Consider the following 54,485-nt stretch of genomic DNA (forward strand, 5'->3'; position numbering starts at 1 on the left):
CGCACAGGCGCGTTTTCGTGGCGAAGTAGAGCCCATCGACCCGATCGCCGGGCACATTCCCGGTGCGCAGTGCGCGGCGTTCACTGAGAACCTGGGCAGTGATGGGCGCTTCCTGCCGGCCGAGCAGCTCAAGCAACGTTTTGCCGCGCAGTTGCAGGGGCGCCCGGCTGAAGAATTGGTGGCGTATTGCGGTTCAGGGGTGACGGCGTGCCATAACCTGTTTGCGCTGGCGTTGGCGGGGTATCCGTTGGGCAAGCTGTATGCGGGGTCGTGGAGTGAGTGGATTACGGATCCCAAGCGGGAAGTGGCAACAGGTGACTGAGCGATCGGCCCTGTAAACCCAATCAAAATGTGGGAGGGGGCTTGCTCCCGATTGCAGTGGGTCAGCTAAGGATAAGCTGACTGTTCCACCGCTATCGGGAGCAAGCCCCCTCCCACATTTTTATCCATGTTGTGCCAGTAGCCATTGTGGGATGCGGCGTTCCAAGTAATAGCCGGGACGCTTCAGCGAACCCTCCACAAACCCCACATGCCCACCCTTTGCCAGCAGCTCAAACTCGGTGCATTCCGAGAGTTCACTGGCCTCCGGCAAGCTGTGGGCAAACACAAACGGGTCATCGGCCGCCTGGATGATCAGCGTCGGCGTGCGAATGTCGCCAAGGTAATAACGGCTCGACGCACGGCGATAATAGTCTTCGGCATTGAGGAAGCCATGCAGCGGCGCAGTCACTCGCCCGTCGAAGTCCCAGAACGTGCGCATCTTCTCCAGCGAGCCAAGGGCTTCCAGGGTTTTGAGCCCATCGTCACGGCCATCGAGCAGGAACTGGCGCTGCTTGACGCGGATATACGCCAGCATCTCGCGCATGAAATGTTTCTGATAAACCCGCGAAAACCCCAGGCCGATGCGGTCGGCGCACTGGTCCAGGCGAAACGGCACCGACACCGCCGCCGCGCCTTGCAGCTGCGACGCCGCGCCGGTTTCCCCCAAATGCTTGAGCAACACATTCCCACCCAGTGAATACCCCACGGCATACAGCGGTGCCAGTGGCCGTTTGGCGCGCAAGTGAGCAATCGCCGCGGCCAGGTCTTCGCTGGCGCCGGAGTGATAACTGCGGGCCAGAAGGTTTGGCTCGCCCGAGCAGCCGCGCCAGTTCAATGCAGCACTGGCCCAGCCCTGGGCGGCGAGGGCTTTTTGCAGGCCGGCCACGTAGGGCGAATTGGACGAGCCGGTCAGCCCGTGCAGCACCAGTACCAGCGGTGCTTGCAGGTCATGGGGGCCATGCCAGTCGAGGTCGAGGAAGTCGCCGTCTTCCAGCCACAGGCGTTCGCGTTGGCGTTCGATATGGGTCGTTGGGCGCAACAGCGGCCCCCACAGTGTTTGCAGGTGGGGGTTACCGAGGCCGAAGGCGGGTTTGAACAAGTCGGAAGAGGGGGTCATGAAACTCTCGGTAGCCAGTGAGCATGCCGTGGCAAGCTCACTGGCCACAGGTTAAGCGGCGCTTTCGACCAAGCGGTGCCATAACGCGTAATACACCCGCCCGGACTTCTGCTCCCGGTGCAGGCGCCAGATGCCCGGCAAGCCGAGCGTGGACGGTGCGGTCTCGCTTTCAGTGTAGATCCAGGCATCCGGCGCCAACCACTGGCGCTCTTCCAGCAATGCGCACACGGTCGGCAGCAGGTTCTGGTTGAACGGCGGGTCGAGGAACACCACGTCATATTCAGTCGCCGTCTGGGTTTCCAGGTAGCGCAGCGCGTCGGCCGTCTGCACCTGGCCGGTGGTGCAACGCAGCGTGCCCAGATGCTCCTTGAGGCTGGACACCGCCACATTGCTGGCGTCCAGCGCCTGGCCCTGGGCCGCGCCACGGGACAGCGCCTCCAGGAACAACGCGCCACTGCCGGCGAACGGATCCAGCACCTTGGCCCCGCCGATGTACGGCGCGAGCCAGTTGAACAGGGTTTCCCGCACGCGATCGGGTGTGGGGCGCAGGCCCACGACGTCGGGGAAGCTCAGCTTGCGGCTGCCCCATTCACCGCCAATGATGCGCAGTTGGCCCACACCGTTATGCACGTTGTGGACAGGTTTTTTCGGGCGAGATGAACTGGCCATTAATGCTCCGGAACCCCGAGCGGCTGCTCGGCAGGTTTATCAGTGGGGGGCGGTAGTGGCTTTTGCGCAATCGTCGGGCCGGCGGTCACGATGACCATCTTGTCGGCGCTCAAGTGTTTGTTCATGGCAGCCTTGACCTGCTCTACGGTCAGGGCCTGGGATTGTTTCATGAAATCTTCCAGATAGTTCAGCGGCAGGTTGTAGAAACCCATGGCGCCCAACTGCCCGACGATATCGGCATTGCTCGCGGTGGACAGCGGGAAGCTACCGGCCAGCTCACGCTTGGCGTCATCCAGTTCTTTTTGCGTCGGTCCGGTCTTGAGGTAGTCAGCCAGCACATCTTCAACCAGGCGCAGCGTGCCGCCGCTCATTTCGGCGCGAGTCTGCAGGTTGATCATGAACGGGCCACGCACCTGCATTGGCGAGAAACCGGAGTACACGCCGTAGGTCAGGCCGCGCTTTTCACGCACTTCACTCATCAAGCGGGTGCCGAAGCCACCGCCGCCGAGGATCTGGTTGCCCAGGGACAAGGCTGCGTAGTCCGGGTCGGCGCGGTCGATACCCAGTTGTGCGAACAGCAGGTGAGTTTGCTTGGATGGGAACTCGATACGGCTCAGGCCGGCTTTTGGCTCGGTCGGCTGGGCGATCTTCGCCATGGCCGGGCCTTTGGGCAGCGAGGCAGAGACCTTGGCCGTCATGGCCTCGGCTTCGGCGCGGGTCAGGTCGCCCACCACGGCGATCACCGCATTACCTGCCGCATAGGCTTTGGCGTGGAACGCCTGCAACTGCGCCAGGGTAATCTTCGGCACGCTCTCGGGGGTGCCTTCGCTCGGGTGAGCGTAAGGGTGGTCGCCGTACAGGCGCTTGAACAGTTCGATGCTCGCCAGTTTGGCGGGGTTCTGCTTCTGGTACTCGAAACCGGCCAGGATCTGGTTCTTGATCCGTGCCAGCGAATCAGCCGGGAACGTCGGCTGGCCGATCACTTGGTCAAACAATGCCAGGGCGGCGGTGCGTTTATCGCTGTCGCTCAGGCTGCGCAGGGAGACCAGCGCCATGTCACGGTAGGCACCATTGCCGAAGTCGGCACCCAAACCTTCAAAACCGCTGGCGATCTGGCTGACATTCTTGCCCGGCACGCCTTCGTTGAGCATGGCGTTGGTCATCAGCGCCAGGCCCGGCGTGTCGCCGTCCTGGCTGCTGCCGGCAGCAAACAGGATGCGCATATCGAACATCGGCAGTTCATGGGCTTCGACGAACAGCACCTTGGCGCCCTCGGCGGTGGTCCAGGTTTGTACGTCGAGCTTGCGGTTGGTCGGTGCCTTGCCGTCCAGTTCCGCCAGGGATTGCAGGGTGTTGGTCGTTTGAGCCTTGTCCAGGGCCTGGCTGGCGACCGACTCGCTCGGGCGCAGGAAGTACACGGCACTGGCCGCGATCAGGGTGACGGCGATCAGGCCGGGCAGGATCAGGCGGCTGTTTTTACGATCACTCATGAGCGGTCTCCTCAGGCAAAACATGGGCGACGCTCAGACGTTCGCGGGTGAAATAGGTGCGCGCAGCTTTCTGGATATCTTCCGGCGTGACGCTTTGCAGGTCGGCCAACTCGCTGTCCATCAGCTTCCAGGACAGGCCGACGGTTTCCAGGGAGCCGATGGCCGTGGCTTGGCTGGTGATCGAGTCGCGCTGGTACACCAGGCCGGCGATGACCTGGGCACGGATCCGCTCCAGTTCTTCGGCAGTCGGCGGCTTGGCTTTTAACTCATCCAGCAAGCGCCACAGGCCGGCTTCGGCTTGGGCGACGGTCTTTTTCTTCTGCTGGTTGGGCGTGGCCGATAGCATGAACAGCGTATCGCCACGGGTATAGGCGTCGTAATTGGTGGAGGCGGCGGACACCAGTTCCTCACCACGCTCCAGTTGTTCGGAGATACGTGCGCTGTAGCCGCCGTCCAGCAAGGCCGAGATCAGGCGCAGGGCTTGCACCGAGCGCTTGTCTTCGGCGGTGGCCAGGCCCGGTACGTTGAAACCGAGGAACACGCTCGGCAACTGGGTCTGTACGTGCAGGGTCAACAGGCGCTCGCCAGGTTCGGCCAACTCCAGTGGGATCTTCGCTGGCGGAACGTCACGCTTGGGGATCGGGCCGAAGTAGCGCTGGGCCAGGTTTTTCACCTCGTCCGGGGTCACGTCGCCGACCACCACCAGAGTGGCGTTGTTGGGCACATACCAGGACTGGTACCAGTGGCGCAGTTCCTCAACCTTCATGCGCTCCAGGTCGGCCATCCAGCCGATCGTCGGGGTGTGGTAGCCGCTGGCGGGGAAGGCCATGGCCTTGAAGCGCTCGTAGGCCTTGGACATCGGGTTGTCGTCGGTGCGCAGGCGGCGTTCTTCCTTGATAACCTCGATTTCGCGGCTGAACTCGTCGGCCGGCAGGCGCAGGCTGGCCATGCGGTCGGCTTCCAGTTCAAAGGCGACGCCCAGGCGGTCTCGGGCCAGCACCTGGTAATAAGCGGTGTAGTCATCGCTGGTGAACGCGTTTTCTTCGGCGCCCAGGTCCCGCAGGATCAGCGAGGCCTCGCCGGGGCCAACCTTGGCACTGCCCTTGAACATCATGTGTTCCAGGGCGTGGGACAAACCGGTCTGGCCCGGGGTTTCGTAGCTTGAGCCAACCTTGTACCAGACCTGGGAAACCACCACGGGCGCGCGATGATCTTCGCGCACGACCACTTTAAGGCCGTTATCCAGAATGAATTCATGGGTGGGTTGTGGGTCGGCAGCCAAAGCTGAGAGGGGCAGACAAACTGTGCTGAGCAGCAGGCCTGCGGCGCGGCGGGCTAGAGCATTCATTCGTTTTTAAACCTGTTGGGCTGCCCGCTTGGTCTTAGCGTCGGCGGGCGAGGAGGTGCTAGGATACTGATCCGATTTAGGGACGGCCACTGTGGTCGTCATCTTATCCTGGGTCCAGTCGTAGGAAAGTTGGAATAGATGGTGGGTTTCCCCGACGATCTTCCACTTTTCGCCGATTTTATCGCTTCAGTCCTATATTGAAACGATTTGCCAAGGCCTTTATTTACGCCTTACAAAATGTTGCGCATGAACAAGCGGGCGTTAAAGCAGTCTGTTCTGCATCGAATTTATTTACCGAAGCGCCCTGGCGCATCGCTACTTTGAGATAGCCGTCCTCCATGTTTGGTTCCAACGACGACAAGAAGAGCCCAGCTGCGGCTGGCGAGAAAAAAGGCCTGTTCGGATGGCTGCGCAAAAAGCCGCAGGAAACCGTCGTCGAACAGCCGCAGGTTCAACCTGAGCCTATTCCTGAGCCTTTACCTGAGCCTCCAGTAGAAGCCGAGCCGGTTGCCGAAACCCCGGCGCCAGTGGTGTTGCCAATGGCTGAGCCGGTCTTGCAGCCGGTGGTCGAGGCAGAACCCGAGCCTGAGCCCGAGCACAAACCGTGGCTGGAGCTGCCGGTGGCCGAAGAGCCTGTGGCACTGGTTGAAGATGTCCAGGCTGAGCATGTAGTGCCGCCGATTCCGGCGGTGGTTGAACCCGTGGACGTTGCGGTGCAGGCGCCAACTGTCGTTGAAGTCGCTGCTCCGGTGGTTGCCGCCGCGCCCGAGGTGATCGAGCCGCAAGTTGCGGCCGTCCCTGCCGAAACCAGCAAAACCGGCTTCTTCGCCCGTCTCAAGCAGGGCCTGAGCAAGACCAGCGCCAGTATCGGCGAAGGCATGGCCAGCCTGTTCCTGGGCAAGAAGGTCATTGATGACGAACTTCTGGAAGACATCGAAACCCGTCTGCTCACCGCTGACGTGGGTGTCGAAGCCACTGCCGTGATCATCCAGAGCCTGACCCAGAAGGTCGCGCGTAAACAGCTGACCGACGCTGATGCCCTGTACAAATCCTTGCAGGCCGAACTGGCTGCGATGCTTAAGCCGGTGGAAGCGCCGCTGGTGATCACGCCGAACAAGCCGTTCGTGATCCTTGTAGTCGGCGTCAACGGCGCCGGCAAGACCACCACTATCGGCAAGCTGGCGAAGAAGCTGCAGGGCGAGGGCAAGAAAGTCATGCTTGCCGCGGGTGACACCTTCCGTGCCGCAGCCGTCGAGCAGTTGCAGGTGTGGGGCGAGCGCAACAAGATCCCGGTGATTGCCCAGCACACTGGCGCCGATTCCGCTTCGGTGATCTTCGATGCCGTGCAAGCCGCCAAGGCCCGTAATATCGACGTGTTGATCGCCGATACCGCCGGTCGCCTGCACACCAAAGACAATCTGATGGAAGAGCTGAAGAAAGTCCGCCGTGTCATCAGCAAGCTCGACGCCGACGCGCCGCACGAAGTCTTGCTGGTGCTCGACGCCGGCACTGGCCAGAACGCCATCAGCCAGGCCAAGCAATTTAACCAGACGGTGCAACTGACCGGCCTGGCATTGACTAAGCTCGACGGCACGGCCAAGGGCGGTGTGATTTTCGCCTTGGCTAAACAGTTCGGGTTGCCGATTCGTTATATCGGTGTCGGTGAAGGCATCGACGACCTGCGCACCTTTGAGGCCGAACCCTTTGTACAGGCACTCTTTGCCGAGCGGGAGCGTTCATGATTCGATTCGAACAGGTCGGTAAACGCTATGCCAATGGGCATGTGGGCTTGCATGAGCTGAGCTTTCGAGTGCGTCGCGGTGAGTTTTTGTTTGTCACCGGCCATTCCGGCGCTGGCAAAAGCACCCTGTTGCGCCTGCTGCTGGCCATGGAACGCCCGACTACCGGCAAGTTGCTGCTGGCGGGCCAGGACCTGGCCACCATCAGCAATGCACAAATTCCGTTCCTGCGCCGCCAGATCGGCGTGGTGTTCCAGAACCACCAATTGCTGTTCGACCGTACAGTGTTCAATAACGTGGCTTTGCCGTTGCAGATCCTCGGGCTGTCCAAGGCCGAGATCGTCAAGCGTGTGGATTCGGCCTTGGAGCGCGTGGCGTTGTCGGACAAGACCGACCTCTACCCAGGCGACTTGTCCACCGGCCAGCAACAACGCGTCGGTATCGCCCGCGCCATCGTCCACCGCCCGGCCTTGCTGCTGGCGGACGAACCCACCGGTAACCTCGACCCGCGCCTGGCGGCCGAGATCATGGGGGTATTCGAAGACATCAACCGCCTGGGCACCAGCGTACTGATCGCCAGTCACGACCTGGCCCTGATTGCCCGCATGCGCCATCGCATGCTGACGTTGCAACGCGGTCGCCTGATTGGCGATGGGGAGGCCGGCGTATGAGTGCCACTCGCAGCCCTAAAGTTTCCGAGCGCGTGGCGCCGAAGCCGGCCGATCCGCAACCGCCGAAGAAAAAACGCGACGAAGACGACGGTCCCGACTTCGGCACCTTGCTGCATGCCTGGATCGAAAGCCACCGCGCCAGCTTGGTAGACAGCCTGCGCCGCCTGGGCAAGCAGCCGATCGGCAGCTTTTTCACCTGCCTGGTGATGGCAGTGGCCTTGAGCCTGCCGATGGGCTTGTCGCTGCTGCTTAATAATGTGGAGCGCCTGGGCGGTTCCTGGCAGCGTGCGGCGCAGATTTCGCTGTACCTGAACCTGGACACCAGTAGCAAGGAAGGCGAAGCGCTGCGTGACGACATCAAGAACATCCCGGGCGTTGCCGAGGCCGAGTACATCAGCCGCGACCAGGCCCTTGAGGAATTCCAGCAGCAGTCCGGCCTGGGCGAGGCGCTCAAGGAGCTGCCACAAAACCCGCTGCCGGGCGTGGTGCTGGTGACGCCAAACGAAGTCGATAAGCCGGCGCTGGAGGCCCTGCGACAAAAACTCGCAGAGATGCCGAAGGTGCAACAGGCACAACTTGATCTAGTCTGGGTAGAGCGCCTGGCCGCGATCCTCAAGCTGGGCGACCGCTTTGTGTTCGGCCTGACGGTGTTGTTGGTGTCTGCATTACTTTTGGTGATAGGTAATACCATTCGTCTTCATATTGAAAACCGTCGCACCGAGATAGAAGTGATTAAACTGGTCGGCGGCACGGACAGCTATGTGCGTCGTCCTTTTCTATACATGGGCGCGCTTTATGGCTTGGGTGCCGGGATATTGTCCTGGGGCGTGCTGGCATTTGGCTTGGACTGGCTGAACGACGCGGTTGTCGGGCTTGCCGGGCTCTACGGCAGTGATTTCGCCTTGGCGGGAGTGCCGGTTGCCGATGGTCTGAGTCTCTTGCTTGGCGCGGTCTTGTTGGGGTATATCGGTGCCTGGATTGCGGTGGCACGGCATTTACGTGAGCTGGCACCGAAGTAGTTAATGCCAGGGTAATGTGGTTTCGTTTGTATTGACCGTATCAGTGGTTTAGGGAACTTGTCCTACGGTTCCCGGTCAATTTTCGCAGTGCTGAACTGCACGAGTTATGTGAGTCGGAGGTTTTTTCGTATGACCACTTCTTTGCAACCTGCTTATGCCTTGGTCCCGGGTGCGAACCTGGAAGCCTATGTGCACACGGTCAACAGCATTCCATTGCTGACGCCCGAGCAGGAGCGTGAACTGGCCGAGAGTCTCTACTATGAGCAGGATTTGGGGGCGGCTCGGCAGATGGTGCTCGCCCACCTGCGTTTTGTCGTACATATCGCCCGTAGCTATAGCGGCTACGGCCTGGCCCAGGCTGACCTGATCCAGGAAGGCAACGTTGGCCTGATGAAGGCTGTAAAGCGCTTCAACCCTGAGATGGGTGTGCGCCTGGTATCGTTTGCTGTGCACTGGATCAAGGCGGAAATCCACGAGTTCATCCTGCGCAACTGGCGCATTGTGAAAGTCGCGACCACCAAGGCCCAGCGCAAGCTGTTCTTCAACCTGCGCAGCCAGAAGAAACGCCTGGCGTGGCTGAACAACGAGGAAGTCCACCGCGTGGCCGAAAGCCTCGGCGTGGAGCCTCGTGAAGTGCGCGAGATGGAAAGCCGCCTGACCGGCCATGACATGGCCTTCGACCCAGCCGCGGAAGCGGATGACGACAGCGCCTTCCAATCGCCGGCCAACTACCTGGAAGACCACCGGTACGACCCGGCGCGTCAACTGGAAGACGCCGACTGGAGCGACAACTCCAACCACAACCTGCATGAAGCGCTTGAAGTGCTGGACGACCGCAGCCGTGACATCCTCTACCAGCGCTGGCTGGCGGAAGAAAAAGCCACGCTGCACGACCTGGCGCAGAAGTACAACGTGTCGGCCGAGCGAATTCGTCAGCTTGAGAAAAGCGCGATGAACAAGCTGAAGCTGTCGATCGCCGCTTGATCCAGCTGGCAAAGCTGGGTCAAAAATGTGGGAGGGGGCTTGCTCCCGATAGCAGAGTGTCAGTCGACATATGAGTGACTGATCCACCGCTATCGGGAGCAAGCCCCCTCCCACATTTGTTTTGTATTGTGTCAGTCGGACCAGGGGGCTTTGCGTGAGTTGTTCAACTCCGCCAGGTAGCCACTGCCACCTAATTGACTCATCTGCTGGCGAATCCAGGCCGCTCTGCGCGCCACATACGCCGTCGGATGGCTGGCACTCCACACCCTTGGATTAGGCAACACCGCCGCAAGGTAACTGGCCTGTTGCCGCGAAAGCCCCTTGGCACTCACGCCAAAGTGGTGCCGCGCCGCCGCCTCCGCGCCAAACACGCCTTCATCCCATTCAACACTGTTGAGATACACCTCAAGAATCCGCTCCTTGGGCCACAACACTTCGATCAACCCGGTAAACCACGCCTCCAGGCCCTTGCGCAAATAACTGCGGCCGGTCCACAGGAACAGGTTTTTCGACACCTGCTGGCTCAAGGTGCTGGCGCCGCGAATCGAACCGCCGCGCTCGTTGTGCAGGATCGCCGCCTGGATCGCGCCAAAATCAAAGCCCCAATGCTGCGGGAAGCGCTGGTCTTCACCGGCCATCACCGCTACTTTCAGGTCGTCGGAGATCTCATCCCACGGCACCCAGCTGCGCTGCAGGTCAATAGGTTCGCCGTCGACCCAGGATTCGACCTTGCGTTCCACCATCAGCGCAGTGAACGGCGGCGGCACGACACGAAACAGCAACACCAGCAACACACTGCCGATGGCAAACCATTTCACGACGTTGAGAAAGCGTTTGAAGAGGACACGCAGCATAGAGATGGCTTGGCCGAACCCGTTGAGCGGGCCATTATACAGACCCTGCCCGATGAGTCTGACTGGAGTTCCCCATGCTGCGTAGCTTTCTGATGCTGGCTGCCTTTTTCGGCTTTACCGGCGTCGCCCTCGGTGCGTTTGCCGCCCACGGCCTGAAAAACCGCCTGAGCGCCGAGTACCTGGCGATCTTTCATACCGGGGTGACCTACCAGTTGGTGCACGCCCTGGCACTGTTCGGCGTGGCGTTGCTGGCGGCGCATATTCCGGGGCGGCTGGTGACTTGGGCGGGTATCTCGTTTGCGGTCGGTATCCTGCTGTTCTCCGGCAGCCTGTATGTGCTGACGATGACCGGTATCAGCAAGCTCGGCATCATTACGCCGTTCGGTGGGCTGGCATTCCTGCTGGGCTGGTTCTTTCTGGGCCTGACGGCGTGGCGCTTGCAGCTTTGACCGCTTGACGCTTGCAGCTGACCTCAGGTCCCAATCGCGCTAGAATGCGGGCCCCTAAAAACGATGGCGGCCCGTGGCATGCGCATTCAGTTGAACGGCGAATCCTTTGAACTGCCCGACGGCGAAACCGTCGCGGCCCTGCTGACCCGTCTGGACTTGACCGGGCGTCGCGTCGCAGTGGAGCTCAACCTGGATATCGTCCCGCGTAGCCAGCACGCCGAGACTGCGCTCACCGAAGGTGACCAGGTCGAAGTGGTCCACGCCATCGGCGGCGGCTGATCACGCAGTTTCCTGAATTCTGCAGAACCTCACCCCATTTCGAGGATTTCCCATGAGCATCGTTCGTAACGACACGCCTTTCGTCCTGGCCGGTCGTACCTACCAGTCCCGTTTGCTGGTCGGCACCGGCAAGTACCGCGACATGGAAGAAACCCGCCTGGCCATCGAAGCCTCGGGCGCCGAGATCGTCACCTTCGCCGTGCGCCGCACCAACCTCGGCCAGATCGAAGGCGAGCCGAACCTGCTCCAAGTGCTGTCGCCGGATCGCTACACCTTCTTGCCGAACACCGCCGGTTGCTACGATGCCATCGAAGCCGTACGCACCTGCCGCCTTGCCCGTGAGCTGCTCGACGGCCACAACCTGGTGAAGCTGGAAGTGCTGGCTGACCAGAAAACCCTGTTCCCCAACGTGATCGAAACCCTCAAGGCCGCTGAAACCCTGGTCAAGGAAGGTTTCGACGTGATGGTTTACACCAGCGATGACCCGATCATTGCGCGCCAACTGGCAGAAATCGGCTGCATCGCCGTGATGCCGCTGGCGGGCCTGATCGGTTCCGGCCTGGGTATCTGCAATCCGTACAATCTGCAGATCATCCTCGAAGAAGCCAAGATCCCCGTGCTGGTGGATGCAGGTGTGGGCACTGCCTCCGATGCCACTATCGCCATGGAACTGGGCTGCGACGCGGTACTGATGAACTCGGCCATCGCCCATGCCCAGCAGCCGATCATGATGGCCGAAGCCATGAAACACGCCATCGTTGCAGGCCGCCTGGCCTACCTCGCCGGGCGCATGCCGAAAAAACTCTACGCCAGCGCCTCTTCGCCGCTGGATGGTCTGATCAAGTAAGAGCCATTGATGACTGAATCAAACGAAACGCCGAACACCGTGGAAGAGGGCGACGAGTCCAAGCACCGTCGCATCAAGAGTTTTGTGATGCGTGCCGGCCGCATGACCGAAGGCCAGCAAAAGGGCTTGGAACAAGGTACACCGCTGTTCGTGTTGCCGTTGGCTGACGCGCCGGTGGACTACGACCAGGTGTTCGGCCGTTCGGCCCCGCGTTCCCTGGAAATCGGTTTCGGCATGGGCCATTCCCTGCTGGAGATGGCGGCGGCCGCTCCGGAGCAGGACTTCATCGGTGTGGAAGTGCACCGTCCAGGTGTCGGCGCGCTGCTTAACGGCGTGCTGACCCAGGGCCTGACCAACCTGCGGGTCTACGACTGCGACGCGATTGAAGTGCTCAACCGCTGCATCGCCGACAACAGCCTAGACCGCCTGATGCTGTTCTTCCCCGACCCGTGGCACAAAGCCCGTCACCACAAGCGCCGTATCGTCCAGGCTTCCTTCGCGGAGCTGGTGCGCAGCAAGCTCAAGGTAGGCGGCGTCCTGCACATGGCCACCGACTGGGAACCGTACGCGGAATACATGCTGGAAGTGATGAGCGTCGCCCCTGGCTACCGCAACCTGGCCGAAGACGGCAAATGCGTGCCACGCCCGGCCGAGCGGCCGATCACCAAGTTCGAACGTCGTGGTGAGCGGTTGGGGCATGGGGTGTGGGATTTGAAGTTCGAGAAGCTGGCATAACTCGTCCCCTGACTTGAAATGCAACCAAATGTGGGAGGGGGCTTGCTCCCGATAGCAGTGGGTCAGCTACAGATTAGCTGACTGATCCACCGCTATCGGGAGCAAGCCCCCTCCCACATTTGTATCTGTGTTGGGTTTGAGGTTAGCGGCGGTCTGCCACTACCCCAATCAACACCAGCACCACCAACAACACCGGCGCCAGGCTGTAGTTATTGAACTGGCTCAACCCCCGCACAATCCACGGCGTGGCATAGATCAACGCCGCACCGCTGCCGATCATGCACAGCAGGGCCATCAACGGTACGCGCAAGGCGCCAGCGATGCTGCCCAGGCGCGCTTCGACCCAGCCCTTGATATCGGCGCCAAACAGCACCAGCAAACAGCCCACGAGGGCCAGGGAGATTTCCGACAGGTTGCTACGGCTCCAGCGGGATACGGTGGCGAGCAGGTCGAGTACCAGATCCATTCGATTTCCTTAAGAGCTATCAGCTCAAAAACTTCTGCAACAGGTCATTGAGAAAGAGTTGCCCGCGCTCGGTTGCCGCCAGGCGTGACGGTTCGACCTGCATCAAGCCACTTTGTTCTGCCTCGTGGCGGCCTTCGTCGAGGCTGGCCAGGTCTAGGCCGGTGCGTTCGGCGTAGAGCTTGGCGTCGACGCCTTCGGTCAGGCGCAGGGCGTTCATCAGGAACTCGAATGGCAGCTCTTCGTTGGTCAGTTCTTTCGCCCCAGCCTGAAAGCTTTTGGCCGGGTTGAGGTAGTCTTTGGGCGCACGGGTTTTCCAGGTGCGTACGATGCGCCCGTCCGGGTGGCTGAGCTTGCCATGGGCGCCGGCGCCGATACCGATAAAGTCGCCAAAGCTCCAGTAATTCAGGTTGTGCCGCGCCGGGCGGCCGGGCTGGGCGTAGGCCGACACTTCGTATTGCGCGTAACCGTGTTCGGCGAGCAGCGCCTGGCCGGCTTCCTGGATATCCCACAACGTGTCGTCTTCCGGCAGCGCGGGCGGCTGGTTCCAGAATACGGTGTTGGGTTCCAGGGTCAGTTGGTACCAGGACAGATGCGTCGGCTTGAGCGCGATGGCCTGGCGCAGGTCGCCCAGGGCATCGTCCAGTGACTGGTTGGGCAAACCGTGCATCAAGTCCAGGTTGAAGTTATCGAACCCGGCCTGGCGCGCCATGCCGGCAGCGCGCACGGCTTCATCGCCATTGTGGATACGGCCCAGGGCTTCAAGCTTCTCTTGCTGGAAGCTCTGGATGCCGATGGACAGGCGATTGATCCCCAGTTTGCGGTACGCCACGAACTTCTCTTGCTCGAAGGTCCCGGGGTTGGCTTCCAGGGTGATCTCGATATCAGCGGCGAACGCAATACGAGCTTCTACGCCCTTGAGCAAACGGCCCAGGGCGGCGGCGCTGAACAGGCTGGGCGTGCCGCCACCGAAGAAAATCGAGCTCAGTTCCCGGCCGTAAACGGCGTGCAGGTCTTGATCCAGATCCGCCAGCAGCGCGTCTACGTACTCTTCCTCCGGCAGCACCTTGCTGGCGGTGTGGGAGTTGAAGTCGCAATACGGGCATTTGCGCACACACCACGGGATATGGATGTACAGCGCCAAGGGCGGCAGGTGGGGCAGGGCCGCCCGGGGTGTTTGCGCGCCACCGTGGATCAGTGGCTGCGCAGAGGTGTTCTGGGTCATTTCAAGCCCAGGCGCTGGCGCAGCAAAGCCATGGCGCGGGCGCGGTGGCTGATCTGGTTCTTGTCGGCCGGGCTCAGTTCGGCGCTGGAGACGTTGCGCTCCGGCACCCAGAACAACGGGTCGTAGCCAAACCCATGCTCACCGCTGGCCGCGTGCAGAATGCGCCCCTGCCACAAGCCTTCGCAAAGAATCGGCAACGGGTCATCAGCGTGTCGTACCAGGGCCAGTACGCAGACGAACTGTGCGCCACGCATCGCGTCCGGCACGTCCTTGAGGGCGTCGAGCAGTTTGGCGTTGTTGGCCGCATCGCCCTTGCCGTCGGCGTAGCGTGCCGAATAAATGCCAGGTGCGCCGCCAAGGAAATCGACCGCCAGGCCCGAGTCATCCGCCAGCGCCGGCAGGCCGGAAATACGGGCGGCATTGCGTGCCTTGAGGATGGCGTTTTCGACGAACGACAGGCCGGTCTCTTCCGGCTCCACCTGGCTGAACTCGCCAATCGAACGCAGTTGCACGGATTCACCGAGCATCGCCTGCAGTTCTTTGAGTTTGCCGGCGTTATGGCTGGCCAGTACGAGTTGGGTAAGGTTCATCATTCGGCCGGGAACAGTTCTTGGTTGAATTGGAAGCTATGGGCTTTGCCACCGGTTTCAACGTTGATGGTAAACGTCTTGTATTCGCGCTGGGTCACGGCGTAGGGCGCGAGATAGTTGATTCCACCTTTTTCGTTAATTTGCTTGAAGGTGAGGATCTCGCTCTTGCCGCCCAAATCCTTGATGGTGCCGGTCACTTGTGCGGCCACTGGGGTCACGCCCTTGATCACGGTGACATTGATCAAACCCTTCTCCTTGCTGCGCACCACGCCGACTTCCTGGGCGGTTTCCGGTTGCAGGAAGCTGGAAGTGAAGGTGTTGTAGTGAACGGTGATATCGCCGAAATCTTTCTTGCGATTAGCGTCGATAGCGTCTGCGGCCATGGCGCTCGCGCCCAGGCATGCGGTCAATAGAAAAACAGCCAAACGACTCATGAACGTCCCTCTTGAAGATGGTTAGACGGCAACTTTGTGGTCGGTCAGGCCAGGGCTGCTGACCCGGTAAATACCGATTTCGCCCAACAGATTGGGCCACAGCTTACTCGCCCAGCCGTGGCGATGCTGTTGATCGACGGCAAGACGGTTGATCACCTTGGCTTCACGCTCACCACACAATGCCTCGAAGTCTTCGAAGGTGCAGAAGTGGATGTTGGGCGTGTTGTACCAGGTGTACGGGAGGAAATCCGAGACCGGCATGCGGCCCTTGGTGGCCAGGTACCAGCGGCAGCGCCAGTGGCCGAAGTTGGGGAAGGTAATGATGCATTGGCGGCCGACGCGCAGCATTTCGTCGAGGATGCGGTCCGGGTAGTGCACCGCTTGCAGGGCCTGGGTCATCACCACGATGTCGAAGCTGTTGCTGGCAAAGTTGCCCAGGCCCTTGTCCAGGTCCTGCTCGATCACGTTGATGCCCTTGGCCACGCACTGGGCGATGTTGTCAGGGTCGTTTTCCAGGCCATAGCCGGTGACTTGCTTGTTGTCGCGCAGCCAGCTCAGCAGTTCGCCATCGCCGCAGCCCAGGTCGAGCACGCGGCTGCCGGCGGGGATCCAGTCTTGGATGATTTCCAGGTCGGCTCTCATGGCGTTCTCACAATACGATTCGATTCATATAGTTGCTGAAAGCCTGCAGATAACGTGGGATCGGAATCAGGAAGGCGTCATGGCCTTGCGGTGCGTCGATCTCCAGGTAGCAGACGTCTTTCTTGGCGGCCATCAGCGCATCCACCAGCTCACGGGAGCGGGCCGGCGAGAAGCGCCAGTCGGTGGTGAACGACATCACGCAGAACTTGGCCGTGGCGCCTTCGAAGGTTTTCGCCAGGTCGTCATCGAAGTTTGCGGCCGGGTCAAAGTAGTCCAGGGCCTTGGTCATCAGCAGGTAGGTGTTGGCGTCGAAACGCCCTGAAAACTCCTCGCCCTGATAACGCAGGTAGCTTTCCACCTGGAACTCGACGCTGTGGAAGTCGTAGTTGAGCTTTTCGCTCTTGAGGCCACGGCCGAATTTTTCGCCCATGGAATCATCGGACAGGTAGGTGATATGCCCGACCATCCGCGCCAGCATCAGGCCACGCTTGGGGATCACGCCGGCTTCCTGGAACGAACCGCCGTGGAACTCGGGGTCGGTGAGGATGGCCTGGCGCGCCACTTCGTTGAAGGCGATGTTCTGCGCCGACAACTTGGGCGCCGAGGCGATAGCCAGGCAATGGCGCACGCGGTCCGGGTAGCTGATGGTCCATTGCAGCGCCTGCATGCCTCCCAGGCTGCCACCAATCACCGCGGCCCACTGGCGGATGCCCAGCAGGTCGGCCAGGCGTGCCTGGCTATGCACCCAGTCTTCCACGGTCAACACCGGAAAGTCCGCGCCGAACGGTTTGCCGGTTTCCGGGTTGAGGCTGCTGGGCCCGGTGGAACCATTGCAGCCGCCGAGGTTGTTCAGGCTGACCACGAAGAATTTGTTGGTGTCGATGGGTTTGCCGGGGCCGATGCAGCTGTCCCACCAGCCGGGCTTGCGCTCGTCCACGCTGTGGAAACCGGCGGCGTGATGGTGGCCGGACAGGGCGTGGCAGATCAGCACGGCGTTGCTCGCCGTGGCGTTCAGTTGGCCGTAGGTTTCGTAGATCAGGTCGTAGGCAGGCAACGAACGGCCGCAGGCCAGGGCCAGCGGTTCGCTGAAGTGCGCCACTTGAGGCACGACCAGTCCAACAGAATCGGGGGGGAAGGCAGCTGGCATCGACCCTGCTCTCGTTTAAATGAGGCGTAAGTCTAAAGAGCGGGGCCCCTAGCGGCAAGCAATGGTCTGTACCAGTACGCAGATACAAAATGTGGGAGGGGGCTTGCTCCCGATAGCGGTGGATCAGTCACTCTTATGTCGACTGACACTCTGCTATCGGGAGCAAGCCCCCTCTCACATTTTTACAGCATATTTCAGATCAGGCCGAACAGCTCTTTTGGCATGAACGCGTAGAAAGCCAGGCGCGGAATCACCCAGCTTTGCAGCAACTGAATCACGATAAACGCAAAGATCGGCGAGATATCCAGGCCACCCAGGTTCGGGATCAGCCGACGGAATGGCGCCAGCACCGGTTCGGTAATCTGCGCCACCAGTTCAGCGCCCGGGCTGCGGCTGCCGGGTGCGACCCACGAGAGAATCACGCTGATGATCATCGACCAGAAAATGATCTTCAGGAACAGCGAGAAAATACCGATCAGGCCCCAAGGCAACAGCAGCAGGGTGAAAGCCTGGTAGCCGTTGAGCATCAGGATCACCACGAACAGCAGGATCTGCAGCAGCAATGCCAGCACCAGCGAGGACATGTCCAGGCCGAACAGGCTTGGGATCACCCGGCGCAATGGCTTGAGCAGCGGTTGGGTGGCCTTGACCACGAACTGGCACAACGGGTTGTAGAAGTTCGCCCGCACCAGTTGCAGGATAAAGCGCATCAGTACGATCAGCAGGTACAAGCTGCCCAAGGTCTGAATGATGAAAATGGCAGCGTCATTGATTCCGAGCATGTTTGATTACCTTGGTAAGGGACGACTATTTGCCCAGTTGCTCAGCCATCTCGGCCGAACGATGTGCCGCGGCACCCAGTGCTTTTTCCACCAGGGCCTCAAAGCCCCCGGCCTGGAACGATTCGATGGCCGCTTGCGTGGTGCCGCCCGGGGACGTCACACGACGGCGCAGCTCGGCGGCATCCACATCGCTGCCGACGGCCATTTTCGCGGCGCCCAGGGCCGTTTGTTCAGCCAACTGCTCGGCGACGTCATGGGGCAGGCCCAGCTTGACGCCTGCGGCGGTCATGGCTTCGATCAACAGGAAGAAGTAGGCCGGGCCGCTGCCGGAGACGGCGGTGACCGCGTCCAACTGCTGTTCCTGCTCCAACCACACGGCGATGCCCACGGCAGACAGCAATTCCTGGGCCTGGTCGCGTTGTTGCGCCGTGACTTCGTGGGTGGCGTACAAGCCGCTGACGCCTTGGCGCAGCAGCGCCGGGGTGTTAGGCATGCAGCGTACGATTGGCTGGGCACCGAGCCAGGCGTTCATACTGGCGCAGGTGATACCGGCGGCAATCGACACCACCAGTTGATGGGGTTGCAAGTTCGGGCGCAGGGTCTCGCACACGGCTTTCATGGCCTGGGGCTTGACCGCCAGCACGATCACATCGACGCCGTGGATGGCCTCGGCGTTATCGGCGAAGGTTTTGATGCCGTGTTCGGCGCTGACGCGCTCGCGTGTCTCGGCGCCGGGGTCGCTGGCGCGGATCTGCTCGGCGTCCAGGCCCTTGGCCCGCAGGCCACCGATCAGGCTGGCCGCCATGTTGCCGGCGCCGATAAAGGCAATACGCGTGTTGCTCATGACAGGTCCTTATTCAGAGGGAAGTCAGCCATTTCATGGCTGGCCGTAGTCGCGGGCGCCAAACAGGGCGGTACCGATCCGCACCCAGGTGGCGCCTTGGGCAATGGCCGACTCAAGGTCATGGCTCATGCCCATGGAAAGTGTGTCCAGCGGCAGGTTCAGGCTGGCTTGCAGGTCGCGCACCCTGGCGAACGCTGCATCCTGTGCGGCCCGATCTTCAGTCGGCTCGGGGATCGCCATCAGGCCACGCAGTTTCAAGCGCGGCAGGGCGCTGATTGCATTCGCCAGGGCCGGCAGGTCGGCAGGCGTACAGCCGGACTTGCTGGCTTCGCCACTGACATTGACCTGAATGCAGATATTGAGCGGCGGCAGGTCGGTCGGGCGTTGTTCGGACAGGCGTTGTGCAATTTTCAGGCGGTCCACGGAATGCACCCAAGCGAAGTTCTCGGCGATGGCGCGAGTCTTGTTCGATTGAATGGGGCCGATGAAGTGCCAACTCAAGGGCAGGTCCGTTAACTCACTCTGTTTGCCCAAGGCTTCCTGCAGGTAGTTCTCGCCAAAGTCGTGCATGCCGGCGGCAAAGGCTTCGCGCACCGCCTGCGAGGGTTTGGTCTTGCTCACAGCCAGCAGGTGGATGCTGCTTGCGTCACGTTGCACGGCGTCGGCTGCGGCGCGGATGCGCTGGCTTACCAGGCCAATGTTGTCTGCTATCGTCGACATTCAAGTTGCGCCCGTGGATATGGAGTCCGCGGCATTCTACTGGAAATGGAAAGCCCTATGGATATCACGCAATTGCTGGCGGTCAGCGTAAGCCGAGGCGCCTCCGACCTGCACCTGTCGGCCGGCCTGGCACCGATGCTGCGCATTGATGGCGAAGTCTGGCCCATGGATTGGCCGGTGCTGAACGCGTCGCAAATGGTCGACCTGGTGTGCCCTTTGCTGAATAAACACCAACAAAAGGATTTCGAAACATCTCTTGAAACGGATTTTGCCTTCGAGTTGCCAGGGGTGGCACGCTTTCGGGTGAACGTGTTCCGCCAGGATCGCGGCGTGGGTGCCGTGTTTCGTACTATCCCGACTGAGGTCCAGAGCCTGGAAGAGCTTGGGTTGGGCGAGGTGTTCCAGGGTATCGCCCAGCTCCCGCGGGGCCTTGTATTGGTTACCGGGCCTACCGGTTCGGGAAAATCCACGACTTTGGCGGCGATGATCGACCACCTCAATCGGCATCGACGCCAGCATATCCTCACGCTGGAAGACCCCATCGAATTTATCCACAGGCCGAAAATAGCCCTGGTCACCCAGCGCCAGGTGCACCGTGACACCCACAGTTTCTCGGTGGCCCTGCGCTCGGCCCTGCGGGAAGACCCGGATGTGATCCTGGTGGGTGAATTGCGCGACCTGGAAACCATCCGCCTGGCGCTGACGGCCGCTGAAACCGGTCACCTGGTGTTTGGCACCCTGCACACCTCGTCGGCTGCAAAGACCGTAGACAGGCTGGTGGACGTCTTTCCAGCAGGAGAAAAGGCCATGGTCCGCTCGATGCTGTCGGAGTCGTTGCAGGCGGTGGTGTCCCAGGTACTGGTGAAGAAGGTCGGCGGCGGTCGCGTGGCTGCCCATGAAATCATGCTGGGCACACCGGCGATTCGCAATCTTGTCCGCGAAGACAAGGTGGCGCAGATAGTCTCTGCGATCCAGACCGGGGGGGCATTGGGGATGAAGACGTTGGATATGAGCTTGAAGGCGTTGGTCGGCGCGGGGTTGGTCAGCCGGGAAGAGGCACGGGAGAAGGCGAGGGTGCCTGCAGACATATGAGGTCTTTCAGGCAATAAAAATCAAATGTGGGAGCGGGCTTGCTCGCGAATGCGGTAGATCAGCCAGCATATTCGTCGGCTGACACACCGTATTCGCGAGCAAGCCCGCTCCCACATTGTTTACTGCATTCCAGCTTTAGATCAGCGTTGCACGATCCGCAGGTTGCTGTTCTGCTCTTTCGGCAACACCCGCTTGGCAATCACGTAGTTCTTGTCCCAGAACGGCTTTTTCAGCGTGTCGATGCTCACCGACTTGCCACGACGTGGTGCGTGGATAAAGCGGTCGTTGCCCAGGTAGATGGCAACGTGGTTGACCTGGCGGCTCTTAAGCTTGAAGAACAACAGGTCGCCCGGTTTCAGGTCTTTGCGGTCAACCTTCAAGCCGTGGCCGCTAGCCATGGCGTTGGAGGTGCGTGGCAAATCCACCGCTTTTACATCGTTAAAGGCATATTTCACCAAGCCACTGCAGTCGAACCCTTTACTTGGGCTGCTGCCGCCCCAACGATAAGGAGTACCCAGCACGTTGACGGCGCGGCTGAGGACGTTGCTGCTTTGCTTGGTATTGACTGCCATCAGGCCTGCAGTCGCTTGACCGTGGGCCTTGCTCAGTTGAGTCGGGCGGTTGACGGTCAGCTTTACCGATTTGGCTGTGCTGGTTGTGCTGTGTACTTTAGGGGTGAAACCATTAACGTTCGGAAGTCGTTGCTCACGATTGGTGGCGTGGGCGGCCAGTGGCATTAATAGGCAGATGGTCAGCCATGTCTTGAAAAATGGTCGCATTAGGCGTGGCTCTTATGGGTTTGCGCGCAACTTTATAACAGCTTTTTGTGTCGTTCTGAGGCCGTTTGTCGACTGAACCTTGGGGTCAAACTTAGGAAAAACGCGACGAATTGCCGCAATTGTCCTACACAAGTCAGGTGGCATAAGGCTTTGAGGGCAGAAAGATACCATTTGCCGTACGTCGGGCGCCTGTAAAAAAGTCACAAAGAAAATGAAAAAATTTATCTATCGAAGCAAAAGAGGTACTCCATGAACACCTATCAACAGGTTGGCCAGCAGCAAGATACCCATAGCAAGGTGATCGGTTACCTGCTGTGGATTTTCGGTTTCACCGGGGCGCATCGCTTTTATTACGGCAAACCCGTGACCGGCACGATCTGGTTTTTCACCTTCGGCTTGCTGGGCATTGGTTGGCTGATCGACTTGTTCCTGATCCCGGCCATGGACCGTGAGGCCGACTTGCGGTTTACCGCCGGGCCCATCGAATACAACGTCGCGTGGATTCTGTTGGCATTCCTGGGTATGTTCGGTGTGCACCGTATGTACCAGGGCAAATGGATCACCGGCCTGATCTACCTGCTGACCGGTGGTTTGTTCCTGCTTGGGGTGCTGTATGACTTCTGGACGCTGAATACGCAGATTTCGATTCGTAACGCCGAGCGCAATGCCGGGCGCTGATCTTTCGGCCATATAGAGAACCAAATGTGGGAGGGGGCTTGCTCCCGATTGCAGTGGGTCAGCTACAGATAAGCTGACTGATCCACCGCTATCGGGAGCAAGCCCCCTCCCACATTTACTATGCCCACTTCAGATCTGTCTTAAGCCTGGTAGCTGATCCGCCCATCCATCAAGGTGTACCGCACCGTCGCCGGCAGGCTGTGGCCGATGAACGGGCAGTTTTCGCCCTTGGACAACCAGTGCTCCCCGGCAACCGTCGAGCTTCCCAGGTCGAACAGCACCAGGTCCGCCGGCGAACCTACCGCCAGCTTGCCCGCTGGCAGGCGCAAGGCCTCGGCCGGGCCGGCGCTCAGGCGCGCCAATAGCGTCGGCAGGTCGAGCAAGCCGTCCTCCACCAACGTCATCGCCAATGGCAGCAACAGCTGCACACTGCTGATACCCGGCTCGGTCGCACCAAACGGCGCCAGCTTGGCGTCTCGCTCGTGAGGCTGGTGATGGCTGGAAATCGCCGACACCACACCCGACTTCACCGCCGCCCGCAAACCGTCGCGGTCGGCCTTGGTGCGCAGGGGCGGCTGCACGTGATACAGACTGGAGAAGTCGATCAAGGCTTCATCCGTCAGGATCAGTTGGTACAGCGCCACGTCGGCCGTCACCGGCAAGCCACGGGCCTGGGCCTGGGCGATCAGGGCCACGCCACGGGCGCTGGTCAGTTGGCTGAAGTGCGCGCGCACACCGCTTTGCTCCACCAGCAGCAGGTCACGGGCCAGGGCCACGGTTTCGGCGGTTTCCGGAATGCCCGGCAGGCCGAGGAAGCTGGCCACCGCGCCTTCATGGGCCAGGCCGCCTTCGGCCAGGTCGCGGTCCTGGGAGTGGAAGATCACCGTCAAGTCGAAGGTGGCCGCGTATTCCAGGGCGCGGCACAGGGTGCGCGTGCTGCGGAAACTCTCCAGACCATTGCCGAAGGCCACGCAACCTGCGTCGCGCAGGGCGATCAGCTCGGCGAGTTGTTCACCATCCAGGCCTTTGCTCAGGGCGCCGATAGGGAATACCTTGCAATTGCCGGCTTCGCGGGCGCGGTCGAGGATCAGTTCGGTCACAGCCGACGTGTCCAGCACCGGTTTGGTATTCGGCGGGCAGCACAGGCTGGTCACGCCACCGGCCGCAGCGGCTTGGGTTTCGCTGTTGATGTTGCCTTTGCGGCTGTAGCCCGGTTCGCGCAGGGCGACGTTCAGGTCCACCAGCCCAGGTGCGGCCACCAGGCCCTTGGCGTCGATGCTCTCGACGGCGCTGAAGCCTGCAGGCGCGGCGCCAATGGCGATAATTTTGCCGGCGTCCAGATGTAGATCGGTAACTTGGTCCAGGCCACTGGCTGGATCGATGACTCGGGCGCCGAGAATGCTGAGCTTCACTGGGCCTGCTCCTGCTCGAATTGACGTTGCGCGGTTTGCCCGCTCATGGCCATGGACAGCACGGCCATGCGCACGGCGATGCCGTAGGTCACTTGGTTCAAGATCACCGACTGCGGGCCGTCGGCCACCGCCGACTCAATTTCCACGCCGCGGTTGATCGGCCCCGGGTGCATCACGATGGCATCCGGTTTGGCCCCGGCCAGGCGGGCGGTGGTCAGGCCGAACAGGCGGTAGAACTCGCCTTCGCTCGGCAACAGGCCACCGGCCATGCGCTCGCGTTGCAGGCGCAGCATGATCACCACGTCCACATCCTTGAGGCCTTCGGTCATGTCGGTATAGACCTTCACGCCGTACTGTTCGATACCGATGGGCAGCAGGGTCTTCGGTGCAATCACGCGAATATCCGGGCAACCCAGGGCCTTCAGGGCCAGCATGTTCGAGCGTGCCACCCGCGAGTGCAGGATGTCGCCGACGATGGCCACCGAGAGGTTTTCAAAGCTGCCCTTGTGCCGACGGATGGTGAGCATATCGAGCATGCCCTGGGTCGGGTGGGCGTGACGGCCGTCGCCGCCGTTGATGATCGCTACGTTCGGGCACACGTGCTCGGCAATGAAGTGCGCGGCGCCGGAGTCGCCGTGGCGTACCACGAACATGTCGGCCGCCATGGCTTCCAGGTTGCGCAGGGTGTCGAGCAGGGTCTCGCCCTTGCTCGCCGACGAGGTGGACACGTTCAGCGTGATCACGTCGGCCGACAGCCGTTGGGCCGCCAGTTCAAAGGTGGTGCGGGTACGGGTGGAGTTCTCGAAGAACACATTGCAAATGGTTTTGCCGCGCAACAGCGGGACCTTCTTCACCGCCCGGCCACCGACTTCGAGGAACGAGTCGGCGGTGTCGAGGATTTCGGTGAGCAGTTCGCGGGGCAAACCGTCGAGGGACAAGAAGTGTTGCAACTGGCCCTGAGCATTGAGCTGCAGCGGGCGCTTGGCATCTAGAGGCGTCATCGCGGGGACTCTGTACAAGGCGGTTTAAAGGGCAAGGTCTTGCAGTTCGAGTTCGAGCGGCGTGGGACCGGACAATTTTACCCGCTGCTGGGCACAAAGCGACAGGGTAGCGCCGACCACGTCCGGGCTGATCGGCAATTCGCCGGCGTCCAGATCCAGCAGGCACACCAGGGTCACGCTGGCCGGGCGGCCGTAGTCGAACAGCTCGTTCAGGGCGGCGCGGATCGTGCGGCCGCTCATCAGCACGTCGTCGATCAACACCAGGTGCTGACCTTCGATCTCGAACGGCAGGGCCGACGGGCGCACTTGCGGGTGCAGGCCGTTCTGGCTGAAGTCGTCGCGGTAGAAGGACACGTCCAGCGTACCCAGGGGCGAATCGCTGCCCATCTCTTCCAACAAGGCCTGGGCCACCCACACACCGCCGGTGCGGATGCCGATAAAACGCGGCTCGCTGATGGCGCGGTGTTCCAGGTGCGCCTTGAGGCGAATCGCCATCTGGCTGATCAGTTCGGCGGGATTGGGCAGGCTCATGGATGCTCCTTCTAGGCCTTGCTCGGTGGGGTAGCGGCAAGGTCCGGGCTCAAACGTAAAAAGACGCGGCAAGCCGCGTCAGTCAGGATTCAAATAAAGCGGCGTTTTCATCCAGCCAACCCTGCAACAGCAAGGCGGCGGCGATGGCGTCCACGGGGTTGTCGCGGTAGCTGCCTTTCTGCCCGCCACGGTCGCGACGCTCACCTTTGGCTTCAAAGGTGGTGAGGCGCTCGTCGTGGGTATAGAACGGCAGGTTGTAACGGCCATTGAGGCGGCGGGCGAACTTTTCGGCGCGCAGGCACATGTCGCTGGGCGTGCCGTCCATATTCAGGGGCAGGCCGACCACCACCGCATCGGGCTTCCACTCTTTGATGAGGGCTTCGACCTGGTTCCAGTCCGGCACGCCGTTCTGGGCCTTGAGGGTGCACAGTTCGCGGGCCTGGCCGGTGATGACCTGGCCGACCGCCACGCCGATCTGTTTGGTGCCGTAGTCGAAACCGAGGATCAGACGCAAAGCCATCAGGCGTGCCCCGCCTGGCTGGTCAACAGGCTGAGGTTGACGCGCAGCTTGGCCGCGGCCGCTTCCAGACGCAGTTCGCTGGCGGTATTGAACAGGATATCGGCATCGAACGGGCAGGTCAGCCAGGCATTACTGGCCAGTTCAGCCTCCAGTTGCCCGGCTTCCCAACCTGCGTAACCGAGGGTGATCACGCTTTGCTCAGGGCCAACGCCGTCGGCGATGGCGAACAGCACGTCCTGGGAGGTGGACAGTGACACGCCTTCAAGGTCTACCGTGGCCTGGAACTTCGGCCCGGTGGGGTGCAGCACAAAGCCGCGATCAGTCTGCACCGGCCCGCCAATGTAGATCGGCACACCCTGGCAACGAGCCGGTGGGTCTATTTCCGGGCGCAATTGCTCGAGGATATCGGCCAGGTTCAGCTCCTGCGGGCGGTTGACCACCAACCCCATGGCACCATTGGCCGTGTGCTCGACGATGTAGGTCAAGGTCTGCGCAAAGTTCGGGTCGGCCATATGGGGCATGGCGATCAGGAATTGGTGCTTGAGGTAGGTCGGGCTGACATTTTTCATGTCCGCTAGTGTGGCGTTGGAGGGGCGAACTGACAAGCTGGAGTTAAGCCTCAATGGCAGTCGGTCGAGGCGCACTCGCCACAGCGTCAGTTGCTGGACAGCCGGTCGCCCTTGGCAAACTTCCAGGTACGGATGATTTCCAGGCGGTCCACGTCGTTCAAGTCGCCGCTGAACGGCGCAAAGGGCGCGGCCAGGCGCACGATGCGCTGGGCGGCCTGGTCCAGCAACGGTTGGCCGGAGGACTCCAGCACCTGCACTTCATACAGCGAACCATCACGGTTGATCGAAACCAGCAAGCGCAAGTTGCCATAAATCTGCTGGCGCCGGGCTTCGTCCGGGTAGTTGAGGTTGCCGATGCGCTCGACCTTCTTGCGCCACTCGTCCTTATACCAGGCACCTTTGTCGCGCATGGTCGAGGCGGCGTTCAGGCGGTAGATACGTGGGCGCTTGGCGTAAAGCTGTTGTTCATGGGCCAGTTCGGCTTCCAGGCTGGAAATTTCATCGGACAGCGTCGAACTGTCGAAGGTAGGTGCGGGTTTCACCGGCTCGGGCTTGGGTTCGGTCTTGGCTTTTTCGCGTTGGGTCGGGGCTTTTTGCGGCTTGGGTGCAACGGTGGTCACGGCGGCCTTGGGTGCAGCCTGCTTGACCTCGGGCTTGGGCGCCGGCGGCGGAGTGACCTTATTGACCTTGTTGTCGTGGAAGGGCGCGACTTCGGTGGTCTTGGGCACCGCTTTCTTGTCGAGGGTGCCGCTGCCTTGCTGGTTGTCCTGGGCGAGAAAGTCGGCCTTTTCGGGCTTCTTTTCGCTCTTGAACGTGGCGAGAGTGATTTCCAGGGTCTTGGTGATCTGCTTGGGCTCCACCAGGGTGAAACCCACACCAAGAAGCAATGCAAGGTGAACCAGCGCGGCGAGAAACAGGGTAAATCCGAGCCGATCAGCCGGGCGCACGCCGCTGTGGGAGAGTTCGGGGGGCAGTTCGGACGGGAGTGTCATGACAAGAAAACCAACATCGCGCTTTTCACAGGTGGCGCATGATAACGCAATGTTGGTGAGTGTCCGGCTGTTCTATGTCACTTGGCTTGTAGCTTGCGTTCAATGGCTGCCATCAGCATTTCGCCGATGTTCGTGCCAAATGCGTTGTCGATCTCGCGAATACAGGTCGGGCTGGTGACGTTGATTTCAGTGAGATGCTCACCAATTACGTCTAATCCGACAAACAGCAGACCTTTTTCCCGCAGGGTCGGGCCGACTTGAGCTGCGATCCAGCGATCCTTGTCCGACAAAGGCCGTGCTTCACCACGACCACCGGCGGCCAGGTTGCCACGGGTCTCGCCCGCTGCCGGGATGCGCGCCAGGCAGTAATCCACCGGCTCGCCGTCGATCATCAGGATGCGCTTGTCGCCGTCCTTGATCGCCGGCAGGTAGGCCTGCCCCATGATCTGCTGAGTGCCCAGGGCGGTCAGGGTCTCGAGGATCACCGAGAGGTTCGGGTCGCCGGCGCGGTGACGGAAGATCGAGGTGCCGCCCATGCCGTCCAGCGGCTTGAGGATCACATCACCATGCTTGGCGGCGAACTCACGCAGCACATCGGCGCGGCGGCTGACCACGGTCGGCGGCGTGCACTGCGGGAACAGGGTGGCGAACAGCTTTTCATTGCAGTCACGCAGGCTCTGCGGCTTGTTGACGATCAGCACGCCGGCGCGTTCAGCCTGCTCCAGCAGATAGGTGGAATACACAAATTCCATGTCGAACGGCGGGTCCTTGCGCATCAGGATCACGTCGAGGTCGCTCAGGGGGCTGTCGATTTCGTCCGAAAGCTCGAACCACTTCTCAGGGTTGGCGAACACCTGCAGCGGGCGCATGCGTGCGCGGGCCTCGCCGTCACCCTGGTAAAGATCGCGCTGCTCCATATAGAACAAAGTCCAGCCGCGGGCCTGGGCGGCCAGGAGCATGGCCAGCGAACTGTCCTTTTTATAGGAAATGCTGGCGATAGGGTCCATGACAATGCCGACGCGAACGCTCATGGGGGATTTCCTCTAGCAAATTAGGGCGCATAAAAGTGGCGTCAGAGTGGCGCTGCGGCTGTTGTGGGTCAAGGAAAAACCACCGGGCGGGTGCCTCGATAGATTGCGCCCGGAGACTGTGCTAAAAAGACTGCCACAACGCAGCAGCCCTTGAATTCCAAGGCTTGCGGCGTTCATCCTGTGCAACATCAGGCTGTACACACCGAAAACCGATTCGCTGTGGCGATGGTAGAGCAGATATGGAACAGCATTCCAACGCCTTGAGGGTGATGGTGATCGACGATTCGAAAACGATCCGCCGCACCGCCGAGACTCTGTTGAAGAACATGGGGTGCGAGGTCATCACGGCTATCGACGGTTTCGATGCCCTGGCGCGGATTGTGGATCATCACCCGCACATTATCTTTGTCGACGTCATGATGCCGCGCCTGGATGGCTACCAGACCTGCGCCCTGGTGAAGAACAACCCGGCGTTCAAGTCGATCCCGGTGATCATGCTGTCCTCCAAGGACGGCCTGTTCGACAAGGCCAAGGGACGTATCGTGGGTGTCGATCAGTTTTTGACCAAGCCTTTCAGCAAGGAAGAACTGCTGGGTGCGATCAAGGCCTATGTGCCTGCCTTCGCTGCAGTAGAACAAGCACACTGACGCCACCCCACAAGGGCCGGCGCCGACCAATGTAGTGGGGAAAACCATGGCACGTGTTCTGATCGTCGACGATTCGCCGACTGAAATGTACAAACTCACCGGCATGCTGGAAAAGCATGGTCACGAAGTTCTCAAGGCCGCCAACGGCGGCGATGGTGTGGCGCTTGCCCGCCAGGAAAAACCTGACGCGGTATTGATGGACATTGTGATGCCCGGCCTCAATGGGTTCCAGGCCACGCGCCAACTGACCAAAGACAAGGAAACCGAGCACATCCCAGTGATCATCATCACCACTAAAGATCAGGAAACCGACAAGGTGTGGGGTACTCGCCAGGGCGCCAAGGACTACCTGACCAAACCGGTGGACGAAGAGACCCTGATTGCCACCCTGAACAAGGTACTGGCCGGCTAAAGGCTCGCGATCATGACCGAGTCGCAAACCGCCTTCGAGCTGCTGCTGGACATCGACCGCCGCTGCCGCCTGCTGGCCGCCGATCTGCCGTCCCAGGAAACCCGCCTGCAACGCTGGAGCGGCATTGCTTTCCGTGTGGGGCCAAACGGGTACGTGGCGCCCATGGGAGAAGTCGCCGAAGTCTTGCATGAGCCGCGTTGCACCCTGATGCCCGGGGTCAAGCCCTGGGTCAAGGGCGTGGCCAACCTGCGCGGGCGCTTGCTGCCAGTCATGGACCTGGGTGGCTTCCTCGGCCTTGGGCTGTCCAAGGCGCGCAAGCAACGGCGCGTATTGGTGGTGGAGTTCAACGACCTGTTTGTCGGGCTGCTGGTGGACGAGGTAGTGGGCATGCAGCATTTCGCATTGGACGCATGGATGGCGAGCACCGCCTCCGGCGCGCCGTTTATCCAGGGCCAGTTCGACGGCGACCAGCAATGGCAAGTCTTCAGCCCCTTCGCCCTGGCCCAGGCCCCTGGCTTCATGGATGTCGCCGCATGAGTACCGTTACCACGCCCAAACCCCAGGCCGCCTCGCGCAGCCGTTCGCAGATCATCGTGCTGTTTATCGCCTTGATCGTGTTCATCATGCTGCTGTTCGCCAACTTTGCTTACCTCAACACCCAGTCCACCTACGATAAACAGTACATCGGCCACGCCGGTGAGTTGCGCGTGCTGTCCCAGCGCATCGCCAAGAACGCTACCGAAGCCGCCGCCGGCAAAGCCGCCGCGTTCAAGCTGCTGGGCGATGCGCGCAACGACTTTGCCCAGCGCTGGGGCTACCTGAAAAAAGGCGACCCGCAAACCGGCCTGCCCGCCGCACCCAGCGCGGTGCGCGCCGAAATGCGTGCGGTGCAGACCGACTGGGAAGCGCTGCTGAAAAACACCGACGCGATCCTCGCCAGCGAGCAGACCGTATTGTCCCTGCACCAAGTGGCCGCGACCCTGGCCGAAACCGTGCCGCAATTGCAGCTGGAATCGGAAAAGGTCGTCGACATCCTGCTGCAACGTGGCGCCCCGGCCAGCCAGGTAGCTTTGGCCCAGCGGCAGTCGCTGCTGGCCGAACGTATCCTGGGGGCGGTCAACACCGTGCTTGCCGGGGATGAAACCGCGGTGCAGGCCGCCGATGCTTTTGGTCGCGACGCTAACCGTTTTGGTGTGGTGCTCAACGGCATGCTCAACGGCAACCCGGGGCTGCGCATCACCCAGGTCGAAGACCATGACGCGCGGGCGCGGTTGGCGGAAATTGCCGAGCTGTTCGAGTTTGTCTCCGGCTCCGTGGATGAAATCCTCGAGACCTCGCCGCAGTTGTTCCAGGTGCGGGCCTCGGCGAGCCATATTTTCAATCTGTCACAAACCCTGCTCGATGAAGCCTCGCACCTGGCCACCGGTTTTGAAAACCTCGCCAGCGGGCGCAGCTTCGATACCATCGGCGGGTATGTGCTGGGCCTGCTGGCGCTGGCCTCGATCATCCTGATCGGTCTGGTCATGGTGCGTGAGACCAACCGCCAACTGTATGAAACTGCCGAGAAGAACGAGCGCAACCAGAACGCAATCATGCGCCTGCTGGATGAAATCGAAGACCTGGCCGATGGCGACCTCACTGTCACGGCCTCGGTCACCGAAGATTTCACCGGCACCATCGCAGACTCCATTAACTATTCCGTGGACCAGCTGCGCGATCTGGTCGCCACCATCAACCTCACCGCCGGGCAAGTCGCTGGTGCGGTGCAGGACACCCAGGCCACCGCCATGCACCTGGCCCAGGCGTCGGAGCATCAAGCCCAGCAGATCGCCGAAGCGTCCACGGCGATCAACCAGATGGCCCAATCTATCGACCAGGTTTCGGCCAACGCTGCAGAGTCCTCGGCGGTGGCGGAGCGCTCGGTGGAGATCGCCAACAAGGGCAACGAAGTGGTGCACAACACCATCCACGGCATGGACAACATTCGCGAGCAGATCCAGGACACTGCCAAGCGCATCAAGCGCCTGGGCGAGTCGTCCCAGGAGATTGGCGACATCGTCAGCCTGATCGACGACATTGCCGACCAGACCAACATCCTCGCCCTTAACGCGGCGATCCAGGCGAGCATGGCCGGAGATGCCGGGCGCGGTTTTGCAGTGGTGGCCGATGAAGTGCAACGGCTGGCCGAGCGCTCGTCGGCGGCCACCCGGCAGATCGAAACCCTGGTACGGGCGATCCAGGCCGACACCAATGAAGCGGTGATTTCCATGGAGCAGACCACCACCGAAGTAGTGCGTGGCGCACGCCTGGCTCAGGACGCGGGCGTGGCGCTGGAAGAGATCGAAGGTGTGTCGAAAACCCTGGCGGCGCTGATCCAGAGTATCTCCAACGCGGCGCAGCAACAGACGTCGTCGGCGGGGCAGATCTCCCTGACCATGAATGTCATCCAGCAGATCACCACGCAGACGTCGTCGGGCTCCACTGCAACAGCCGAAAGCATTGGTAACCTGGCGAAGATGGCCAGTCAGTTGCGCAGGTCGGTGTCGGGTTTCACCCTGCCTCCAGCCAAGCAGGTGGACGATTGAAATGCGATCAAAATGTGGGAGGGAGCAAGCCCCCTCCCACATTGGATCTCCTCTTGATTTGAGATCTGAGCAACACACGCAACCCATGAATTCTAAGCGGAGCAGTTATGGTTGATCGGCACGACTACGTGGCCCTCGAATGGGTCAAGGACGACATTGCCGAAACCCTGAAACAGGCTCGTTCGGCGCTGGACGCATACGTTGAAACCGGCGATGCCCTCGACGAGTGCCTGGCGGGTATCCACCAGGTGCATGGCGCGCTGCAAATGGTCGAGTTCTACGGCGCGGCGCTGCTGGCCGAGGAGATCGAAGAGCTGGCCCTGGCCCTCCAGGCCGGTCGTGTCAGCCAGCGCGATGAGAGCATCCGCCTGCTGCAACAGGCCCTTGGCCAATTGCCGCTGTACCTCGACCGCGTGCACAGCGCCCGCCGCGACTTGCCGCTGGTGGTGCTGCCGCTGCTCAACGACCTGCGTAGCGCCCGGGGTGAAAGCCTGCTGTCGGAAACCAGCCTGTTCAGCCCGCAACTGCTGTCGATTGCACCGCTGCCTGACGAAGCCCTCGCCCAACGGGCAACGCCTGGTTTGCATGAGCAGTTGCATCAATGGCACCAGTTGCTGCAACAAGCCCTCGCCGGATTGCTGCGTGAGGACCACGGCCCGAGCAACCTGGAAGACATGGCGCGGGTGTTCGCACGCCTCGAAGCGCTGTGCCAGGGTGCGCCTTTGTTGCCGCTGTGGCAGGTCACCTCGGCCTTGGTCGAAGGCATGCTCACCGGCGTGATTGCCAACAGCCCGGCGCTGCGCAGCCTGCTCAAGGCCAGTGACAAGCAGCTCAAGCGCCTGCTGGTCCAGGGCATCGGTGGTATCAACCAGCCAGCGCCGGATGAGTTGCTCAAGAGCCTGTTGTTCTACGTTGCTAAAGTCACCCGACCGACGCCGCGCATGCAAAGCCTGAAAGAACGCTACGGCCTGGATGAAGCCTTGCCCGACAGCGCCGTGGTCGATGCCGAGCGTGCGCGGTTGGCGGGGCCGGATCGTAATGCCATGGGCTCGGTGCTCGGTGCCTTGTGTGAGGAGCTGGTGCGGGTCAAGGAGCGCCTCGATCTGTTCGTACGCAGTGACCGTCAACACACCAACGACCTCGATGCATTGCTGGCGCCGCTGCGGCAAATCGCCGATACCCTTGCCGTACTGGGTTTCGGCCAACCGCGCAAAGTGATCATCGACCAACTCGCCGTGGTGCTGAGCCTGGTCCAGGGGCAGCGCGAACCCAGTGACGCGGTGTTGATGGATGTGGCCGGTGCGTTGCTCTATGTCGAAGCGACGTTGGCCGGGATGATCGGCACCGTCGAGCCGCAAAGTCGCGAAGAGAGTCGCCTGCCGACCACCGACCTGACGCAGATTCATCAACTGGTGATTCGTGAGTCCTGCCAGTGCTTGAAGCAGGCCAAAGAACTGGTGATCGACTGCATCGAGGCCCACTGGGACCGCCAGCGCCTGGAGTCGCTGCCGGAGCTGTTGAGCCAAGTGCGCGGCGCCCTGGCGATGATTCCCTTGCCGCGGGCGGCGAGCCTGATGCGTGGTTGCACCGACTATGTCGATGAGCAATTGATGGTCAATGACGCAGCGCCCTCCGAGGCGCAGTTGGCGCATTTCGCCGATGTGATCAGCAGCCTGGAGTACTACCTCGAACGCATGCTCCAAGATCCTGACGCGCCAGGAGAAAAAGTGCTGGAGCTGGCCACCCAGAGCTTGAGCGCACTGGGCTACCTGCCGGCGGAAAAACCCTGGCGCCAGGCCCTGGCTGTGCCCGATGGCGCGCTGTCCACCGAGACCGCACCGAGCCAGTCCCAATTCGATGCACTGGCCAGCCCCACCTCACGTCTCAACCCTCCGGCCTTGCAGCGTCCGGGCAGCCTCTTGCCGCCGCCAGCCGATGAAGCGCCGATTGACGATGAGCTGCGCGAAGTCTTCCTCGAGGAAACCGATGAAGTCCTCGGCGTACTGCATCGCTACCTGCCCAACAGTGCGGACAAAATCGCCCAGGGCGAAATGCGCCGCGCCTTCCACACCCTCAAGGGCAGTGGTCGCATGGTGCGCGCGCTGGTGGTGGCCGAGCTGGCCTGGGCCGTGGAAAACCTGCTCAACCGCGTGCTGGAACGCAGCGTGACCCTTGGCCCTGAGGTGCAACATGTGCTCGATGAGGCCGTTGCCCTGCTGCCAGAATTGATCGCCGATTTTGCCATCGACGACCAACGCCAGCGCGATGACGTCGACGCCCTGGCCGCCCGTGCCCATGCCTTGGCCAGCGGTACACACGCGTCGGTTGCCGAACCCCATGACCCGATGTTGCTGGAGATTTTCCGTAACGAAGCCCAGAGCCACCTGGACAGCCTCGACCACTTCCTGCAATTGGCCGCCGAGCATGTGCCGCTGCAGGTCACGGATGAACTGCAACGCGCCCTGCACACGCTCAAGGGCAGTGCGTATATGGCCGGCGTGTTGCCCATTGCCGAACTGGCCCGCCCGCTTGATCACCTGACCCGTGAATACAAGGCCCACCGCCTGCCGCTGGACCTGGACGAAGTGGAGTTGCTGCTCGAAGCCCAAGGGCTGTTCCAGCGCGGGTTGCGTGACCTGGGCAGCGATCCACTGGTGCCGATCAAAGACGCAGCCGACCTGATCAGCCGTACCCAAAGCCTGCTGGATAAGCAGCTTGCAGCACTGCTCGACGCTCCCAGTACCGGCCTGCGCATCAAGCGTGATCCACACCTGATCACCAATTTCCTGGCCCAGGGCATGGACATCCTGCTCGACGCTGAAAGCCTGCTGCGCCGTTGGCAGCAACACCCTGGCGAGCGTCAGGAACTCACGGCGTTGCTGGATGAACTGACCACCTTGGGCGAGGGTGCACACATCGCCGACCTGCACCCCATCGATGCGCTGTGCGAGGCCTTGCTCGACTTGTATGGCGCGGTGGAAGAAAGCAGCCTGGCGGTCAGCGAACGGTTTTTCCATGAGGCCGAACAGGCCCATGAAGCGCTGATCAATATGCTCGACCAGCTGGCCGCCGGCCAGGAAATCAGCCCCGCGCCGGCACGCGTGCAGGCCCTGCGCGAGTTGTTGGATGACGCACTGGACCCATCCGCTACCGGCCTGATCAAAAGCGACGGCAGTCGCGCCCAGAGTATCTCTGAGTTGGGCGCCGCCACTGCGCAGTTGGATCAGCAAACGGCAATGGAAGACGAGATTGTCGAGATCTTCCTTGAGGAAGCCGTGGATATCCTCGACAGCGCCGGGCAGTCCCTCAAGCGCTGGCTGTTGGAGCCCGACAGCGCGGCGCCGTTGTCTTCGTTGCAACGGGACCTGCACACCCTCAAGGGCGGTGCGCGCATGGCCGAAATCGACCCGGTGGGCGACTTGGCCCATGAGCTGGAATGCCTGTATGAAGGCCTGGTGGACCGCCGCTATAGCTATTCCACCGAGCTGTCCCAGGTACTGATGGCCAGCCATGAACGATTGGCCTTGCAACTCGAAGAGCTGCAACACCAGCAACCCTTGAGCGGTGCTGCCGATCTGGTCGCCAAGCTGCGTGAGCTGCGCCAGAGCAACACACCCGCAGCTCCGGTTGCTGTGGATCCGGCCTCGGGTGCCGACCCTGAATTGCTGGATATCTTTCTCGAAGAAGCCGCCGATATCCTCGACAGCTCAGGCAGCGCGCTGCTGCGTTGGCAAGCCGAGCCGGGCAATCGCCAGGAAGTGGAAACCCTGCTGCGTGACCTGCACACCCTCAAGGGTGGGGCGCGCATGGTCGAGATCGGGCCAATTGGCGATTTGGCCCATGAGCTGGAATTTCTTTACGAGGGGCTGTCTGCTGGTTTGCTCGCGCCGACCCAGGAGCTGTTTGCGTTGCTGCAAGGTTGCCATGACCGTTTGGCGCAGATGATCGACGCCGTAGCGGATGGATTGCCCGTTGGCTCGGTGGACAAACTGATCGAACGCATCAAGAGCCTGGTGCACCCCAGTGATGAGCCGGTCATGCCGGTGGCGTTGCCGGCGGGTAAGGCCGAAGCAGTGATCGACCCCGCCGCCGACATGGTGAAAATCTCTGCCGACTTGCTCGACGACCTGGTCAACCTGGCCGGCGAAACCTCGATCTTCCGTGGCCGTATCGAGCAGCAGGTCAACGATGCACGCATCGCATTGAATGAGGTGCAAACCACCATCGAGCGTATGCGCGACCAACTGCGCCGGCTCGACAGCGAAACCCAGGGCCGCCTCCTCAGCCGCCAGCAGGCCGACGCCGAGCGCCTGGGCTACGAAGAGTTCGACCCGCTGGAAATGGACCGCCATTCGCAACTGCAACAGTTGGCCCGTGCGCTATCTGAATCGGCCTCCGACCTGCTCGACCTCAAGGACACCCTTGAGCGCCGCAACCAGGATGCCCATGACCTTTTGCAGCAACAGGCGCGCATCAACACCGAGTTGCAGGAGGGCCTGATGCGCACGCGCATGGTGCCTTTCGAGCGCGTGCTGCCACGCCTCAAGCGCATCGTGCGGCAAGTGGCGCAGGAGTTGGGCAAGGATGTGGAGTTCATCGTCGGCAACGCCGAAGGCGAGATGGACCGCAACGTGCTGGAACGCATGGCGCCGCCCCTGGAGCATATGCTGCGCAACGCCGTCGACCACGGCCTGGAGTCTCGCGAAGTGCGGTTGCAGGCAGGCAAGCCGGAGAGGGGCCGCATCACTCTGGACCTGACCCACGAAGGCGGCGATATCGTTTTCGACATGCGCGACGACGGCGCCGGTGTGCCCCTTGAAGCGGTGCGGCGCAAGGCGATCAAGCGCGGCCTGCTCGCCCCCAATCAAGAGATCAGCGACCGTGACGTGTTGCAGTTCATCCTGCAGCCAGGCTTCTCCACCGCAGAAAAGATCACCCAGATTTCCGGGCGTGGCGTGGGCATGGACGTGGTGCATGAAGAAGTGCGCCAGCTCGGTGGCTCGATGGTGATCGATTCGACCCCGGGCGTGGGTGTGCACTTTCGCATTCGCCTGCCGTTTACCGTATCGGTCAATCGTGCGCTGATGGTGCAATGCGCGGACGACCAATACGCGATCCCGCTCAACACCATCGAAGGCTTGGTGCGCGTATTACCCCACGAACTGGCGGGGCACTATCAGCAAGACCCGCCGCATTATGAATACGCCGGCCAGCGCTACGAGTTGTTCTACCTGGGCGACCTGCTGCACACCGCCAGCCGCCCGAAACTGCTGGGCCAGTACCAGCCCGTGCCAGTGCTGCTGGTGCACTGCAATGAACGCCGCGTGGCGGTGCACGTGGATGCCATGGCCGGTACCCGCGAGATTGTGGTCAAGGGCCTGGGGCCGCAGTTCTCCGGGGTGCAGGGCGTGACCGGCGCGACCATCCTGGGCGACGGCCATGTGGTGCTGATCATCGACCTGCTGGCGCATATCCGCACCCGGCAACCGGCCTTGCCGGCCCAGGCGGTGGATGCGCCGCTGATCCTCAACGATCCACTGAAAAAACGCCCACTGCTGGTGCTGGTGGTGGACGACTCGGTCACCGTACGCAAAGTCACCAGCCGCCTGCTGGAGCGCAACGGCATGAACGTGCTCACCGCCAAGGACGGCATCGACGCCCTCGCCATCCTGGAAGAACACACCCCGGACCTGATGCTGCTCGACATCGAAATGCCGCGCATGGACGGCTTCGAAGTGGCCATTCAGATACGCAACGACCCACGCCTGATGCGCTTGCCGATCATTATGATCACCTCACGCACCGGCCAGAAACACCGCGACCGCGCCATGGCCATTGGCGTCAACGACTACCTCGGCAAGCCGTATCAAGAGTCGGTACTGCTGGAAAGCATCGCCTACTGGAGCAAGTCCCATGCTTGACCACCGCACCAGCCAACTCACCGGCCTGCTACTGCCCCTGGCCGACCGCCACCTGGTGCTGCCCAACGTCGCCATCGCCGAACTGATCGACTTCCAGCGCGGCGAACCGGCCAGCGATGCACCGCCGTGGTACCTGCGCCAGGTGACCTGGCGCGATCGGCAGATCCCCTTGATCAGCTTTGAAGCCGTGTGCGGTGAAGCCAGCGTGACCGGCGAACGTTCGCGGATCGTAGTGTTGAATGCCTTGGGTGGAAGGCCGACGTTGAAGTTTATTGCGCTGGTTATCCAAGGCATTCCGCGCTCGTACAAGCTTGATAGCGAATTGAGCTATGTGGATGTGCCGCTGTGCCCGCTGGAGCTGGCGGCGGTGCAGGTGGGGGAACAAGTGGCGAAGGTGCCGGATTTGATGGGCATCGAAGCGCTCTTAGTTGAATCCGGCTTGGCTTGATTGCCCACCTATTCAAATCCCTATGAAGATCCAAATGTGGGAGCGGGCTTGCTCGCGAAAGCGGTGGGTCAGTCACTGATATATGGCTGACATACCGCTTTCGCGAGCAAGCCCGCTCCCACACTGAATTGTGTTCATCTCCAGACCTCAATCAATCCGCGCAAACCGCTCAATCACCGGTTGCTCCCGATGCTCGGCCTGCCACAAATCGTAGGCACTTTGCATCGACAACCATAACTGGGCTTTACTCACGCCCGCCCGCTCCAACCGAACGGCAAGATCCGGGCTGACCGGGGCGTGGCCATGCAAGATCCTTGAAAAAGTCTCGCTGGGTATTCGCAGGTGCTGGGCCATTCGGGCAAGGGTGATGCCTAGTGCTGGGATAACGTCTTCAAGGAGTATTTCACCTGGATGAGGTGGGTTATACATCGGCATGCTGGTACGTCCTCCGGCGATGGGCATTCAACCGCGAAGGCTAGAAGGGCCCGTTCCGAGCAACAACCCCAAAACGCCGTATGAAATTTCCTGTACGCCCCTCGACCCAAGAGGCTTCGGATTTTTCCTGCAAGATTTTGGGCCGCGCATGAGCTTGTCGCGTGCAGCCAGCGCGCCTAGTCTTCGTCCCGTCATCGCAAAAAACGGTGACACGGACGTGCAAGTCCGGTTACATGTCGGCGCACAAACGCCCATAGCCATTCAACGGGCATTTTTTATGCCTGCTGTACTCGTTATGGCGGCTGTGCGTGGGAGATCCTTTGGGGTCTGCCGGGGTCCGATATGCCCGGTCTTGCACACCTGCGCACGGCTGCCACCTTCATTCGCGTGCAAGCGGAAGAGGGCAGCTTCCATCACATATCGGAGCTGTAAATCATGGTCAAACCTACCCCCAATCCACCTCTCTTCACCGTAAACCCCCACTAAAACACCGAAACCCTGCTGGTCAACGCCAGCGAAACCCTGTCTTCCCTGAACGCGCTCACCTGCAACCTGGCCTTTGACCTGGACACTTCCCAGCGCGCCATCATGCTCGGGATTCAGCAAATGGCCGAGTTGGGGCAGTTGCTGGTCGATAGAGCGCTGGAGCAAGTCAGTCCGTCGCCAGCCTGTTAGATAGCGGTCCCAAACAGGGACTGATCGTTCCCTGTTTGGGACCGCTATCTAACAGGCTCCACTGAGCAAATGTGGGAGCTGGCTTGCCTGCGATGGCGGACTGTCAGTCGACCTATCTACAGCTGAGCCACCGCTATCGCAGGCAAGCCAGCTCCCACGCTGAGCAGCGCTCATCTCCAGGTCTCAATCAACCCGCGCAAACCGCTCAATCACTGGCTGCTCCCGATGCTCGGCCTGCCATAAGTCACAGGCACTTTGCATCGATAACCATTACTGGGCGATATGTCGGAATAGGATGGAGTTGCTGTAGGCGAGTTCTGAATTTGGAATAGGCGGGTTTTCAGGCCGCAGTGGAGTGGCTAGTTTCTGCGCTCCTCACTGCCAGCAAGGACTCGCAAATGGCCGTACCATTAATGCCGCCCGGTGTTTCAATTCTTGAAAACATGGCGATATCCCAATCCAAACGCATTCATCTCAAGCCCGGCTCGGCATTCGCCTATTCTTGGTTTTACTCTCAGGTCCGTGCGGCCGGCCCTTGGAACTACAAGAAGCAGGGGCGTCAGTACGAAGCTTTGGTAACTTCAATTACGGTGCCACGGGCACGGTGCTGGGCATTCCCGAAAATGTGTTGCTACGAGCCGCCGGTGTGGCTCAAACCGTCGCCAAAACTACCCGCCCGGATTTTGGATCATGGTGGCGCGGTGAGCCTTTTGGTGATGACCCACGAGACCAATATTGGATAAGAAGAGGTATTGAATATGCCATCTCGCAAGGCCACTAAGCGCCTCATACCTGTTCTGCGTAATTGCCTGCTTGTGAGCTGCCTGATCTATATCGGTGGCAGTTGGATTCTGTCGCCTGGAACACCGGACCTGGATGAAGTGGTGTTGAGGCATTCCTTGGGCAACGGCACGTCGATCTATGGTGCGCGAGATGGACAAGGTGGCGCGACTGTGGGGTTTTCCTACAGGTATTACGTCCATGAGGATTTAGGAAGTGATCAGGAAGTACTCAGCGCATTAGTGTCTGCACACCCTTTTCTCAAAACAAAAGAGCCAGATGTCCAAGTAAATAATGAGGGTGGTGCCCTGCATCTGGTTATTCAGGGAGAAGTGTATGAGTACCACAGTTATGCGCTGGAGGGCCTTGGGAAGGTCAAGGTGATGATGGTGTTATGAAGGGCGAGTCCTCGGATTTTTCCTGCAAACTGTGGGGCTACGCATGAACTTGTTGTGGGTAGTCGTGGCGGCTAGTCTTCGCGTCGTCATCGCAAAAAACGGTGACACGGACGTGCAAGTCCGAGAAATTTGTTTAGGCGCACAAAACGCCTAGATCTAAAGGCGTTCCTTACTGATCCATTTTAGGAACCGAGCATCATGTCGAAGTCATCTTCCAACCTCTTCACCGTAACCCCCCACCAGAACACCGAAACCCTGCTGGTCAACGCCAGCGAAACCCTATCCTCCCTCAACGCACTCACCTGCAACCTGGCCTTTGACCTGGACACTTCCCAGCGCGCCATCATGCTTGGAATTCAGCAAATGGCAGAGTTGGGGCAGTTGTTGGTCGATAGGGCGCTGGAGCAAATAAGCCCTTCGCCGGAATTTTCAAACGGTCCCAAATAGGGACTGATCGGTCCTTGTTTGGGACCGATATCCAACAAACAACACTGAGCGAGTGTGGGAGGGGGCTTGCTCCCGATAGCGGTGTATCAGCCACAAATTTACTGGCTGACCCACCGCTATCGGGAGCAAGCCCCCTCCCACATTTTGATCTTCGTTACTCCAGGCGTAACGGTCTGTCGCTGAGCTTGATTGATGGCCCCCGAATTCACTCCTAAGGTACAGCCCCACGACAGCAAACCCCGTGGAGCGACCATGACAACAACCATCACCCCCGACTCGCGCTGGACGCGGCGGCGCGACGAGAAGCAGCGGCGGCTCGGGCTGGTCAAAAAATATGCAGACGGGGCGGTGTTGCCCAGTGACAAGATCGTCGAGGCCCTGGAAGCGCTGATCCTCCCCGGCGACCGTGTGGTGCTGGAGGGCAACAACCAGAAGCAGGCCGACTTCCTCTCGCGCTCCCTGGCCAAGGCCGACCCGGCCAAGCTCCACGATTTGCACATGATCATGCCCAGTGTCGGGCGTGCTGAGCACCTGGACCTGTTTGAAAAAGGCATCGCCCGCAAGCTGGATTTCTCCTTCGCCGGCACTCAATCCCTGCGCATCAGCCAGTTGCTTGAAGACGGCCTGCTGGAAATCGGCGCGATCCACACTTACATCGAACTCTATGCGCGCCTGGTGGTGGACCTGATCCCCAACGTGGTGCTCTCGGCCGGCTTCATGGCCGACCGCGCCGGCAATATCTACACCGGCGCCAGCACCGAAGACACTCCGGCGCTGATCGAGCCCGCTGCGTTCAGCGATGGCATCGTCATCGTGCAGGTCAACCAGTTGGTGGATGACGTCACCGACTTGCCCCGCGTCGACATCCCGGCGAGCTGGGTGGATTTTGTAGTGGTGGCCGACAAGCCGTTCTATATCGAACCGCTGTTCACCCGCGACCCGCGCCATATCAAGCCGGTGCATGTGCTGATGGCGATGATGGCGATCCGCGGCATCTACGAAAAACACAATGTGCAGTCGCTCAACCACGGCATTGGTTTCAACACCGCTGCCATCGAGTTGATCCTGCCCACCTATGGCGAATCCCTCGGGCTCAAGGGCAAGATCTGCCGCAACTGGACGCTCAATCCGCACCCCACGCTGATCCCGGCCATCGAAAGCGGTTGGGTGGAAAGCGTGCATTGCTTCGGCACCGAACTGGGCATGGAGAACTACATCGCCGCACGCCCGGATGTGTTCTTCACTGGCCGCGACGGTTCGATGCGCTCCAACCGGATGTTCTGCCAACTGGCCGGCCAGTACGCGGTGGACCTGTTTATCGGCGCCACCCTGCAAGTCGATGGTGACGGGCATTCCAGCACTGTGACCCGTGGCCGCCTTGCCGGTTTTGGTGGTGCACCGAACATGGGCCACGACCCACGCGGTCGCCGCCATGGCACGCCTGCCTGGCTGGATATGCGCCACGGCGATGCGCCAGAAGCCTTGCTTGAACGCGGCAAAAAACTCGTAGTGCAAATGGTCGAGACCTTCCAGGAAGGCGGCAAACCGACCTTTGTCGAGACCCTCGACGCGGTGGACGTCGCACGCAAAAGCGGCATGCCCCTGGCGCCGATCATGATCTACGGCGACGACGTCACCCACTTGCTCACCGAAGAAGGCATCGCCTACCTGTACAAGGCGCGTTCCCTGGAAGAGCGCCAGGCGATGATCGCCGCCGTCGCCGGGGTGACCGCCATCGGCCTGCGCCATAACCCCAAGGACACCGCACGCATGCGCCGCGAAGGCTTGATTGCCTTGCCTGAAGATTTGGGCATCCGCCGCACCGACGCCACCCGCGAGCTGTTGGCCGCCAAGAGCGTGGCCGACCTGGTGGAGTGGTCCGGTGGCTTGTACAACCCGCCTGCCAAATTCAGGAGCTGGTAAATGCGTGCTTTCAAACTGCATGAATTGAGCCTCGCCGATCGCCTGGCGGATATGGCCGTGGATGCGCTGATAGACGAAGCGGATTTGTCGCCCAAGCCCGCCTTGGTGGATCGGCGCGGCAACGGCGCCCATAGCGATTTGCACCTGGGGTTGATGCACGCGTCGGCGCTGTCGTTGTGGCCGATGTTCAAGGAAATGGCTGAGGCCGCGCTCGAAATCGGCGAAATCGGCTTGCCCTTGCGCGAAGCCCTGGGGCGTATTGGCCGCGAAGGGGAGCAAGCGATGCTCATCACCACCAACGGCGTAAATACTCATCGCGGCGCGATCTGGGCCCTCGGTTTGCTGACCGCAGCGGCCGCCCTGGAACCTCGCGCGATACCGCTGAATGCAGCCAAACTGGCCCTGCTCAATGACCGCTTCGCTCCGCAACCCATGAGTCACGGCGCTCAGGTGGCCCAACGCTACGGCGCACGTGGTGCCCGTGAAGAAGCGCAGTTGGGCTTCCCCGCCGTGATGCAACGCGGCTTGCCGCAACTGCACAAAAGCCGCCAGCGAAACGCCGGCGAGCAGAACGCACGCCTGGATGCCTTGCTCGCGATCATGACCGAGCTAGCCGACACCTGCGTGCTCTACCGCGCCGGCACCGAAGGCTTGACCACCATGCAACAGGGCGCCCAAGCCGTGCTCGACGCCGGTGGCAGCGCCACCCTCGCCGGTCGTCGCCAACTGCACGAACTGGACAACCAACTGCTGGCCCTGAATGCCTCCCCCGGCGGAGCCGCCGACCTGTTGGCCGCCTGCCTGTTTATCGACCGCCTCGACGGAGCGCTGTGATGGAAACCTTATCCTTTGAATTCCCCGCCGGGCAGCCCGGCAAAGGTCGTGCGCTGGTGGGTTGCGTCGGCTCAGGCGATCTGGAAGTACTGCTGGAACCCGGCACGGCCGGCACGCTGACCATCCAGGTGCAGACCTCCGTCAATGGCGCCGAGCAACGCTGGCAGCACCTGTTTGAACGCATCTTCCAAGAGCAGACGCCGCCTGCGTTGAAGATCGATATCCACGATTTCGGTGCCACGCCCGGTGTGGTGCGTTTGCGCCTGGAGCAAGGCTTCGAGGAGATCGGCCATGACTGACTTGCTTGCCAAACACAGCTTTGTCGAACTCGGTGCACGGCAGCGCGCCAAGGCGTTGTTGGATGCCGGTACCTACCGTGAACTGATCGACCCATTCCAGCGCGTCATGTCGCCGTGGCTCAGCCGTCAAGGCGTGGTGCCCCAGGCCGATGACGGTGTGGTGATCGCCAAGGGCAGTATCGCCGGGTTGCCGGTGGTGGTTGCCGCGATCGAAGGTAATTTCCAGGGCGGCAGCCTCGGTGAAGTCGGCGGCGCGAAGATCGCGGGCGCCCTGGAACTGGCCGCCGAAGACAACCGCAACGGCACCCCCACCCGCGCCGTGCTGCTGCTGGAAACCGGTGGCGTGCGCTTGCAGGAAGCCAACCTGGGCCTGGCCGCGATTGCCGATATTCATGCGGCGATTGTCGACCTGCGCCAGTACCAGCCGGTGATCGGCGTGGTGGCAGGCAGTGTCGGCTGTTTTGGAGGCATGTCCATCGCAGCCGGGCTCTGCAGTTACCTGGTCGTCACCCGCGAAGCTCGCGTGGGCTTGAATGGCCCGCAGGTGATTGAACAGGAAGCCGGGCTGCAAGAATACGACTCTCGCGACCGACCTTTCATCTGGAGCCTTACGGGCGGTGAGCAACGCTTCAACAGCGGCTTGGCCGACCGTTACGTGGCGGACGATGTAGCGCAGATCCAGCACACCGTCAGCACGCTGTTGCAGCAAGGAGCGCCCGACCAACAACGCAGCCGTCGTGCTGATTTCTACCTGGCGCGCCTGGCCGAACTGGACACCACCGCGCAAATCGAGCCGGCCACGGTTCGCGCTCTGTATCAGGGAGAACGCCCATGAGAGGGTTGCAGTGGTTTAACGCATTGAGCGCCGGTGCGACCCCCGTGGAGGGGTTGCCGGACTCGTTGAAAGTCGCAGACGGCGTCTTGGGTGAACAGGCGGTGCGTTTTATCGCCGTGGTCACCGACCCCAATAACCGCTTCCCGCGTGCGCGCAATGGAGAAGTTGGCTTGCTGGAAGGTTGGGGGCTTGCCAAGGCTGTTGATGAAGCCATCGCGAGGGGTGACAAACGCCCGCTGATCGCCATCGTCGACGTGCCCAGCCAAGCCTATGGCCGTCGTGAAGAGGCTCTGGGCATCCACCAGGCCCTGGCCGCCGCCGCCGACAGCTACGCTCGCGCACGTCTGGCCGGCCATCCGGTGATCGCGCTGCTGGTGGGCAAGGCCATGTCTGGCGCATTCCTCGCCCACGGCTACCAGGCCAATCGCCTGATCGCCCTGCGCGACCCTGGCGTGATGGTGCACGCCATGGGCAAGGCCTCGGCTGCACGGGTGACGTTGCGCAGCGTCGAGGAGCTGGAATCCCTGGCCGCCAGCGTGCCGCCAATGGCCTATGACATCGACAGCTATGCCAGCCTCGGTTTGCTCTGGGAGACCTTGTCGGTGAGCCAGATTGAACAGCCGACGCCGGACGATGTGGTGCGTGTCAACGACTGCCTGATGCAGGCTATAAACGATGTCGCGGGGCCTGATTTAAAAGGCCGCCTCGGCGCGACCCATCGCGCTGCCTCCAGCCACGTACGCCAGCTGCTGCGGGAACAATGGTGAACGCCCATGACCTGCTCTGGGGCATGACCTCGGCGCATCTGCCCGCTGACGCTCCGGCCTGGGTGCTGGATGCGCTCAGTGCCGGTCATCCGGTGGTGGTGCGGCGTGCCATCGCTGAGCGGGGCCAGGTGGCAGTGGGTGTACGCGGACGTTTGCGTGAGCAGCGTTTTGCGGCGGTGATGCCCATTGCCGCTGTGCAACGGCGAGTCATACCGGAGGCACTGTGCGGCGTGACCTCGCCTCGGAATCTACCGGCGTTGCGCGCGCTCGATCTACTGCGGCCGGTGTTGGCACACAAGGCATGGGGCGTCACCGGCAGCGCGGGTTTCGAGTTGGCCAGCGGCATTCAAGCGCTGCACGAGCAGAGTGACCTGGATTTGATCCTGCGCACACCTCAGCGGCTTGAACGCGGCGATGCCGAGGGTCTGCTGGCGATAGTGGACAGCGCTCCGTGCGCCGTGGACCTGCAACTGCAAACTCCCTTTGGCGCCGTCGCCTTGCGTGAGTGGGCTGGCGGATCACGGCGTGTTCTGTTGAAAGCCGCCGGCGGCGCGCACCTTGTGCTTGATCCTTGGCAGGCGGTGGTATGAGTAGCCTTCTGGTCTTTCCGGGGCAGGGCGCGCAACGACCAGGCATGCTCCAGGCATTGCCGGCTGATGTGTTGGAGCAAGCCAGTGATGCGCTGGGCGAGGACGTTCGCCAACTCGATACGGCGCAGGCCCTTGAGTCGACCCGCGCTGTGCAACTGTGCCTGCTGATCGTTGGCGTCGCCCATGCGCGCCAGTTGCACCACACGCCTGATTACGTGGCGGGCTTGTCCATCGGCGCCTACCCGGCGGCGGTGATCGCGGGGGCATTGGCGTTCGACGAGGCAATCAAACTCGTCAGCCTGCGCGGCGAACTGATGCAAAGCGCTTACCCACACGGCTACGGCATGACCGCGATCATCGGCCCGCCGTTATCCACCGTCGAAACCTTGCTGGCCGACATTCATAGCCCACAAACGCCGGTTTATCTGGCCAATATCAACGCCGACAACCAGACCGTCATCGCGGGCAGCAACGAGGCGATGCAGCGTGTCGCCGAGCGCATCAAAGGCAACGGCATCGCCAAGCGCCTGGCCGTCAGTGTGCCGTCCCACTGCGTGCTGCTGGAGCAACCCGCCCAGGCCCTGGCCCAAGCTTTCGTCCCGCTCAAGGCGCCGCGTATCACCTACCTGAGCAGCACCCGCGCGCGGCCCATCCATAACCCCGAGCAACTGCGCGACGACCTGGCCTTCAACATGTGCCGCGTCGTCGATTGGCGCGGCACTGTGCAAAGTGCCTACGAGCGCGGTGTGCGCCTGCAGATCGAACTGCCCCCGGGCGCCGTACTCACCAGCCTGTCACGCCGCGTGTTTGAACAAGGCACGGTGATCGCCTGCGAAGGCGCACGCCTGGATACCTTGCAGGCCCTGCTGCAAGAGGAGGAGCGCCGCCACCGATAAAGCAGCACCCAAGGCTTTCGAAGCACAAAAACAACAATTTCGAACGAGCACTTTGAGGATAACAACCATGATTATTTACGGTGTGGCGTTTCTGGCGCTGTGCACATTGGCTGGCCTGTTTGTCGGTGAGTTGCTGGGCAAATGGATGGGTATCCCGGCCAACGTCGGCGTGGTGGGTATCGCCATGTTGCTGTTGATCGGCCTGGGCAGTTACCTCGGTAAGCGCGGCTTGTTTACCGGCAAGTCGGAGCAGGGTGTGAGTTTCTGGGCCGCAGTGTATATCCCGATTGTGGTGGCGATGGCTGCCCAGCAAAACGTGTATGGCGCCATCAGTGGCGGGCCCATGGCGATTCTGGCCGGGACCGTTGCAGTGGTACTGGGATTTGCCCTGGTACCGGTGCTGGTGCGTATCGGTAACCGCGAACCTGTGGCGGCTGTTCCCACCAAAGAAGCCAGGTGATCGCCATGTACGAATCGATTATGAAAGTGATCACCGGCTACGGCTTGATCAGTGGTTTTGCCGTGATCGGCCTGACCATGTGGGTCTCGTATTGGATTTCCGACACCTTTACCAAAGGCCGCCTGCACGGCTCGGCTATCGCCATTCTGCTGGGCTTGCTGCTGTCGTATGTAGGCGGGGCCTTTACCGGTGGCTCGAAGGGTGTGGTGGATATTCCGCTGTTGTCAGGCATCGGCCTGTTGGGCGGCGCGATGCTGCGCGACTTCGCCATTGTCGCCACGGCGTTTGGGGTGAGTGTCGATGAGCTCAAGCGCGCCGGATACGCTGGCGTGCTGGCGCTGTTTGTTGGCGTGGGTTCGTCGTTTATTGCCGGGGTTGGGGTGGCGATGGCGTTCGGTTATACCGATGCGGTTAGCCTTACCACTATCGGCGCCGGGGCCGTGACCTATATCGTTGGCCCGGTGACCGGCGCTGCGATTGGGGCCAGTTCCGAGGTGATGGCGCTGTCCATTGCTGCGGGGTTGATCAAGGCGATTCTGGTAATGGTGATGACGCCGTTCGTGGCGCCGCTGATCGGGCTGAACAACCCGCGCAGTGCGGTGATCTTCGGTGGCTTGATGGGCACCTCCAGCGGTGTGGCGGGCGGCTTGGCGGCGACTGATCCGAAGCTGGTGCCGTATGGGTGTTTGACAGCGGCGTTCTATACGGCGCTGGGGTGTTTGCTGGGGCCATCGTTGTTGTTTTTGGTGATGAGGGGGTTGGTGGGCTGACCTGAGGATTTTCAGTGTCTGGACTGACGTAATCGGGGGCAAGCCCCCCGATAGCGATCTCAAACCTGGCGATTGGCATACATCCGACACTCGGCCAACAACGCCAGCAAGTTCGGGTCGCGCTCCTTGGCTTTCAAGAACACCACGCCGATATGCTGCTGCAACCGGTACCTGGGTTGCAACGGTATCAGCTTCACGCGGTTCTCATACACCGCCGCAATCCGCCCCGGCAGCAGCGCATAACCCACGCCTGAACTGACCATGCTCAGCAAGGTAAAGATGTCATTGACCTGCATCGCCACCTTCGGCTCGAACCCCGCCTGCTTGAACACTCGGTTGCCATCCTGATGCGTGGCAAAGCCCTGGGTGAGGGTGATGAAGGTGGCGTCGCGTACCTCGGCCAAGTCGATTTCCTGGTTGCGGTCCAGAGGTGAGTCGGCCGGGGTGGCGAGGAAGATGTCATCGCTGAACAGCGCGATCTGCTCACAGTCGGGGTCGTTGGCGTGTTCTTCGAGGGAGATCAGGATCGCGTCGACTTCCATGTTCTTGAGCTTGTAAAGCAGGTCGAAGTTGGAGCCCAGGATCAGGTCGATATTCAGTTCGCTGCGCCGGATTTTCAGGCCCATGATCAACTGCGGCACGGTCTTGACCGTCAGCGAATACAGCGAGCCGAGCTTGAAGCGTTCGGCGCAGAACCCGGCGGCTTCGCGGGTCAGGCGCACGCTGTCGACCACATCGGCCACCAGTTTCTGCGCGCGCTCTTCGAGCACGTAGGCGCTTTCCAGGGGTGTGAGGTTGCGGCCTTCGTGTTTGAACAGCGGGCAACGCAGGGCGCTTTCCAGGGAGTGGATGGCGCGGTGCACGCTGACGTTACTGGTTTGCAGTTCGGCGGCGGCGCGGGCCAGGTTGCCGGTACGCATGAACGCCAGGAAGATTTCCAGCTTCTTGAGGGTGAATTCTTCGTCGATCAGCATGGCCGTGGGCTCTTGTTCGATTGCACTCGATTGTGCCCGTAAACGCTGCTGTCGTCGCCGGAACGTCACACGCCACTTGCACTCTTATGCGCAAGGCGGGACGCTTGTCCGCCTGTTCTTAAGGGTTGCAGGAGGTCGGTGACAGATGTACCACGGGGAACGTTTCAACGCCTGGAGCCATTTGCTCGGTGCAGTCGCGGCGTGTATTGGCGCCGTATGGATGTTGGTGGTGGCAAGCCTGGACGGCAGCCCCTGGAAGATCGTCAGCGTGGCGATCTATGGCTTTACCCTGATGGTGCTGTACAGCGCATCGACGGTGTACCACAGCGTGCAAGGGCGGCGAAAAGAGATCATGCAGAAGGTTGATCACTTTTCCATCTACCTGTTGATCGCCGGCAGCTACACGCCGTTCTGCCTGGTGACCCTACGCGGGCCGTGGGGCTGGACGTTGTTCGGGATTGTGTGGGGGCTGGCGGTGATTGGCATCCTGCAAGAGATCAAGCCGCGCTCGGAGGCGCGGATTCTATCCATCGTGATCTACGCGGTGATGGGCTGGATCGTACTGGTGGCGGTCAAGCCGCTGATGGCGGCGCTGGGTACGGCAGGGTTTATCTGGCTGGCGTCGGGCGGGGTGCTGTACACCGTCGGCATCATCTTTTTTGCCCTGGAAGATCGCCTGTGCCATTCCCATGGCATCTGGCATTTGTTTGTGATCGGCGGCAGCCTGCTGCATTTCGTGGCGATCATGCATTACGTGCTTTGACCTGTGGTAGCTGGCAAGCCAGCCCTGTCTACAATCGATCAAGCAACTCGCGCGCCCGGTTGCCGAAGATCTGCAGCAGGTCGGCTAACATATGCGGAGGCGGTTCGTTGGCGCGGGTCAGGGCGTACAGGGTAATCGGTAGCTGCGGGACCAGCGTGCGGATGCACATTGTCGCCGTGGAGGCACCGAGGGCCGTAAAGGGGGCGATCACGGTTATCCCCGCACCGGACTCAACCATGGCCCGCGCAAGGGAATAGGTTTGTACGGAAATGCTTATTTGCGGCGGTGGGTCGAGATTTTCCAGATAGCTGTCGAGCTTGGCCGCCAATGGATCAGCGCTGGAAAGACCAATCAGCGATGTATTGGCCAGTTCGGCCAAAGGTAATGGCCTATTTGATTCAGCCTCAGGCCAGTACGCCTTGGCGGCCAAAGCCACCAGCGCCCCGTTCGCCAGTACCTGGGAGGTGAGCCCAGGGTGGCCGGAGAAATTCAGGGTAAGCGCCAGGTCGATCTCACGCATCAATAACTGCTGTACGAGCTCGCGGCTATGGTCGCTGGACAGCTCACAGACCATGTCCGGGTAGCTGCGCTTCCATTCGAGTATGGATGGCGGCAGCAGTGACTGCGCCAGCGCGGGGATAGCGCCAATGCGCACGCTTTGCTTCGGCGCATGGCGCAAACTCTTGGCCAGGCGCAGCACCCCTTGCAGGCTCGTGGTGACTTTCTGGACTTCACTTTCCAGTGCCAGGGCTTCCGGGGTGGGTTGTAGTTTGCCGCGCACCCTGAGAAACAACGGAAAGCCCAACTGCAGTTCAGCGTGCTGCAACACCTTGCTCACCGCCGGTTGCGAGACGTGCAGCAACTGTGCGGCGGCACTCACGGAGCCTGTCTGACGGATGGCCTGGAAAATTTCGATATGTCGCAAGCGCATGGATTTCATAACCTTAACTTATAGGTGGCTTACCTTTATTCATTGTTCAACTTTTGTCACTTGAACCTACTCTGGATTTCGTTTCAATCCATGTGAGGTTTTTCGGAATGGCAAAGCGAGTATGTATCATCGGCGGCGGCGTCATAGGCTTGGCGAGCGCTTATGCATGTGTGCGTGCAGGCATGGAAGTCACCTTGGTCGAAGCGCAAAAAAAGTTGGGTAATGCCACCAGTTTTGCGAACGGCGGCCAACTGTCCTATCGCTACGTCACGCCCCTTGCCGATGCCGGCGTGCCACTCCAGGCGCTTGGTTTTCTGCTGCGCTCGGAGTCGCCCCTGAAACTCAGGCCCCGGCTGGACCTTTCGCAATGGCGCTGGCTCGCCTCTTTCATAGGGGCCTGCCGTTCCTCGGTCAACCGTACAAACTCCGCACATTTGCTTCGCCTGGCAGCGATGAGCCAGGACGTCTTGAACCGTTGGCGGGTAGAGGACCATCTGGAGGGGTTCAACTGGAAGCGCAATGGAAAACTGCTGACCTTCCGCTCTGCCGACAGCTTCGCACAGGGTCGGCGCAAATTGACTGATCCCCTCCAGCAACAGGTGCTATCGGCTGAAGACTGCCGCAAGCTTGAACCGTCCCTGATGGAAGGGACTTTTGTTGGCGGCATTTACAACCCCACTGAAGAAGTTGCCGATTGCCATGCATTCTGCCAGCAGCTTGGTGGGCATTTGGAGGCGTCGGGACGCTGCCGCATCGTCTACGGTCGCAAAGTGCGACGTATCCATGAAGCGTTTGGTGCGGCTGTGGCCGTGGAGCTTGAGGACGAAGTCATACCTGTAGAGAACCTGATCCTGGCGGCAGGCCACAACAGTCCCAGCCTGGGTTTGCCAGGTATGCATTTACCGCTTTACCCCCTCAAGGGCTACAGCCTTAGCGTGCCCATCGGCGAGCAGCACAGTGCGCCGAAGATCAATGTGACCGATTACGATCGCCGAACTGTTTATGCCCGCATCGGCGAAGAGTTACGTGTCGCAGCCATGGTCGACATGGTGGGTTTCAACAGCGCACCGGAACCTAAGCGCCTGGCGGTGATAAAACGCCTGGCTCGCCAGACGTTTCCGATGGCCGGGAATTATGACGCTGCGGTTGAATGGGCAGGAATGCGGCCAGCGACGCCCACAGGCCTGCCACTGATTGGCGCCAGTTCCTATCGCAATCTGTGGCTCAACCTCGGGCATGGCGCTCTTGGCTTTACGCTCGCGTGTGCCAGCGGCCAGTTGTTGGCTGAAATGATTGCAGAACGGTCGACTTCGATCGACGCCCATGTGTTTCTTCCCAGGGCAGCCTGACCTTTGATTATTGGAGTGTAAGAAGATGAACCCAGCTGTCTGGATAGGGCAAGTACTGGCTCCAACTACAGCTATAGCGAGCGATATTGCCCTATGCAAAAAACAGTCGTGAGCCGTAGCCTTTGCAAGGCTTGCGCTACGGTTTCGTTGGTGTTGGTAGGGCACTTGGCATCAGCGAGCGAATTCAGCGCAACCTTGAAAAAAATCACGACTAACCAGCAAATTTCCGTTGGTTATCGTGATGCGTCAGTACCTTTCTCGTATATAGGCGATCAAAGCGGCAAGCCGATGGGGTATTCGGTGGACCTCACGCACAGGATCGTCGAGCGTATCCGGGAACACACCGGCCTGACAAACCTGCGCGTCAAGTATCGTCTAGTGACGTCCCAGACCCGCATTCCATTGGTGCAGAATGGCACCGTGGACCTGGAGTGTGGCTCCACCGGGGTGACCGCCGAACGGCAGAAGCAGGTGGCCTTTTCCTATGGGTTCATCTATGTGAAAGGGCAGCTATTGACGGCCCAAGACAGCGGCGTCAATGGCTTTTCCGATCTCAAGGGCAAGAACGTGGTAACCACCGCCGGCACCACCAACGAGCGCTTTCTCAAACGCTACAACGCCGAGCATCAGAGCAACATGTTCGTGATCAGCGCCAGGGATCATGGCGAAGCGTTCAAGATGCTCGAGACCGGCCGCGCCGTAGCGTTCTATATGGACGATGCATTGCTCTACGGCGAGCGCGCCAAGGCCCGGGACCCGCACCGTTGGGTGGTAGTGGGCAAGGAGCAATCGCGGGAGATCTACAGTTGCATGGTACGTAAGGACGACCCGCAGTTTCTCGCGGTGGTGAACCAGACCTTGGGCGATCTATACCGCTCGGGGCAGATCAACGGGATTTACCAGCGCTGGTTCGAGCAGCCGATTGCGCCGAATGGGTTGAACCTGGAATTCCCGATGACCAGCGAGTTGAAGGCGATCATCGCCCAGCCGGTGAGTGATCCGGTTGAGTGATCACCTCCCACATTTAGAAGTCGCCCCAGAGTTGCTGGGCGACGGCCAGCGCTACCACGGGTGCGGTTTCGGTGCGCAATACCCGTGGCCCCAACCGCGCGGCATGGAAGCCAGCGCCCTGGGCGGTTTCAACTTCCCCATCCGTCAAGCCACCTTCCGGCCCGATCAGAAACGCCAGGCTTGATGGCTTGGCGTGGCTGACCATCGGCTCGGCCACTGGGTGCAGCACCAGCTTCAGGTCGGCGTCGACCTGTTTCAACCAATCCGCCAGCAGCAGCGGTGCATGAATGACCGGCACCGTCGAACGTCCACATTGCTCGCAGGCGCTGATCGCCACCTGGCGCCAGTGCAGCAGGCGCTTGTCGGCGCGTTCGTCCTTGAGGCGCACTTCGCAGCGCTCGCTGAAGATCGGCGTGATCGCGTTGACACCCAGTTCGGTGGCTTTCTGGATCGCCCAATCCATGCGCTCGCCCCGGGACAGGCCCTGGCCGAGGTGGGTGTGCAGGGGTGATTCGGCCTGGCCGGCGAAGCTTTCGGTTAGCTGCACGCTGACGCGTTTTTTACCGACTTCCAGCAACGTGCCCCGAAACTCTTGGCCAGAGCCGTCGAACAATTGCACGGCATCGCCCTCGCCCATGCGCAACACACGGCTGATGTAGTGTGCCTGGGCTTCGGGCAGTTCGTGATCACCAAGGCTGAGCGGGGTGTCGGTGAAAAAGCGGGACAGTCTCATTTCTGTTCTCTGAGGTGTGCAAGGCGGACGCGGAGCGTGGGTACGATCATGGGGAAGATCAGCCTGGGTCACGGAAGCCTGGGTGGAAGTCCTTGGGCACCGCGACACTGACTTTGCTGTTGGTGGCGATATCGATGCCTTCGCTGGCGACCTCGGCGAGGAAGTCGATCTGCTGCGGCGTGATCACATAGGGCGGCAGGAAATACACCACGCTGCCCAATGGCCGCAACAGTGCGCCGCGTTCCAGGGCATGTTCGAAGACCTTCAGGCCACGGCGTTCCTGCCACGGGTAGGCAGCCTTGGTGGCTTTGTCCTGCACCATCTCGATGGCCAGCACCATGCCGGTCTGGCGGACTTCCGCTACATGGGGGTGATCGACCAAGTGCGCGGTGGCAGTCGCCATGCGCTGGGCCAGGGCCTTGTTGTTTTCGATGACGTTGTCTTCTTCGAAAATATCCAGGGTCGCCAGGGCCGCGGCGCACGCCAGCGGATTGCCGGTGTAGCTGTGGGAATGCAGGAAGGCGCGCAGGGTTGGGTAGTCATCGTAGAAGGCGCTGTAGACGTCTTCGGTGGTAACCACCGCCGCCAGCGGCAGGTAGCCGCCGGTGAGGGCCTTGGACAGGCACAA

General features: G+C 61.1%; 60 protein-coding genes (2 of these 60 running past the window's edge). 33 read left to right on the forward strand and 27 right to left on the reverse strand.

Annotated elements, in window-relative coordinates:
* Positions 1-322, forward strand: the end of a protein-coding gene (locus FRT59_RS12725; RefSeq protein WP_153871364.1) for a sulfurtransferase. 533 nt of this gene lie to the left of the window's left edge; only the last 322 of its 855 coding nucleotides appear in the window; its start codon lies beyond the left edge, outside the window; its stop codon occupies positions 320-322.
* Between the two features lie 120 nt (positions 323-442).
* On the opposite strand, the gene FRT59_RS12730 is transcribed toward FRT59_RS12725, so the two are convergent.
* Genes FRT59_RS12730 through FRT59_RS12745 form a run of 4 tightly spaced genes read right to left on the reverse strand, consistent with a single transcriptional unit; the run spans position 443 to position 4,945 of the window.
* Positions 443-1,438, reverse strand: coding sequence for a hydrolase (locus FRT59_RS12730; protein WP_153837441.1), 996 nt, complete (start codon positions 1,436-1,438; stop codon positions 443-445).
* Positions 1,439-1,489: 51 nt separating this feature from the next.
* Positions 1,490-2,107: a 16S rRNA (guanine(966)-N(2))-methyltransferase RsmD gene (gene rsmD, locus FRT59_RS12735; RefSeq protein WP_153871365.1), complete on the reverse strand. Its 618-nt coding sequence runs from the start codon at positions 2,105-2,107 to the stop codon at positions 1,490-1,492.
* Positions 2,107-3,597, reverse strand: a complete 1,491-nt coding sequence (locus FRT59_RS12740; RefSeq protein ID WP_153871366.1) for a M16 family metallopeptidase — start codon at positions 3,595-3,597, stop codon at positions 2,107-2,109. Before FRT59_RS12740 ends, rsmD begins: the two co-directional genes overlap by 1 nt.
* Entirely contained in the window at positions 3,590-4,945 is a 1,356-nt protein-coding gene (locus FRT59_RS12745) for a M16 family metallopeptidase (RefSeq protein WP_153871367.1), read from the reverse strand. The genes FRT59_RS12740 and FRT59_RS12745 overlap by 8 nt, the downstream gene beginning before the upstream one ends.
* Positions 4,946-5,283: 338 nt before the next feature.
* On the opposite strand from FRT59_RS12745, the gene ftsY reads away from it, so the two are divergent.
* The 4 genes from ftsY to rpoH all read left to right on the forward strand — a co-directional run bounded on the left by ftsY (position 5,284) and on the right by rpoH (position 9,358).
* Complete coding sequence (gene ftsY / locus FRT59_RS12750) at positions 5,284-6,687, forward strand: signal recognition particle-docking protein FtsY (RefSeq protein WP_153837445.1); 1,404 nt, start codon at positions 5,284-5,286, stop codon at positions 6,685-6,687.
* On the forward strand, positions 6,684-7,355 hold the full coding sequence (gene ftsE, locus FRT59_RS12755; RefSeq protein ID WP_003234627.1) for a cell division ATP-binding protein FtsE: 672 nt from the start codon (positions 6,684-6,686) through the stop codon (positions 7,353-7,355). The genes ftsY and ftsE overlap by 4 nt, the downstream gene beginning before the upstream one ends.
* Positions 7,352-8,374: a permease-like cell division protein FtsX gene (ftsX, locus tag FRT59_RS12760; protein ID WP_034116249.1), complete on the forward strand. Its 1,023-nt coding sequence runs from the start codon at positions 7,352-7,354 to the stop codon at positions 8,372-8,374. The genes ftsE and ftsX overlap by 4 nt, the downstream gene beginning before the upstream one ends.
* Positions 8,375-8,503: 129 nt before the next feature.
* Entirely contained in the window at positions 8,504-9,358 is an 855-nt protein-coding gene (gene rpoH / locus FRT59_RS12765) for an RNA polymerase sigma factor RpoH (RefSeq protein WP_003176698.1), read from the forward strand.
* Positions 9,359-9,489: 131 nt separating this feature from the next.
* On the opposite strand, the gene mtgA is transcribed toward rpoH, so the two are convergent.
* Entirely contained in the window at positions 9,490-10,212 is a 723-nt protein-coding gene (mtgA, locus tag FRT59_RS12770; protein ID WP_153871368.1) for a monofunctional biosynthetic peptidoglycan transglycosylase, read from the reverse strand.
* Between the two features lie 74 nt (positions 10,213-10,286).
* On the opposite strand from mtgA, the gene FRT59_RS12775 reads away from it, so the two are divergent.
* The 4 genes from FRT59_RS12775 (at position 10,287) to trmB (ending at position 12,522) form a co-directional block, all read left to right on the forward strand.
* Positions 10,287-10,661 (forward strand): DUF423 domain-containing protein, encoded by a 375-nt coding sequence (locus FRT59_RS12775; protein WP_034116247.1) that lies wholly within the window; start codon positions 10,287-10,289, stop codon positions 10,659-10,661.
* A 78-nt stretch (positions 10,662-10,739) separates the two neighbouring features.
* Positions 10,740-10,940, forward strand: a complete 201-nt coding sequence (gene thiS / locus FRT59_RS12780) for a sulfur carrier protein ThiS (RefSeq protein ID WP_032865944.1) — start codon at positions 10,740-10,742, stop codon at positions 10,938-10,940.
* 52 nt (positions 10,941-10,992) lie between these two features.
* Entirely contained in the window at positions 10,993-11,787 is a 795-nt protein-coding gene (locus tag FRT59_RS12785) for a thiazole synthase (RefSeq protein ID WP_153871369.1), read from the forward strand.
* 9 nt (positions 11,788-11,796) lie between these two features.
* Positions 11,797-12,522, forward strand: coding sequence for a tRNA (guanosine(46)-N7)-methyltransferase TrmB (trmB, locus tag FRT59_RS12790; protein ID WP_153871370.1), 726 nt, complete (start codon positions 11,797-11,799; stop codon positions 12,520-12,522).
* A gap of 142 nt (positions 12,523-12,664) precedes the next feature.
* Here the strand turns inward: trmB and FRT59_RS12795 are convergent, their stop codons facing one another.
* The 9 genes from FRT59_RS12795 to FRT59_RS12835 form a co-directional block, all read right to left on the reverse strand.
* The gene (locus tag FRT59_RS12795) at positions 12,665-12,988 is read right to left on the reverse strand and encodes a DUF3392 domain-containing protein (protein WP_034116244.1); all 324 of its coding nucleotides are present in this window, start codon (positions 12,986-12,988) and stop codon (positions 12,665-12,667) included.
* A gap of 19 nt (positions 12,989-13,007) precedes the next feature.
* A complete protein-coding gene (gene hemW / locus FRT59_RS12800; protein ID WP_034116243.1) occupies positions 13,008-14,210 on the reverse strand; it encodes a radical SAM family heme chaperone HemW in 1,203 nt (400 codons plus the stop codon).
* Complete coding sequence (gene rdgB / locus FRT59_RS12805; RefSeq protein ID WP_034116242.1) at positions 14,207-14,803, reverse strand: RdgB/HAM1 family non-canonical purine NTP pyrophosphatase; 597 nt, start codon at positions 14,801-14,803, stop codon at positions 14,207-14,209. The genes hemW and rdgB overlap by 4 nt, the downstream gene beginning before the upstream one ends.
* The gene (locus FRT59_RS12810; RefSeq protein ID WP_034116241.1) at positions 14,800-15,234 is read right to left on the reverse strand and encodes a DUF4426 domain-containing protein; all 435 of its coding nucleotides are present in this window, start codon (positions 15,232-15,234) and stop codon (positions 14,800-14,802) included. Before FRT59_RS12810 ends, rdgB begins: the two co-directional genes overlap by 4 nt.
* Positions 15,235-15,255: 21 nt before the next feature.
* Entirely contained in the window at positions 15,256-15,876 is a 621-nt protein-coding gene (metW, locus tag FRT59_RS12815) for a methionine biosynthesis protein MetW (protein WP_005792273.1), read from the reverse strand.
* 7 nt (positions 15,877-15,883) lie between these two features.
* Positions 15,884-17,023 (reverse strand): homoserine O-succinyltransferase MetX, encoded by a 1,140-nt coding sequence (gene metX, locus FRT59_RS12820; RefSeq protein ID WP_034116240.1) that lies wholly within the window; start codon positions 17,021-17,023, stop codon positions 15,884-15,886.
* A 194-nt stretch (positions 17,024-17,217) separates the two neighbouring features.
* Positions 17,218-17,805, reverse strand: a complete 588-nt coding sequence (locus tag FRT59_RS12825; RefSeq protein ID WP_034116239.1) for a YggT family protein — start codon at positions 17,803-17,805, stop codon at positions 17,218-17,220.
* Positions 17,806-17,830: 25 nt separating this feature from the next.
* Positions 17,831-18,649 carry a pyrroline-5-carboxylate reductase gene (proC, locus tag FRT59_RS12830; protein ID WP_153871371.1) on the reverse strand — a complete coding sequence of 273 codons (819 nt, stop codon included), beginning with the start codon at positions 18,647-18,649 and terminating at the stop codon, positions 17,831-17,833.
* A gap of 33 nt (positions 18,650-18,682) precedes the next feature.
* A complete protein-coding gene (locus tag FRT59_RS12835) occupies positions 18,683-19,369 on the reverse strand; it encodes a YggS family pyridoxal phosphate-dependent enzyme (RefSeq protein ID WP_153837449.1) in 687 nt (228 codons plus the stop codon).
* A gap of 57 nt (positions 19,370-19,426) precedes the next feature.
* On the opposite strand from FRT59_RS12835, the gene FRT59_RS12840 reads away from it, so the two are divergent.
* The gene (locus FRT59_RS12840; RefSeq protein ID WP_153871372.1) at positions 19,427-20,461 is read left to right on the forward strand and encodes a type IV pilus twitching motility protein PilT; all 1,035 of its coding nucleotides are present in this window, start codon (positions 19,427-19,429) and stop codon (positions 20,459-20,461) included.
* 140 nt (positions 20,462-20,601) lie between these two features.
* Here the strand turns inward: FRT59_RS12840 and FRT59_RS12845 are convergent, their stop codons facing one another.
* Complete coding sequence (locus FRT59_RS12845; RefSeq protein WP_153871373.1) at positions 20,602-21,240, reverse strand: C40 family peptidase; 639 nt, start codon at positions 21,238-21,240, stop codon at positions 20,602-20,604.
* A 249-nt stretch (positions 21,241-21,489) separates the two neighbouring features.
* On the opposite strand from FRT59_RS12845, the gene FRT59_RS12850 reads away from it, so the two are divergent.
* Complete coding sequence (locus FRT59_RS12850) at positions 21,490-21,918, forward strand: TM2 domain-containing protein (protein ID WP_034116234.1); 429 nt, start codon at positions 21,490-21,492, stop codon at positions 21,916-21,918.
* A gap of 140 nt (positions 21,919-22,058) precedes the next feature.
* Here the strand turns inward: FRT59_RS12850 and FRT59_RS12855 are convergent, their stop codons facing one another.
* From FRT59_RS12855 to gshB, 7 genes are all read right to left on the reverse strand, one after another.
* Positions 22,059-23,330 carry a dihydroorotase gene (locus FRT59_RS12855; protein WP_198809669.1) on the reverse strand — a complete coding sequence of 424 codons (1,272 nt, stop codon included), beginning with the start codon at positions 23,328-23,330 and terminating at the stop codon, positions 22,059-22,061.
* The gene (locus tag FRT59_RS12860; RefSeq protein WP_034116232.1) at positions 23,327-24,331 is read right to left on the reverse strand and encodes an aspartate carbamoyltransferase catalytic subunit; all 1,005 of its coding nucleotides are present in this window, start codon (positions 24,329-24,331) and stop codon (positions 23,327-23,329) included. Before FRT59_RS12860 ends, FRT59_RS12855 begins: the two co-directional genes overlap by 4 nt.
* A 24-nt stretch (positions 24,332-24,355) precedes the next feature.
* A complete protein-coding gene (gene pyrR / locus FRT59_RS12865; RefSeq protein ID WP_034116231.1) occupies positions 24,356-24,862 on the reverse strand; it encodes a bifunctional pyr operon transcriptional regulator/uracil phosphoribosyltransferase PyrR in 507 nt (168 codons plus the stop codon).
* An 82-nt stretch (positions 24,863-24,944) separates the two neighbouring features.
* Positions 24,945-25,382 carry a Holliday junction resolvase RuvX gene (ruvX, locus tag FRT59_RS12870; protein WP_153871374.1) on the reverse strand — a complete coding sequence of 146 codons (438 nt, stop codon included), beginning with the start codon at positions 25,380-25,382 and terminating at the stop codon, positions 24,945-24,947.
* Positions 25,382-25,951 (reverse strand): YqgE/AlgH family protein, encoded by a 570-nt coding sequence (locus FRT59_RS12875; RefSeq protein WP_017139445.1) that lies wholly within the window; start codon positions 25,949-25,951, stop codon positions 25,382-25,384. The genes ruvX and FRT59_RS12875 overlap by 1 nt, the downstream gene beginning before the upstream one ends.
* An 86-nt stretch (positions 25,952-26,037) precedes the next feature.
* Positions 26,038-26,943, reverse strand: coding sequence for an energy transducer TonB (locus FRT59_RS12880; RefSeq protein ID WP_153837453.1), 906 nt, complete (start codon positions 26,941-26,943; stop codon positions 26,038-26,040).
* 77 nt (positions 26,944-27,020) lie between these two features.
* Complete coding sequence (gshB, locus tag FRT59_RS12885; RefSeq protein WP_034116229.1) at positions 27,021-27,974, reverse strand: glutathione synthase; 954 nt, start codon at positions 27,972-27,974, stop codon at positions 27,021-27,023.
* Positions 27,975-28,213: 239 nt separating this feature from the next.
* Between gshB and pilG the strand changes: the two genes are divergently transcribed.
* The 6 genes from pilG to FRT59_RS12915 all read left to right on the forward strand — a co-directional run bounded on the left by pilG (position 28,214) and on the right by FRT59_RS12915 (position 37,987).
* The gene (gene pilG / locus FRT59_RS12890) at positions 28,214-28,621 is read left to right on the forward strand and encodes a twitching motility response regulator PilG (RefSeq protein ID WP_034116228.1); all 408 of its coding nucleotides are present in this window, start codon (positions 28,214-28,216) and stop codon (positions 28,619-28,621) included.
* A gap of 46 nt (positions 28,622-28,667) precedes the next feature.
* A complete protein-coding gene (pilH, locus tag FRT59_RS12895) occupies positions 28,668-29,033 on the forward strand; it encodes a twitching motility response regulator PilH (protein ID WP_034116227.1) in 366 nt (121 codons plus the stop codon).
* A 12-nt stretch (positions 29,034-29,045) separates the two neighbouring features.
* The gene (locus FRT59_RS12900; protein ID WP_034116226.1) at positions 29,046-29,570 is read left to right on the forward strand and encodes a chemotaxis protein CheW; all 525 of its coding nucleotides are present in this window, start codon (positions 29,046-29,048) and stop codon (positions 29,568-29,570) included.
* Positions 29,567-31,618: a methyl-accepting chemotaxis protein gene (locus tag FRT59_RS12905; protein WP_034116225.1), complete on the forward strand. Its 2,052-nt coding sequence runs from the start codon at positions 29,567-29,569 to the stop codon at positions 31,616-31,618. Before FRT59_RS12900 ends, FRT59_RS12905 begins: the two co-directional genes overlap by 4 nt.
* Before the next feature lie 107 nt (positions 31,619-31,725).
* Positions 31,726-37,539, forward strand: coding sequence for an Hpt domain-containing protein (locus tag FRT59_RS12910; protein WP_153871375.1), 5,814 nt, complete (start codon positions 31,726-31,728; stop codon positions 37,537-37,539).
* Positions 37,532-37,987, forward strand: coding sequence for a chemotaxis protein CheW (locus FRT59_RS12915; RefSeq protein ID WP_034116223.1), 456 nt, complete (start codon positions 37,532-37,534; stop codon positions 37,985-37,987). Before FRT59_RS12910 ends, FRT59_RS12915 begins: the two co-directional genes overlap by 8 nt.
* A 147-nt stretch (positions 37,988-38,134) precedes the next feature.
* Here the strand turns inward: FRT59_RS12915 and FRT59_RS12920 are convergent, their stop codons facing one another.
* The gene (locus FRT59_RS12920; protein ID WP_034116222.1) at positions 38,135-38,422 is read right to left on the reverse strand and encodes a HigA family addiction module antitoxin; all 288 of its coding nucleotides are present in this window, start codon (positions 38,420-38,422) and stop codon (positions 38,135-38,137) included.
* A 498-nt stretch (positions 38,423-38,920) separates the two neighbouring features.
* Between FRT59_RS12920 and FRT59_RS27245 the strand changes: the two genes are divergently transcribed.
* From FRT59_RS27245 to madM, 13 genes are all read left to right on the forward strand, one after another.
* On the forward strand, positions 38,921-39,097 hold the full coding sequence (locus tag FRT59_RS27245; RefSeq protein ID WP_233094203.1) for a DUF6124 family protein: 177 nt from the start codon (positions 38,921-38,923) through the stop codon (positions 39,095-39,097).
* Between the two features lie 625 nt (positions 39,098-39,722).
* Positions 39,723-39,878, forward strand: coding sequence for a hypothetical protein (locus FRT59_RS27255; protein ID WP_325167989.1), 156 nt, complete (start codon positions 39,723-39,725; stop codon positions 39,876-39,878).
* Positions 39,856-40,275, forward strand: a complete 420-nt coding sequence (locus tag FRT59_RS12930) for a hypothetical protein (RefSeq protein WP_153871376.1) — start codon at positions 39,856-39,858, stop codon at positions 40,273-40,275. The genes FRT59_RS27255 and FRT59_RS12930 overlap by 23 nt, the downstream gene beginning before the upstream one ends.
* A 198-nt stretch (positions 40,276-40,473) precedes the next feature.
* Positions 40,474-40,722, forward strand: a complete 249-nt coding sequence (locus tag FRT59_RS12935; protein ID WP_153871377.1) for a DUF6124 family protein — start codon at positions 40,474-40,476, stop codon at positions 40,720-40,722.
* A 252-nt stretch (positions 40,723-40,974) separates the two neighbouring features.
* A complete protein-coding gene (mdcA, locus tag FRT59_RS12940; RefSeq protein WP_153871378.1) occupies positions 40,975-42,645 on the forward strand; it encodes a malonate decarboxylase subunit alpha in 1,671 nt (556 codons plus the stop codon).
* Positions 42,646-43,479 (forward strand): triphosphoribosyl-dephospho-CoA synthase, encoded by an 834-nt coding sequence (locus tag FRT59_RS12945; RefSeq protein ID WP_153871379.1) that lies wholly within the window; start codon positions 42,646-42,648, stop codon positions 43,477-43,479.
* Positions 43,479-43,778: a malonate decarboxylase subunit delta gene (locus tag FRT59_RS12950; RefSeq protein WP_153837459.1), complete on the forward strand. Its 300-nt coding sequence runs from the start codon at positions 43,479-43,481 to the stop codon at positions 43,776-43,778. The genes FRT59_RS12945 and FRT59_RS12950 overlap by 1 nt, the downstream gene beginning before the upstream one ends.
* Positions 43,771-44,613 carry a biotin-independent malonate decarboxylase subunit beta gene (locus FRT59_RS12955; protein ID WP_153871380.1) on the forward strand — a complete coding sequence of 281 codons (843 nt, stop codon included), beginning with the start codon at positions 43,771-43,773 and terminating at the stop codon, positions 44,611-44,613. Before FRT59_RS12950 ends, FRT59_RS12955 begins: the two co-directional genes overlap by 8 nt.
* The gene (gene mdcE / locus FRT59_RS12960) at positions 44,610-45,380 is read left to right on the forward strand and encodes a biotin-independent malonate decarboxylase subunit gamma (protein ID WP_153871381.1); all 771 of its coding nucleotides are present in this window, start codon (positions 44,610-44,612) and stop codon (positions 45,378-45,380) included. The genes FRT59_RS12955 and mdcE overlap by 4 nt, the downstream gene beginning before the upstream one ends.
* Positions 45,374-45,970: a malonate decarboxylase holo-ACP synthase gene (locus FRT59_RS12965; RefSeq protein ID WP_034116215.1), complete on the forward strand. Its 597-nt coding sequence runs from the start codon at positions 45,374-45,376 to the stop codon at positions 45,968-45,970. Before mdcE ends, FRT59_RS12965 begins: the two co-directional genes overlap by 7 nt.
* Entirely contained in the window at positions 45,967-46,866 is a 900-nt protein-coding gene (gene mdcH, locus FRT59_RS12970; protein ID WP_153871382.1) for a malonate decarboxylase subunit epsilon, read from the forward strand. Before FRT59_RS12965 ends, mdcH begins: the two co-directional genes overlap by 4 nt.
* A gap of 67 nt (positions 46,867-46,933) precedes the next feature.
* Entirely contained in the window at positions 46,934-47,326 is a 393-nt protein-coding gene (gene madL, locus FRT59_RS12975; protein ID WP_153871383.1) for a malonate transporter subunit MadL, read from the forward strand.
* 5 nt (positions 47,327-47,331) lie between these two features.
* Positions 47,332-48,096 carry a malonate transporter subunit MadM gene (madM, locus tag FRT59_RS12980; protein WP_153871384.1) on the forward strand — a complete coding sequence of 255 codons (765 nt, stop codon included), beginning with the start codon at positions 47,332-47,334 and terminating at the stop codon, positions 48,094-48,096.
* Positions 48,097-48,155: 59 nt separating this feature from the next.
* Here the strand turns inward: madM and FRT59_RS12985 are convergent, their stop codons facing one another.
* On the reverse strand, positions 48,156-49,070 hold the full coding sequence (locus FRT59_RS12985; protein ID WP_034116212.1) for a LysR family transcriptional regulator: 915 nt from the start codon (positions 49,068-49,070) through the stop codon (positions 48,156-48,158).
* Between the two features lie 145 nt (positions 49,071-49,215).
* Between FRT59_RS12985 and trhA the strand changes: the two genes are divergently transcribed.
* Positions 49,216-49,833, forward strand: a complete 618-nt coding sequence (gene trhA, locus FRT59_RS12990) for a PAQR family membrane homeostasis protein TrhA (RefSeq protein WP_153871385.1) — start codon at positions 49,216-49,218, stop codon at positions 49,831-49,833.
* A 28-nt stretch (positions 49,834-49,861) separates the two neighbouring features.
* On the opposite strand, the gene FRT59_RS12995 is transcribed toward trhA, so the two are convergent.
* Positions 49,862-50,764 (reverse strand): LysR family transcriptional regulator, encoded by a 903-nt coding sequence (locus tag FRT59_RS12995; RefSeq protein WP_153871386.1) that lies wholly within the window; start codon positions 50,762-50,764, stop codon positions 49,862-49,864.
* A 107-nt stretch (positions 50,765-50,871) separates the two neighbouring features.
* On the opposite strand from FRT59_RS12995, the gene FRT59_RS13000 reads away from it, so the two are divergent.
* Positions 50,872-52,113 (forward strand): D-amino acid dehydrogenase, encoded by a 1,242-nt coding sequence (locus tag FRT59_RS13000; RefSeq protein WP_034116210.1) that lies wholly within the window; start codon positions 50,872-50,874, stop codon positions 52,111-52,113.
* A gap of 93 nt (positions 52,114-52,206) precedes the next feature.
* Complete coding sequence (locus tag FRT59_RS13005; protein WP_034116209.1) at positions 52,207-53,124, forward strand: transporter substrate-binding domain-containing protein; 918 nt, start codon at positions 52,207-52,209, stop codon at positions 53,122-53,124.
* Between the two features lie 13 nt (positions 53,125-53,137).
* Here FRT59_RS13005 and FRT59_RS13010 read toward each other — a convergent pair whose 3' ends face one another.
* Both FRT59_RS13010 and FRT59_RS13015 read right to left on the reverse strand, forming a co-directional pair.
* Complete coding sequence (locus tag FRT59_RS13010; RefSeq protein WP_153871387.1) at positions 53,138-53,857, reverse strand: 16S rRNA (uracil(1498)-N(3))-methyltransferase; 720 nt, start codon at positions 53,855-53,857, stop codon at positions 53,138-53,140.
* Between the two features lie 58 nt (positions 53,858-53,915).
* Positions 53,916-54,485: the final stretch of an adenosylmethionine--8-amino-7-oxononanoate transaminase gene (locus tag FRT59_RS13015; protein ID WP_153837467.1), read on the reverse strand. The gene runs 837 nt beyond the window's last position; 570 of the gene's 1,407 nt are visible here — the last part of the coding sequence; its start codon lies beyond the right edge, outside the window — the gene reads right to left on this strand; the stop codon is at positions 53,916-53,918.

It is taken from the genome of Pseudomonas haemolytica (assembly GCF_009659625.1).
Classification (GTDB): Bacteria; Pseudomonadota; Gammaproteobacteria; order Pseudomonadales; family Pseudomonadaceae; genus Aquipseudomonas; species Aquipseudomonas haemolytica.

What these genes read in the sequence shown, in the direction of transcription:
- FRT59_RS12880 (WP_153837453.1), bottom strand. Translation starts at nt 26,943, where the DNA reads ATGACACTCCCGTCCGAACTGCCCCCCGAACTCTCCCACAGCGGCGTG.
- FRT59_RS12845 (WP_153871373.1), bottom strand. Translation starts at nt 21,240, where the DNA reads ATGCGACCATTTTTCAAGACATGGCTGACCATCTGCCTATTAATGCCA.
- FRT59_RS12835 (WP_153837449.1), bottom strand. Translation starts at nt 19,369, where the DNA reads ATGTCGACGATAGCAGACAACATTGGCCTGGTAAGCCAGCGCATCCGC.
- FRT59_RS12740 (WP_153871366.1), bottom strand. Translation starts at nt 3,597, where the DNA reads ATGAGTGATCGTAAAAACAGCCGCCTGATCCTGCCCGGCCTGATCGCC.
- FRT59_RS12910 (WP_153871375.1), top strand. Translation starts at nt 31,726, where the DNA reads ATGGTTGATCGGCACGACTACGTGGCCCTCGAATGGGTCAAGGACGAC.
- FRT59_RS13005 (WP_034116209.1), top strand. Translation starts at nt 52,207, where the DNA reads ATGCAAAAAACAGTCGTGAGCCGTAGCCTTTGCAAGGCTTGCGCTACG.
- FRT59_RS12920 (WP_034116222.1), bottom strand. Translation starts at nt 38,422, where the DNA reads ATGCCGATGTATAACCCACCTCATCCAGGTGAAATACTCCTTGAAGAC.
- ftsE (WP_003234627.1), top strand. Translation starts at nt 6,684, where the DNA reads ATGATTCGATTCGAACAGGTCGGTAAACGCTATGCCAATGGGCATGTG.
- FRT59_RS12840 (WP_153871372.1), top strand. Translation starts at nt 19,427, where the DNA reads ATGGATATCACGCAATTGCTGGCGGTCAGCGTAAGCCGAGGCGCCTCC.
- rpoH (WP_003176698.1), top strand. Translation starts at nt 8,504, where the DNA reads ATGACCACTTCTTTGCAACCTGCTTATGCCTTGGTCCCGGGTGCGAAC.
- FRT59_RS12875 (WP_017139445.1), bottom strand. Translation starts at nt 25,951, where the DNA reads ATGAAAAATGTCAGCCCGACCTACCTCAAGCACCAATTCCTGATCGCC.
- FRT59_RS12860 (WP_034116232.1), bottom strand. Translation starts at nt 24,331, where the DNA reads ATGACGCCTCTAGATGCCAAGCGCCCGCTGCAGCTCAATGCTCAGGGC.
- FRT59_RS12775 (WP_034116247.1), top strand. Translation starts at nt 10,287, where the DNA reads ATGCTGCGTAGCTTTCTGATGCTGGCTGCCTTTTTCGGCTTTACCGGC.
- FRT59_RS12900 (WP_034116226.1), top strand. Translation starts at nt 29,046, where the DNA reads ATGACCGAGTCGCAAACCGCCTTCGAGCTGCTGCTGGACATCGACCGC.
- FRT59_RS12935 (WP_153871377.1), top strand. Translation starts at nt 40,474, where the DNA reads ATGTCGAAGTCATCTTCCAACCTCTTCACCGTAACCCCCCACCAGAAC.
- metX (WP_034116240.1), bottom strand. Translation starts at nt 17,023, where the DNA reads ATGCCAGCTGCCTTCCCCCCCGATTCTGTTGGACTGGTCGTGCCTCAA.
- FRT59_RS13000 (WP_034116210.1), top strand. Translation starts at nt 50,872, where the DNA reads ATGGCAAAGCGAGTATGTATCATCGGCGGCGGCGTCATAGGCTTGGCG.
- rdgB (WP_034116242.1), bottom strand. Translation starts at nt 14,803, where the DNA reads ATGATGAACCTTACCCAACTCGTACTGGCCAGCCATAACGCCGGCAAA.
- mdcH (WP_153871382.1), top strand. Translation starts at nt 45,967, where the DNA reads ATGAGTAGCCTTCTGGTCTTTCCGGGGCAGGGCGCGCAACGACCAGGC.
- hemW (WP_034116243.1), bottom strand. Translation starts at nt 14,210, where the DNA reads ATGACCCAGAACACCTCTGCGCAGCCACTGATCCACGGTGGCGCGCAA.
- FRT59_RS12950 (WP_153837459.1), top strand. Translation starts at nt 43,479, where the DNA reads ATGGAAACCTTATCCTTTGAATTCCCCGCCGGGCAGCCCGGCAAAGGT.
- FRT59_RS12945 (WP_153871379.1), top strand. Translation starts at nt 42,646, where the DNA reads ATGCGTGCTTTCAAACTGCATGAATTGAGCCTCGCCGATCGCCTGGCG.
- trmB (WP_153871370.1), top strand. Translation starts at nt 11,797, where the DNA reads ATGACTGAATCAAACGAAACGCCGAACACCGTGGAAGAGGGCGACGAG.
- FRT59_RS12930 (WP_153871376.1), top strand. Translation starts at nt 39,856, where the DNA reads ATGCCATCTCGCAAGGCCACTAAGCGCCTCATACCTGTTCTGCGTAAT.
- proC (WP_153871371.1), bottom strand. Translation starts at nt 18,649, where the DNA reads ATGAGCAACACGCGTATTGCCTTTATCGGCGCCGGCAACATGGCGGCC.
- thiS (WP_032865944.1), top strand. Translation starts at nt 10,740, where the DNA reads ATGCGCATTCAGTTGAACGGCGAATCCTTTGAACTGCCCGACGGCGAA.
- pilG (WP_034116228.1), top strand. Translation starts at nt 28,214, where the DNA reads ATGGAACAGCATTCCAACGCCTTGAGGGTGATGGTGATCGACGATTCG.
- trhA (WP_153871385.1), top strand. Translation starts at nt 49,216, where the DNA reads ATGTACCACGGGGAACGTTTCAACGCCTGGAGCCATTTGCTCGGTGCA.
- madL (WP_153871383.1), top strand. Translation starts at nt 46,934, where the DNA reads ATGATTATTTACGGTGTGGCGTTTCTGGCGCTGTGCACATTGGCTGGC.
- FRT59_RS12795 (WP_034116244.1), bottom strand. Translation starts at nt 12,988, where the DNA reads ATGGATCTGGTACTCGACCTGCTCGCCACCGTATCCCGCTGGAGCCGT.
- metW (WP_005792273.1), bottom strand. Translation starts at nt 15,876, where the DNA reads ATGAGAGCCGACCTGGAAATCATCCAAGACTGGATCCCCGCCGGCAGC.
- madM (WP_153871384.1), top strand. Translation starts at nt 47,332, where the DNA reads ATGTACGAATCGATTATGAAAGTGATCACCGGCTACGGCTTGATCAGT.
- FRT59_RS12955 (WP_153871380.1), top strand. Translation starts at nt 43,771, where the DNA reads ATGACTGACTTGCTTGCCAAACACAGCTTTGTCGAACTCGGTGCACGG.
- FRT59_RS12905 (WP_034116225.1), top strand. Translation starts at nt 29,567, where the DNA reads ATGAGTACCGTTACCACGCCCAAACCCCAGGCCGCCTCGCGCAGCCGT.
- ftsY (WP_153837445.1), top strand. Translation starts at nt 5,284, where the DNA reads ATGTTTGGTTCCAACGACGACAAGAAGAGCCCAGCTGCGGCTGGCGAG.
- FRT59_RS12985 (WP_034116212.1), bottom strand. Translation starts at nt 49,070, where the DNA reads ATGCTGATCGACGAAGAATTCACCCTCAAGAAGCTGGAAATCTTCCTG.
- FRT59_RS12785 (WP_153871369.1), top strand. Translation starts at nt 10,993, where the DNA reads ATGAGCATCGTTCGTAACGACACGCCTTTCGTCCTGGCCGGTCGTACC.
- mdcA (WP_153871378.1), top strand. Translation starts at nt 40,975, where the DNA reads ATGACAACAACCATCACCCCCGACTCGCGCTGGACGCGGCGGCGCGAC.
- FRT59_RS12850 (WP_034116234.1), top strand. Translation starts at nt 21,490, where the DNA reads ATGAACACCTATCAACAGGTTGGCCAGCAGCAAGATACCCATAGCAAG.
- mtgA (WP_153871368.1), bottom strand. Translation starts at nt 10,212, where the DNA reads ATGCTGCGTGTCCTCTTCAAACGCTTTCTCAACGTCGTGAAATGGTTT.
- ftsX (WP_034116249.1), top strand. Translation starts at nt 7,352, where the DNA reads ATGAGTGCCACTCGCAGCCCTAAAGTTTCCGAGCGCGTGGCGCCGAAG.
- gshB (WP_034116229.1), bottom strand. Translation starts at nt 27,974, where the DNA reads ATGAGCGTTCGCGTCGGCATTGTCATGGACCCTATCGCCAGCATTTCC.
- FRT59_RS12810 (WP_034116241.1), bottom strand. Translation starts at nt 15,234, where the DNA reads ATGAGTCGTTTGGCTGTTTTTCTATTGACCGCATGCCTGGGCGCGAGC.
- FRT59_RS12915 (WP_034116223.1), top strand. Translation starts at nt 37,532, where the DNA reads ATGCTTGACCACCGCACCAGCCAACTCACCGGCCTGCTACTGCCCCTG.
- rsmD (WP_153871365.1), bottom strand. Translation starts at nt 2,107, where the DNA reads ATGGCCAGTTCATCTCGCCCGAAAAAACCTGTCCACAACGTGCATAAC.
- FRT59_RS12730 (WP_153837441.1), bottom strand. Translation starts at nt 1,438, where the DNA reads ATGACCCCCTCTTCCGACTTGTTCAAACCCGCCTTCGGCCTCGGTAAC.
- mdcE (WP_153871381.1), top strand. Translation starts at nt 44,610, where the DNA reads ATGAGAGGGTTGCAGTGGTTTAACGCATTGAGCGCCGGTGCGACCCCC.
- FRT59_RS13010 (WP_153871387.1), bottom strand. Translation starts at nt 53,857, where the DNA reads ATGAGACTGTCCCGCTTTTTCACCGACACCCCGCTCAGCCTTGGTGAT.
- FRT59_RS12745 (WP_153871367.1), bottom strand. Translation starts at nt 4,945, where the DNA reads ATGAATGCTCTAGCCCGCCGCGCCGCAGGCCTGCTGCTCAGCACAGTT.
- ruvX (WP_153871374.1), bottom strand. Translation starts at nt 25,382, where the DNA reads ATGGCTTTGCGTCTGATCCTCGGTTTCGACTACGGCACCAAACAGATC.
- FRT59_RS12965 (WP_034116215.1), top strand. Translation starts at nt 45,374, where the DNA reads ATGGTGAACGCCCATGACCTGCTCTGGGGCATGACCTCGGCGCATCTG.
- FRT59_RS12825 (WP_034116239.1), bottom strand. Translation starts at nt 17,805, where the DNA reads ATGCTCGGAATCAATGACGCTGCCATTTTCATCATTCAGACCTTGGGC.
- pilH (WP_034116227.1), top strand. Translation starts at nt 28,668, where the DNA reads ATGGCACGTGTTCTGATCGTCGACGATTCGCCGACTGAAATGTACAAA.
- FRT59_RS12995 (WP_153871386.1), bottom strand. Translation starts at nt 50,764, where the DNA reads ATGCGCTTGCGACATATCGAAATTTTCCAGGCCATCCGTCAGACAGGC.
- pyrR (WP_034116231.1), bottom strand. Translation starts at nt 24,862, where the DNA reads ATGAGCCTGCCCAATCCCGCCGAACTGATCAGCCAGATGGCGATTCGC.